At 70.6% G+C, this 57261-nt stretch carries 51 protein-coding genes, 2 tRNA genes, 1 other RNA gene and 1 pseudogene (2 of these 55 running past the window's edge); 45 read left to right on the forward strand and 10 right to left on the reverse strand.

What is annotated here, in order from left to right; all coding sequences use genetic code 11:
- A protein-coding gene (locus Q8A52_RS19775; RefSeq protein ID WP_316754255.1) for an FHA domain-containing protein crosses the window boundary here: on the reverse strand, positions 1-2565 show its 5' portion. The gene continues 813 nt to the left of window position 1, outside the view; 2565 of the gene's 3378 nt are visible here — the first part of the coding sequence; its start codon is at positions 2563-2565; its stop codon lies off the left edge, out of view.
- Positions 2566-2893: 328 nt separating this feature from the next.
- Between Q8A52_RS19775 and Q8A52_RS19780 the strand changes: the two genes are divergently transcribed.
- The 4 genes from Q8A52_RS19780 (at position 2894) to Q8A52_RS19795 (ending at position 8861) form a co-directional block, all read left to right on the forward strand.
- On the forward strand, positions 2894-4561 hold the full coding sequence (locus Q8A52_RS19780; protein WP_316753990.1) for a serine/threonine-protein kinase: 1668 nt from the start codon (positions 2894-2896) through the stop codon (positions 4559-4561).
- A gap of 111 nt (positions 4562-4672) precedes the next feature.
- Positions 4673-5911 carry a serine/threonine-protein kinase gene (locus tag Q8A52_RS19785; RefSeq protein WP_316753991.1) on the forward strand — a complete coding sequence of 413 codons (1239 nt, stop codon included), beginning with the start codon at positions 4673-4675 and terminating at the stop codon, positions 5909-5911.
- A gap of 935 nt (positions 5912-6846) precedes the next feature.
- Positions 6847-7953: a peptide chain release factor 2 gene (prfB, locus tag Q8A52_RS19790; RefSeq protein WP_263209344.1), complete on the forward strand. Its 1107-nt coding sequence runs from the start codon at positions 6847-6849 to the stop codon at positions 7951-7953.
- A gap of 302 nt (positions 7954-8255) precedes the next feature.
- Entirely contained in the window at positions 8256-8861 is a 606-nt protein-coding gene (locus Q8A52_RS19795) for a hypothetical protein (protein WP_316753992.1), read from the forward strand.
- Positions 8862-8953: 92 nt separating this feature from the next.
- Here Q8A52_RS19795 and Q8A52_RS19800 read toward each other — a convergent pair whose 3' ends face one another.
- A complete protein-coding gene (locus Q8A52_RS19800) occupies positions 8954-9145 on the reverse strand; it encodes a hypothetical protein (RefSeq protein WP_316753993.1) in 192 nt (63 codons plus the stop codon).
- A 225-nt stretch (positions 9146-9370) separates the two neighbouring features.
- Between Q8A52_RS19800 and ftsE the strand changes: the two genes are divergently transcribed.
- The 5 genes from ftsE to ssrA all read left to right on the forward strand — a co-directional run bounded on the left by ftsE (position 9371) and on the right by ssrA (position 13377).
- Positions 9371-10060 carry a cell division ATP-binding protein FtsE gene (ftsE, locus tag Q8A52_RS19805; RefSeq protein ID WP_316753994.1) on the forward strand — a complete coding sequence of 230 codons (690 nt, stop codon included), beginning with the start codon at positions 9371-9373 and terminating at the stop codon, positions 10058-10060.
- 32 nt (positions 10061-10092) lie between these two features.
- Entirely contained in the window at positions 10093-11010 is a 918-nt protein-coding gene (ftsX, locus tag Q8A52_RS19810) for a permease-like cell division protein FtsX (protein ID WP_316753995.1), read from the forward strand.
- A 67-nt stretch (positions 11011-11077) separates the two neighbouring features.
- Positions 11078-12244 (forward strand): S41 family peptidase, encoded by a 1167-nt coding sequence (locus Q8A52_RS19815; protein ID WP_316753996.1) that lies wholly within the window; start codon positions 11078-11080, stop codon positions 12242-12244.
- Between the two features lie 77 nt (positions 12245-12321).
- Positions 12322-12861 carry an SsrA-binding protein SmpB gene (gene smpB, locus Q8A52_RS19820; RefSeq protein WP_316754256.1) on the forward strand — a complete coding sequence of 180 codons (540 nt, stop codon included), beginning with the start codon at positions 12322-12324 and terminating at the stop codon, positions 12859-12861.
- A gap of 119 nt (positions 12862-12980) precedes the next feature.
- Positions 12981-13377, forward strand: a transfer-messenger RNA (tmRNA) gene (ssrA, locus tag Q8A52_RS19825).
- Positions 13378-13478: 101 nt separating this feature from the next.
- On the opposite strand, the gene Q8A52_RS19830 is transcribed toward ssrA, so the two are convergent.
- Positions 13479-14699 (reverse strand): MFS transporter, encoded by a 1221-nt coding sequence (locus Q8A52_RS19830; RefSeq protein ID WP_316753997.1) that lies wholly within the window; start codon positions 14697-14699, stop codon positions 13479-13481.
- An 83-nt stretch (positions 14700-14782) separates the two neighbouring features.
- On the opposite strand from Q8A52_RS19830, the gene Q8A52_RS19835 reads away from it, so the two are divergent.
- The 10 genes and pseudogenes from Q8A52_RS19835 (at position 14783) to Q8A52_RS19880 (ending at position 22855) form a co-directional block, all read left to right on the forward strand.
- Positions 14783-15754 (forward strand): LysR family transcriptional regulator, encoded by a 972-nt coding sequence (locus Q8A52_RS19835; protein ID WP_316753998.1) that lies wholly within the window; start codon positions 14783-14785, stop codon positions 15752-15754.
- A 626-nt stretch (positions 15755-16380) separates the two neighbouring features.
- The gene (locus Q8A52_RS19840; protein ID WP_408649217.1) at positions 16381-17037 is read left to right on the forward strand and encodes a hypothetical protein; all 657 of its coding nucleotides are present in this window, start codon (positions 16381-16383) and stop codon (positions 17035-17037) included.
- A 5-nt stretch (positions 17038-17042) separates the two neighbouring features.
- Entirely contained in the window at positions 17043-18053 is a 1011-nt protein-coding gene (locus tag Q8A52_RS19845; protein ID WP_316753999.1) for a hypothetical protein, read from the forward strand.
- 133 nt (positions 18054-18186) lie between these two features.
- Positions 18187-18864 carry a hypothetical protein gene (locus tag Q8A52_RS19850; RefSeq protein WP_316754000.1) on the forward strand — a complete coding sequence of 226 codons (678 nt, stop codon included), beginning with the start codon at positions 18187-18189 and terminating at the stop codon, positions 18862-18864.
- 20 nt (positions 18865-18884) lie between these two features.
- Positions 18885-19532 carry a hypothetical protein gene (locus tag Q8A52_RS19855; RefSeq protein WP_316754001.1) on the forward strand — a complete coding sequence of 216 codons (648 nt, stop codon included), beginning with the start codon at positions 18885-18887 and terminating at the stop codon, positions 19530-19532.
- Positions 19533-19577: 45 nt separating this feature from the next.
- Positions 19578-19782 (forward strand): annotated as a pseudogene (locus Q8A52_RS19860) (hypothetical protein); the annotation flags it as partial.
- 96 nt (positions 19783-19878) lie between these two features.
- A complete protein-coding gene (locus Q8A52_RS19865; protein WP_316754002.1) occupies positions 19879-20196 on the forward strand; it encodes a type VII secretion target in 318 nt (105 codons plus the stop codon).
- Positions 20193-21464: a putative T7SS-secreted protein gene (locus Q8A52_RS19870; protein WP_316754003.1), complete on the forward strand. Its 1272-nt coding sequence runs from the start codon at positions 20193-20195 to the stop codon at positions 21462-21464. Before Q8A52_RS19865 ends, Q8A52_RS19870 begins: the two co-directional genes overlap by 4 nt.
- 109 nt (positions 21465-21573) lie before the next feature.
- Positions 21574-22185, forward strand: a complete 612-nt coding sequence (locus Q8A52_RS19875; RefSeq protein ID WP_316754004.1) for a hypothetical protein — start codon at positions 21574-21576, stop codon at positions 22183-22185.
- Positions 22178-22855 (forward strand): hypothetical protein, encoded by a 678-nt coding sequence (locus Q8A52_RS19880; protein ID WP_316754005.1) that lies wholly within the window; start codon positions 22178-22180, stop codon positions 22853-22855. The genes Q8A52_RS19875 and Q8A52_RS19880 overlap by 8 nt, the downstream gene beginning before the upstream one ends.
- A 70-nt stretch (positions 22856-22925) precedes the next feature.
- Here Q8A52_RS19880 and Q8A52_RS19885 read toward each other — a convergent pair whose 3' ends face one another.
- Positions 22926-23561 carry a hypothetical protein gene (locus Q8A52_RS19885; RefSeq protein ID WP_316754006.1) on the reverse strand — a complete coding sequence of 212 codons (636 nt, stop codon included), beginning with the start codon at positions 23559-23561 and terminating at the stop codon, positions 22926-22928.
- Positions 23562-23715: 154 nt separating this feature from the next.
- On the opposite strand from Q8A52_RS19885, the gene Q8A52_RS49075 reads away from it, so the two are divergent.
- From Q8A52_RS49075 to Q8A52_RS19900, 4 genes are all read left to right on the forward strand, one after another.
- The gene (locus tag Q8A52_RS49075) at positions 23716-24075 is read left to right on the forward strand and encodes a hypothetical protein (RefSeq protein ID WP_408649218.1); all 360 of its coding nucleotides are present in this window, start codon (positions 23716-23718) and stop codon (positions 24073-24075) included.
- A 39-nt stretch (positions 24076-24114) separates the two neighbouring features.
- Positions 24115-24792 carry a hypothetical protein gene (locus tag Q8A52_RS49080; RefSeq protein WP_408649219.1) on the forward strand — a complete coding sequence of 226 codons (678 nt, stop codon included), beginning with the start codon at positions 24115-24117 and terminating at the stop codon, positions 24790-24792.
- A 66-nt stretch (positions 24793-24858) separates the two neighbouring features.
- Entirely contained in the window at positions 24859-26241 is a 1383-nt protein-coding gene (locus Q8A52_RS19895) for a nitrate/nitrite transporter (RefSeq protein WP_316754007.1), read from the forward strand.
- Between the two features lie 155 nt (positions 26242-26396).
- Positions 26397-27548, forward strand: coding sequence for a uroporphyrinogen-III synthase (locus Q8A52_RS19900; protein WP_316754008.1), 1152 nt, complete (start codon positions 26397-26399; stop codon positions 27546-27548).
- 96 nt (positions 27549-27644) lie between these two features.
- Here the strand turns inward: Q8A52_RS19900 and Q8A52_RS19905 are convergent, their stop codons facing one another.
- The gene (locus Q8A52_RS19905) at positions 27645-28184 is read right to left on the reverse strand and encodes an anthrone oxygenase family protein (RefSeq protein ID WP_316754009.1); all 540 of its coding nucleotides are present in this window, start codon (positions 28182-28184) and stop codon (positions 27645-27647) included.
- A 157-nt stretch (positions 28185-28341) separates the two neighbouring features.
- On the opposite strand from Q8A52_RS19905, the gene Q8A52_RS19910 reads away from it, so the two are divergent.
- The 6 genes from Q8A52_RS19910 (at position 28342) to Q8A52_RS19935 (ending at position 35422) form a co-directional block, all read left to right on the forward strand.
- Positions 28342-28935, forward strand: a complete 594-nt coding sequence (locus Q8A52_RS19910; RefSeq protein WP_316754010.1) for a CGNR zinc finger domain-containing protein — start codon at positions 28342-28344, stop codon at positions 28933-28935.
- Between the two features lie 329 nt (positions 28936-29264).
- Complete coding sequence (locus tag Q8A52_RS19915) at positions 29265-29786, forward strand: sigma-70 family RNA polymerase sigma factor (protein WP_010039908.1); 522 nt, start codon at positions 29265-29267, stop codon at positions 29784-29786.
- Positions 29786-30619, forward strand: coding sequence for an anti-sigma factor family protein (locus Q8A52_RS19920; RefSeq protein WP_316754011.1), 834 nt, complete (start codon positions 29786-29788; stop codon positions 30617-30619). Before Q8A52_RS19915 ends, Q8A52_RS19920 begins: the two co-directional genes overlap by 1 nt.
- 60 nt (positions 30620-30679) lie before the next feature.
- Positions 30680-33088 carry a HelD family protein gene (locus Q8A52_RS19925; protein ID WP_316754012.1) on the forward strand — a complete coding sequence of 803 codons (2409 nt, stop codon included), beginning with the start codon at positions 30680-30682 and terminating at the stop codon, positions 33086-33088.
- Between the two features lie 347 nt (positions 33089-33435).
- Positions 33436-34866 (forward strand): NAD-dependent malic enzyme, encoded by a 1431-nt coding sequence (locus Q8A52_RS19930; protein ID WP_316754013.1) that lies wholly within the window; start codon positions 33436-33438, stop codon positions 34864-34866.
- Positions 34867-35140: 274 nt separating this feature from the next.
- Positions 35141-35422: an HU family DNA-binding protein gene (locus Q8A52_RS19935; RefSeq protein ID WP_263209294.1), complete on the forward strand. Its 282-nt coding sequence runs from the start codon at positions 35141-35143 to the stop codon at positions 35420-35422.
- A 187-nt stretch (positions 35423-35609) separates the two neighbouring features.
- Here the strand turns inward: Q8A52_RS19935 and murA are convergent, their stop codons facing one another.
- Positions 35610-36950: a UDP-N-acetylglucosamine 1-carboxyvinyltransferase gene (murA, locus tag Q8A52_RS19940; RefSeq protein ID WP_316754014.1), complete on the reverse strand. Its 1341-nt coding sequence runs from the start codon at positions 36948-36950 to the stop codon at positions 35610-35612.
- Positions 36951-37201: 251 nt separating this feature from the next.
- On the opposite strand from murA, the gene Q8A52_RS19945 reads away from it, so the two are divergent.
- The 8 genes from Q8A52_RS19945 (at position 37202) to Q8A52_RS19980 (ending at position 47276) form a co-directional block, all read left to right on the forward strand.
- Positions 37202-37774: a YqgE/AlgH family protein gene (locus Q8A52_RS19945; protein ID WP_316754015.1), complete on the forward strand. Its 573-nt coding sequence runs from the start codon at positions 37202-37204 to the stop codon at positions 37772-37774.
- A 29-nt stretch (positions 37775-37803) separates the two neighbouring features.
- The gene (locus Q8A52_RS19950) at positions 37804-38085 is read left to right on the forward strand and encodes a DUF3039 domain-containing protein (protein WP_103841003.1); all 282 of its coding nucleotides are present in this window, start codon (positions 37804-37806) and stop codon (positions 38083-38085) included.
- An 836-nt stretch (positions 38086-38921) separates the two neighbouring features.
- Complete coding sequence (locus Q8A52_RS19955) at positions 38922-40589, forward strand: beta-N-acetylhexosaminidase (RefSeq protein ID WP_316754016.1); 1668 nt, start codon at positions 38922-38924, stop codon at positions 40587-40589.
- A gap of 224 nt (positions 40590-40813) precedes the next feature.
- A complete protein-coding gene (locus Q8A52_RS19960) occupies positions 40814-41707 on the forward strand; it encodes an FAD binding domain-containing protein (protein WP_316754017.1) in 894 nt (297 codons plus the stop codon).
- Positions 41704-43506, forward strand: coding sequence for a 2Fe-2S iron-sulfur cluster-binding protein (locus Q8A52_RS19965; RefSeq protein WP_316754018.1), 1803 nt, complete (start codon positions 41704-41706; stop codon positions 43504-43506). The genes Q8A52_RS19960 and Q8A52_RS19965 overlap by 4 nt, the downstream gene beginning before the upstream one ends.
- Complete coding sequence (locus tag Q8A52_RS19970; protein ID WP_316754019.1) at positions 43503-45812, forward strand: xanthine dehydrogenase family protein molybdopterin-binding subunit; 2310 nt, start codon at positions 43503-43505, stop codon at positions 45810-45812. The genes Q8A52_RS19965 and Q8A52_RS19970 overlap by 4 nt, the downstream gene beginning before the upstream one ends.
- Complete coding sequence (locus Q8A52_RS19975; protein ID WP_316754020.1) at positions 45809-45934, forward strand: hypothetical protein; 126 nt, start codon at positions 45809-45811, stop codon at positions 45932-45934. Before Q8A52_RS19970 ends, Q8A52_RS19975 begins: the two co-directional genes overlap by 4 nt.
- 181 nt (positions 45935-46115) lie before the next feature.
- Positions 46116-47276, forward strand: a complete 1161-nt coding sequence (locus tag Q8A52_RS19980) for an SUKH-4 family immunity protein (RefSeq protein WP_316754021.1) — start codon at positions 46116-46118, stop codon at positions 47274-47276.
- Here Q8A52_RS19980 and Q8A52_RS19985 read toward each other — a convergent pair.
- Positions 47231-47632 (reverse strand): MerR family transcriptional regulator, encoded by a 402-nt coding sequence (locus Q8A52_RS19985; RefSeq protein ID WP_316754022.1) that lies wholly within the window; start codon positions 47630-47632, stop codon positions 47231-47233. The genes Q8A52_RS19980 and Q8A52_RS19985 overlap by 46 nt on opposite strands.
- 89 nt (positions 47633-47721) lie before the next feature.
- Here Q8A52_RS19985 and Q8A52_RS19990 point away from each other — a divergent pair, with 89 nt between their 5' ends.
- Positions 47722-48186, forward strand: coding sequence for a hypothetical protein (locus Q8A52_RS19990; protein WP_316754023.1), 465 nt, complete (start codon positions 47722-47724; stop codon positions 48184-48186).
- A 101-nt stretch (positions 48187-48287) separates the two neighbouring features.
- On the opposite strand, the gene Q8A52_RS19995 is transcribed toward Q8A52_RS19990, so the two are convergent.
- Positions 48288-48362 (reverse strand) — tRNA-Cys (locus Q8A52_RS19995).
- A gap of 20 nt (positions 48363-48382) precedes the next feature.
- A tRNA-OTHER gene (locus tag Q8A52_RS20000) sits at positions 48383-48480 on the reverse strand.
- 173 nt (positions 48481-48653) lie between these two features.
- On the opposite strand from Q8A52_RS20000, the gene Q8A52_RS20005 reads away from it, so the two are divergent.
- From Q8A52_RS20005 to dapE, 7 genes are all read left to right on the forward strand, one after another.
- Positions 48654-50108: an MFS transporter gene (locus Q8A52_RS20005; RefSeq protein WP_316754024.1), complete on the forward strand. Its 1455-nt coding sequence runs from the start codon at positions 48654-48656 to the stop codon at positions 50106-50108.
- Positions 50109-50185: 77 nt separating this feature from the next.
- Positions 50186-50392 carry a hypothetical protein gene (locus Q8A52_RS20010; protein ID WP_316754025.1) on the forward strand — a complete coding sequence of 69 codons (207 nt, stop codon included), beginning with the start codon at positions 50186-50188 and terminating at the stop codon, positions 50390-50392.
- Positions 50389-50763: a type II toxin-antitoxin system death-on-curing family toxin gene (locus Q8A52_RS20015; protein WP_316754026.1), complete on the forward strand. Its 375-nt coding sequence runs from the start codon at positions 50389-50391 to the stop codon at positions 50761-50763. The genes Q8A52_RS20010 and Q8A52_RS20015 overlap by 4 nt, the downstream gene beginning before the upstream one ends.
- Positions 50764-50933: 170 nt before the next feature.
- Positions 50934-52730: a DEAD/DEAH box helicase gene (locus Q8A52_RS20020; RefSeq protein ID WP_316754027.1), complete on the forward strand. Its 1797-nt coding sequence runs from the start codon at positions 50934-50936 to the stop codon at positions 52728-52730.
- A gap of 489 nt (positions 52731-53219) precedes the next feature.
- Positions 53220-53861, forward strand: coding sequence for an IclR family transcriptional regulator (locus tag Q8A52_RS20025; RefSeq protein ID WP_316754028.1), 642 nt, complete (start codon positions 53220-53222; stop codon positions 53859-53861).
- 125 nt (positions 53862-53986) lie between these two features.
- Complete coding sequence (locus Q8A52_RS20030) at positions 53987-55441, forward strand: amino acid permease (protein ID WP_316754029.1); 1455 nt, start codon at positions 53987-53989, stop codon at positions 55439-55441.
- Positions 55438-56493, forward strand: a complete 1056-nt coding sequence (gene dapE, locus Q8A52_RS20035) for a succinyl-diaminopimelate desuccinylase (RefSeq protein ID WP_316754030.1) — start codon at positions 55438-55440, stop codon at positions 56491-56493. The genes Q8A52_RS20030 and dapE overlap by 4 nt, the downstream gene beginning before the upstream one ends.
- Here the strand turns inward: dapE and Q8A52_RS20040 are convergent.
- A protein-coding gene (locus tag Q8A52_RS20040) for a PucR family transcriptional regulator (protein WP_316754031.1) crosses the window boundary here: on the reverse strand, positions 56474-57261 show its 3' portion. The gene runs 757 nt beyond the window's last position; 788 of the gene's 1545 nt are visible here — the last part of the coding sequence; its start codon lies beyond the right edge, outside the window; the stop codon is at positions 56474-56476. The two genes, dapE and Q8A52_RS20040, sit on opposite strands and share 20 nt — an antisense overlap.

Raw genomic sequence — 57261 nt, forward strand, 5'->3', positions numbered from 1 at the left:
GCCCTCGCCAGGGCCGCCGGCCGTGCCGACGCCGTCGCGGCCGTCGATCAGGACGACGCCCAGCCGGTCGGGGCGCTCGGCGGCGGCGAGCGAGGCGACGACCGCGCGCAGCAGCTCCGTACGGCCACTGCCGTACGGCCCCTCGATCAGCAGATGCGGCCCGTCGGCCACCAGGTCCGCGCTGAGCGGGCCGCGCGGACCGGCGCCGAGCACGGCAACGGCCCGGCCGCCCAGCGACTCGGTGTCGTCTGCCGCGTCCGCCCAGCGCGCCATGAGTGATGCCGGGGTGGCCCGGGCGAGCCCCAGCTCGTCGAGCAGCCGTGCCGACAGCGGCAGCGGCGCGGCCACGCGCGCGTGCCGCTCGCCGACGGCACCGTCCGTGCGCAACGGCGCCAGCGCCCGTGCGAACCGCTCGGCCCAGGCCGGGGAGACCGCGTCGACCGAGGCGACCGTGCCGGGGCCCACGGGAACGGCCGAGCCGCTGTGGGAGTCCGTGCGCGCCACCCGCATCAGGTGCAGCGCCGTGGCCACGTCGCCGCCGAGCAGCGCCACGGCACCGCACTCACGGAACGTCGGCGCCACCGCGCAGGCCGCCTCGTACGTCTCCGTCACCGGTGAGGCGGGCGAGGCGGGGTCCGTCTCGGCGAGACACACGACGTGTATCCCGGCCCGGGGTCCCTCCAGTGCCAGCCGTGCCACCGCCTCGCGCAGACCGGCCCCGCCCGGGTCGCCGTCCACGACGACCACGGTGTACGGCCCGGCGAAGCCGCCCGTGCCGTCCTCGCCGAAGTCGTCCCGCGCCCAGGAGGGCCGCCGGGCCGGACGCCGCTCGCCGTCGAGGGCGGCGGGCCGGGGGACGTCTCGGACCAGAGGCAGCGCCGCCGTCCCGTCGGACACATGCCCTTCCAAGCGGTGCAGTAGTTCCTCGGTGCGCGCCGCGGCCTGTTCACGGTCGTGGGCGAGCAGCAGACGGCAGTCCTGGCCGTGGCCCGGGCGCACATGCGGGAGCCAGCCGAGCCAGGACCACTCGGCGGTGCGCTCCTCCAGGGTGCGCGCGCGGTCCGCGCTGATCAGGACGATCTCCAGCGAGTCGGGGGAGTGCAGCGCGGCGAGCTGCGCCAGTGCCGCGCGCGCCAGTCCCGACAGCCGCGCGCGCGGTCCGGCCAGGCCCAGCGCACCCGCCTCGCGCAGATCCGCGGTCACCGGTACGGCGGGCAGCAGGCCCGAGCCGTCCGGCGTGGCCCGGTCGGCCGTGCCCAGCCGGACCGTGAGGGTCTCGGGGTGTCCCGGCCCGCGCTCCCACAGTCGCGGCCCGGGGCCCAGCGCCGTCAGCAGCAGCGCGGCCGGGTCCGGCCAGGTCTCCGGCTGCTGGGGGACACCGGCCGCCGGGGCGGCCGCCTCACCGGCACCCTGCGCGCCGTACGCCTCCCGGCCGGCGGCCGGCTCCTCCCCGCGGCCGCCGGTCAGCCGCCGCGCCCACGCGCCTATGCCGCCGCGCCTGCGCAGGCCCTGGGGCACCTCGGTGCCACGGAGGGGAGTGCCCTTGCGTCCGGCGGGAAGCCCGTCCTCATGCGCGCGTGCGCCGGAGTGGGGGGCGTCCGGTGCCGTGTCGTGACCCGTCGTACCGGAGAAGGCGGCGCCCGTGCCGCCGACTCCGAAGCGGCCGACGTGGGTGTCCCCGCCGCGGCTCTCGATCCTGGGCGCGCCGCCCTGTTCCGGTACGACCGGCGGCTCCACGGGCCGGTGCTCCTGGGCGCCCGGGCCGCCGCCCGAGGAGCCACAGCCGGTCGAGCCGTACACGTGATGCGTGCCTGCGCCGGGAGCGTCGGCGCGTGCGGTGGCGTCCTCGCGCGCGTGGGGCGCCGGATCGTCGGGAGCGGTCACCGATCCGCCCGGGGTCACCCGGACGCACCCCTCCCCGTCGGGCACGGTCTCCACGCGCGCCCCCGGCCCCCCGGACGGAGTGAGCCGCAGAGCCGATTCGCCGATCCTGAGCAGGGCCCCCGGAGCGAAGCGCACCGGACGGGTGTCCACCCGGGTGCCGTCCAGGGCCGTTCCGTTCGTGGAGTCGAGGTCGGCGACCGAGACGCGGCCGTCGGCGGCGACGGTCACGGCACAGTGGAGCCGCGAGACGTCCGGGTCGTCGAGCGGGACGTCGGCGTCGGCGGAGCGGCCGATGGTGATCTGGCCGCCGTGCAGCAGATGGACGCCGCCCGCGTCCGGGCCCGCCACCACGTGCAGCTGGGTCGGGGCGTCGTCCAGCTCGGGATGTGCCTCGGGCTCTGCGGGGGCGCCCAGGGACAGCACGGCGCCGTCGAGCAGCGGGGGCTCGCCGAGGGTGCAGCGCCGGGCGTCCAGCCGCTCCGCCCCCGCGTACAGCACGACCGTGGCGGCCGCGGACTCGCGGCCCAGGCTGCCGTCGCCGGAGACCGCCGAGGCCAGGGCCGACGCCACCGCCGCCAGGTCCGTGCCGGCGGGCGCCGTGACCAGCACGTCGCGGCTCGCGGCGCGGCCCCGCTGCGGGGACGGGCCCAGCGGGTCTACGACGGTCAGCCGGATCTGCATCGCCGTCAGCGGTCCCTTCTGCACGGGCGCGGTATACCCCCCACCCCACGAGCACGTCGGCCAGTACTTCAGGCATCCTCGCACCTGCCACTGACAATCCGCCCGCGACCCGGTAACAAGTGATCTTGATTGGTCAGCTCTGCCCCTAAAAGTGCCTGACCAGTACCTCGCCGACGATCACTTGAGATCGGTCACGTCCGGGCCCGGCAACCATCGAGACCAAGGCGAGCGTCTTTCCATCGAACATGCAGGGGAACGCTTACGTAGTGCCCTACGGAGCGGCACTACAGTGGGTCGGAACACCAGCCATCAGCAGGGAGCGCATGACGTGCGGCCGGTAGGCAGCAAGTACCTCCTGGAGGAGCCGCTCGGACGCGGCGCCACCGGGACCGTCTGGCGAGCCCGCCAGCGTGAGACCGCGGGCGCCGAGGCGGCCGTGCCCGGACAGCCCGGTGAGACCGTCGCGATCAAGGTCCTCAAGGAGGAGCTCGCGAGCGACGCGGACATCGTGATGCGGTTCCTGCGGGAACGGTCCGTCCTGCTCCGGCTGACCCACCCGAACATCGTCCGGGTCCGCGACCTGGTGGTCGAGGGCGAACTGCTGGCACTGGTCATGGACCTCGTCGAGGGCCCCGACCTGCACCGCTACCTGCGCGAGAACGGCCCCTTCACACCCGTCGCCGCGGCCCTGATGACCGCTCAGATCGCCGACGCGCTCGCGGCCAGCCACGCCGACGGCGTCGTCCACCGCGATCTGAAGCCCGCCAACGTGCTGCTCCAGCAGCACGAGGGCCGGATGCACCCGCTGCTGACCGACTTCGGCATCGCGCGCCTCGCCGACTCCCCGGGCCTCACCCGCACCCACGAGTTCGTCGGGACGCCCGCGTACGTCGCGCCGGAGTCCGCCGAGGGCCGCCCGCAGACCTCCGCGGTCGACATCTACGGCGCCGGCATCCTGCTGTACGAGCTGGTCACGGGCCGTCCCCCGTTCGCCGGCGGGAGCGCCTTGGAGGTGCTCCACCAGCATCTCAGCGCCGAGCCGCGCCGCCCGTCCACCGTGCCCGACCCGCTGTGGACGGTCATAGAGCGCTGCCTGCGCAAGAACCCGGACGAACGGCCCAGCGCCGAGAACCTCGCGCGCGGGCTGCGCGTCGTCGCCGAGGGCATCGGCGTGCACGCGAACTCGGCACAGATCGCCGCCGCGGAGGGCGTGGGCGCCCTGCTGGCCCCCGACCCGGCGCCGACCGCCGTGCCCGGTGTGCCCGGGGCCGCCGACCCGACCCAGGTGCTGCCGACGGGCTCGGCGCCGGGCGCGTACGACCCGAACGCGGCGACCAGCGTCCTGCCGCACACGGGTGGTCCGGTCGGCGCGGCCGACCCCACCGCCGTACTGCCGAACACCGGGGCGGCGGACCCGACCGCCGTCATGCCGCCGGTGCCGCAGCACCAGCCGGGCGCCGGGCAGCAGCCCGAGCAGCCGCACCCCTGGCAGAACCAGCTGGCCGCGGCCCGCGACCGCAACGAGCAGACGCAGATCCAGTACCTCGACCCGAACGAGGACCCGCTGCGCCGCCGGCCTCAGCGGCAGGTGGCCCGCCCCCAGCAGCAGCAGCCGCGGCCGCAGCCCCAGCAGCGTCCCCAGCCGCGGCGGCAGCAGCAGGGCCCGCCGCCCGGTTACGGCCAGCCGCAGCAGTACGCCCCGCCGCAGCAGCCCCAGCGGTACGCGCCGCCCGCCGCACCGGCGGAGCCCCGGCGCCCGGCGCGCGAGCCCCGGCAGCGCAGCGCCAACCCGATGAAGATCCCCGGGCTCGGCTGTCTCAAGGGCTGTCTGTTCGTGATCGTCATCCTGGTCGTCGCGGGCTGGCTCATCTGGGACCTCACCCCCCTGCACACCTGGGTCGGGGAGGGCAAGGGCTACTGGCACCAGCTGCGTGACCTGGTGAGCACCGTGACCGGCTGGGTCAAGGATCTGGGCAACGCCACCAGCGGCAACTGATCGCCAGTCTGTGGATTTGTCGACATCTGGCGGGTGATTTCTGTCTCCGTGGTGAAGGTCGGCACGTCGGACGCGTACTTTTAACGACAACACGCGTCTGTAGGAGCAGCCTTGGCACGGAAGATCGGCAGCCGGTACACCGCCAACCAGATCCTGGGGCGGGGCAGCGCCGGCACGGTGTGGCTGGGCGAGGGACCGGAGGGTCCCGTCGCCATCAAGCTGCTGCGCGAGGATCTCGCGTCCGACCAGGAGCTCGTCGGACGCTTCGTGCAGGAGCGCACGGCGCTGCTCGGGCTCGAGCACCCGAACGTCGTGTCGGTGCGCGACCTGGTCGTGGACGGCAACGACCTGGCGCTCGTCATGGACCTGGTACGCGGTACGGACCTGCGCACCCGGCTCGAGCGGGAACGGCGGCTGGCGCCCGAGGCGGCGGTGGCGATCGTGGCGGACGTCGCGGACGGGCTGGCCGCGGCGCACGCGGCCGGGGTCGTGCACCGGGACGTGAAGCCGGAGAACGTGCTCCTGGACATGCAGGGGCCGCTGGGTCCCGGCGGTGCGCACCCCGCCCTGCTGACGGACTTCGGCGTGGCCAAGCTGATCGACTCCCCCAAGCGGACTCGTGCCACGAAGATCATCGGCACGCCTGATTACCTGGCCCCGGAGATCGTGGAGGGGCTGCCCCCGCGCGCGGCGGTGGACATCTACGCCCTGGCGACCGTTCTCTACGAGTTGCTGGCCGGCTTCACGCCGTTCGGCGGCGGGCATCCGGGGGCCGTGCTACGGCGGCACGTGACCGAGACGGTCGTACCGCTGCCGGGGATTCCGGACGAGCTGTGGCAGCTGATCGTGCAGTGCCTCGCGAAGGGGCCGGCGTCGCGGTTGCGGGCGTCCGAGCTGGCGGCGCGGCTGCGGGAGCAGCTGCCGCTGCTGGCCGGGATGCCACCGCTGGACGTGGACGAGCCGGACGCGGAGGCGGCCGAGGAGGCGGGGGAGGAGTCCGCGGCGCCGGTTCCCGCGTCGGCGGGGGATCAGGTACGGCGGCGGGGGGCGGTGTCTCTCGTCCCCGGCGCGCGGCCGGACTCCAACCGGGACACGCATACGTCGATGAGGGTGCCGGGGCCCGACGAGCTGGCCGGGGGCGCGCGGGGGACGGCCCGGGCGCCGCGGGCCTCCGGGGCGCCGCGGCCCGGCTCTGCCCGACATCGGGCTGTCGCCCGGCGCCGGAGGATCACCCTGGGGGTGGCGGGGGTGGTGCTGGTGGCGGCGGTCGGTGTGGGGGCGTGGTTGGCTACGTCGGATGACGATGCGGAGGCGCCCCCGCAGAACACGCACACATCATCGACCCCCTGACTCGGCCCGCCTCGGTGGGCTGGGGGCAGCCCCGTTTGCCCGCGTGCCCGGCCCGTCTCGGTCGGCCGGGAGGTCGCGTCCTGGGGCTGCGCCCCAGACCCCGGCGGGGCTTCGCCCCTGCGCCCCGATGGGGCTCCGCCCCAGACCCCGTTTGCCCGCTTACCCGGCCTGTCTCGGCTGGAGCTGCCGTCCTGGGGCTCTGCCCCAGACCCCCGAGGAGGCTCCCCCGGACCCCCTTCGCCCGGCCCGCCCGGCCCGTCTCGGTCGGCCGGGAGGTCGCGTCCTGGGGTTGCGCCCCAGCCCCCGGCGGGGCTTCGCCCCTGCGCCCCGATGGGGCTCCGCCCCAGACCCCGTTTGCCCGCTTACCCGGCCTGTCTCGGCTGGAGCTGCCGTCCTGGGGCTCTGCCCAGACCCCCGAGGGGACTCCCCCGGACCCCCTTCGCTCGCCCGCCCGGCCCGTCTCGGTTGACCAGGAGGTGCCGTCCTGGGTCTCTCCCCCAGACCGCGGCGGGCTCCGCCCCAGACCGTGCCGACATCAACCCGAGACCCTGTCGGCTCCGCCCCCGTACCCTGGCGGGGTCTTCCTGGTGGGGCTTTGCCCCAAGCTCCGTGGGGCTTCGCCCCTGCGCCCCACGCGGGGCCCTGCCCCAGACCCGAGCGGCGCTCTGCCCCAGCCCCCGGCGGCGCTCCACCCCCGCGCCCCATTCCGGTCTCTGCCCCAGCCCCCGGCGAGGCATCCCCCTGCACCCCGGCGCAACCCCCGCCCGCCCCTCGCCGCACCCCTGTCGCCATCCCCCGTCGCCGGTTCCCGCCCCCAGCCCGTCCGCCCTCCGCGGGCGATGGGGGCCCTGGGGGCGGCAGCCCCCAGGCAGGGGAGGGAGAGTGCCGGGGCACTCTCGGGCGGGGTCGGGCGGCGGAGCCGTTACGCTGGAGGCGTGGCAGTCCTCGATGTATCCGAAGAGCTCAAGTCCCTCTCCTCGACCATGGAGTCGATCGAGGCCGTTCTGGACCTCGACAAGCTGAGGGCAGACATCGCCGTGCTCGAGGAGCAGGCGGCCGCGCCGTCCCTGTGGGACAACCCGGACGAGGCGCAGAAGATCACCAGCAAGCTGAGCCACCTGCAGGCCGAGGTCAGGAAGGCCGAGGCGCTGCGGGGGCGGATCGACGATCTCGCCGTGCTCTTCGAGATGGCCGAGGAGGAGGACGACCCGGACACCCGCGCCGAGGCGGAGTCCGAGCTCGCCGCCGTCCGCAAGGCGCTGGACGAGATGGAGGTCCGGACGCTGCTCAGCGGTGAGTACGACTCCCGTGAGGCGCTCGTCAACATCCGCGCCGAGGCCGGCGGGGTCGACGCCGCGGACTTCGCCGAGAAGCTCCAGCGCATGTACCTGCGCTGGGCCGAGCAGCGCGGCTACAAGACCGAGGTGTACGAGACCTCGTACGCGGAGGAGGCGGGCATCAAGTCCACCACCTTCGCCGTCCAGGTGCCGTACGCCTACGGCACGCTCTCGGTCGAGCAGGGCACGCACCGCCTCGTGCGCATCTCGCCCTTCGACAACCAGGGCCGCCGCCAGACCTCCTTCGCGGGTGTCGAGGTCCTGCCCGTCGTCGAGCAGTCCGACCACGTCGAGATCGACGAGTCCGACCTGCGCATCGACGTCTACCGGTCCTCCGGCCCCGGCGGCCAGGGCGTCAACACCACCGACTCCGCCGTGCGCATCACGCACATCCCCACCGGCATCGTCGTCTCCTGCCAGAACGAGCGGTCGCAGATCCAGAACAAGGCCACCGCCATGAACGTTCTGCAGGCCAAGCTCCTCGAGCGGCGCCGGCAGGAGGAGCAGGCCAAGATGGACGCCCTCAAGGGCGACGGCGGCAACTCCTGGGGCAACCAGATGCGTTCGTACGTGCTCCACCCGTACCAGATGGTCAAGGACCTGCGGACGGAGCACGAAGTCGGAAACCCCGAGGCCGTGTTCAACGGTGAGATCGACGGCTTCCTCGAGGCCGGCATTCGCTGGCGCAAGCAGCAAGAGAAGTAACTTTGTCGACTTGGTAATCCCTGATAACTGCCGCCCTGGAGGCGGCAGTTGTCATTTGTCTGGGTTTTACGTCACAGTCACAATTCCCAACCATCGGCAAACGCCCCGCAAGTGGACATCATGCGCGCATCGGCCTTGACGTTGCTTTGAAAAATGGGAAGGGTGAAGCGCGGCATGCGTACATCTGGGGCGCATGTGAACCGGGGGACTTGAGCTACAGCGGATCTCGTCAGCCGCCCCCGTCGATCACCGCCGTCCCCAGGCGCCGCTCATTGACACTCAGCTACTGGGGGTAGCAACACATGACCAATAAGACGCGGATCCGGATCGCGCGGATCGCCGCCGGTGCTGTGATCGCCGCCGGCGCCTCGCTGACGGCCGCGGGCGCCGCCTCCGCCGCGGAGTCGGACGACTGCGTGCTCGGCGTGCTGTGCGCCGACGAGAACCCGACGCCGGACCCGGGCCCGACCGACACGACTGTCCCCACCGAGGTGCCGTCGCAGACCACGGTCCCCACCGACGAGCCGACGGACCCCACGGAGGAGCCCACCGAGCCCACCGAGGAACCGACCACCGACCAGCCCTCCGAGCAGCCCACCTCCACCCCGACGCACGGCAACGGCGGCGGTCACGGGAACGGCAACGGCCACGGTCAGGGCAACGGCGGCGGCAACAGCAACACCGACCCCGACGGCGGCTCCGGCACCTCCGCCCAGGAGGAGGGCAGCTCCGCCCTCACCGACACGTCCTCCGGCACCCAGGCCCAGGGCAACGGCAAGCAGCTCGCCGACACCGGTGCCGGGCAGACCGCGTTCCTGATCGTCGGCGCCGCCACCATGATCGCCGGTGGCATCGGCTTCCGCATCCTGCCGCGCCTCGTGGGCGGCCGGGGCGGCGCGGCCGCCTGACGGTGGTCGGGCGATTACGGAACGTACTCGCGTCGTACGCCAAAGGGCCCGGAGCTTGCCGCTCCGGGCCCTTCAGCCGTCCTGTGGCAGTTCTACGCGGTCTGGTGCGCCAGCAGCGCCACCGCGGCGATCAGCACCGCCAGCAGCGCGATCAGCGCCATCGGGTTCAGTCCCGCGAGGAAGTTCTCCTGCTGCAGCCGCTCGCGGTTGGCGCGGCACACGGGGCACCGGCCCTCGTTCACGGGCGCCGCGCAGTTCGCGCACACCAACCGGTCGTACGTCATGCGCTCGCCCTCCTTGCACCGGCCTTCACCTACACAACGCTTCCCGGAACGAGAACGTTCCCCCTCCACTGTGCCAGGTTCCAAGGCAAAGGGCGCGGTCGTCCGGAGAGAGCTCCCCGGCACAAAAGCGCACAACCCGCACGCAACCTCGACCGGCGACTGCACTCGTGCACCTGGTTCGCGTATGGTCACGCTCATCTACCCCCGGCGACCCGTGGTGCATCCGTGATCCGATTCGACAACGTCTCCAAGGTCTACCCCAAGCAGACCCGCCCCGCGCTCAGGGATGTGTCCCTGGAAGTGGAGAAGGGCGAATTCGTCTTCCTCGTGGGGTCCTCCGGCTCCGGAAAGTCCACTTTCCTGCGGCTGATCCTCCGGGAGGAGCGGTGCAGCCATGGGCAGGTGCACGTCCTGGGCAAGGACCTCGCCCGCCTCTCCAACTGGAAGGTGCCGCAGATGCGCCGCCAGCTGGGAACCGTGTTCCAGGACTTCCGGCTCCTGCCGAACAAGACCGTCGCGGAGAACGTGGCCTTCGCGCAGGAGGTGATCGGCAAGTCGCGCGGCGAGATCCGCAAGTCCGTGCCGCAGGTGCTCGATCTCGTCGGGCTCGGCGGCAAGGACGAGCGGATGCCCGGCGAGCTGTCCGGCGGTGAGCAGCAGCGTGTGGCGATCGCCCGTGCGTTCGTCAACCGGCCCAAGCTGCTGATCGCCGACGAGCCCACCGGCAACCTCGACCCGCAGACCTCCGTCGGCATCATGAAGCTGCTCGACCGGATCAACCGGACGGGTACCACCGTGGTGATGGCGACGCACGACCAGAACATCGTGGACCAGATGCGCAAGCGCGTCATCGAGCTGGAAAAGGGCCGCCTCGTCCGCGACCAGGCCCGCGGCGTCTACGGCTACCAGCACTGACGATCCACGACGGAAAGGCTTAAGCAGACGCCATGCGCGCCCAGTTCGTTCTGTCGGAGATCGGTGTCGGTCTCCGCCGCAATCTGACGATGACCTTCGCCGTCATCGTCTCCGTCGCCCTGTCCCTGGCCCTGTTCGGCGGTTCGCTGCTGATGAGCGACCAGGTCAGCACCATGAAGGGCTATTGGTACGACAAGGTCAACGTCTCGATCTTCCTCTGCAACAAGAGCGATGCCGATTCCGATCCCAACTGCGCCAAGGGCGCGGTCACCGAGGATCAGAAGAAGCAGATCCGCTCCGACCTGAAGAAGATGTCGGTCGTCGAGAAGGTCAGCTACGAGTCGCAGGACGAGGCGTACAAGCACTACAAGGAGCAGTTCGGCGACTCCCCGCTGGCCAGTTCGCTCACGCCGGACCAGATGCAGGAGTCGTACCGGATCAAGCTCAAGAACCCGCAGAAGTATCAGGTGATCGCAACCGCCTTCGACGGACGTGACGGCGTGCAGTCGGTGCAGGACCAGAAGGGGATCCTGGACAACCTCTTCGGGCTGCTGAACCTGATGAACCGGGCCGCACTCGGCGTGATGGCGCTGATGCTGATCGTCGCGCTGCTGCTGATCGTCAACACGGTGCGTGTCTCGGCGTTCAGCCGTAGGCGCGAGACCGGGATCATGCGACTGGTCGGTGCCTCGGGCTTCTACATCCAGGCGCCGTTCATCATGGAGGCCGCGGTCGCCGGTCTGATCGGCGGCGGTCTCGCGTGCATCTTCCTGGTCGTGGGGCGCTACTTCACCATCGACCACGGCATGGCCCTGTCCTCGAAGCTCAATCTGATCAACTTCGTGGGCTGGGACGCCGTGTTGACCAAGCTCCCGCTGATCCTCGCGACGAGCGTGCTGATGCCCGCTCTTGCCGCATTCTTCGCGCTGCGCAAGTACCTGAAGGTGTGATGCATGCCAAGAGGGCCGTACGGTCAACGAACCGTGCGGCCCTTCGCGTTGTCCTAGACTCACCCGCATGTCAGGCCGCGACCTGTTCTGTCAGCCCCGCCGTATCCGCCGCGGGGCGGCCCTGACGTTGGTCTTCGCCGGCGTGCTGGTCGCCGGCGCCGCGACCGGTGCCTTCGACTTCGATCACTCCGACCGCAGGACCGCACCGGACTCGGCCCGTACGGCCCCCCGGCACGATGCCGTCCAGAAGGCCGCCGCCGCGGCCCTGGCCGACGGCACCTCCCCCATGGAGGCCGCCGAGCGGGCCGTCAGCCGCAGCGGGGACCGCTGGGCCGCCGTCTACTCCGAGGGCGAGTACCAGGAGTTCCAGGAGGCCCTCGACGGCGAGTACACCGGCGTCGGCCTGTGGGCCCGGCGCGAGCGCGACGGACGGATCGAGGTGACCCGGGTGCAGTCCGGGTCACCCGCGGCCGAAGCCGGAATCCGCAAGGGCGACCGGCTGCGCAGCGTCGACGGGGAGAAGGTCGACGGGCGGCCCGTCACCGAGGTCGTCTCATTACTGCGCGGTGACGCGCAGGACGCCCCCGCCGGCACCACCGTCCGCCTGGGCCTGGAACGCGGCACGCGCGCGTGGAGCCAGACGCTGCGCCGGGCCCGCCTCTCCACCGACTCCGTCACCGTCCGCAGGCTCCCCGGCGATGTCCTCGTCATCAGGATCGCCGCCTTCACCAAGGGCTCCGGCGACGTCGTCCGCGCCGCCGTACGGCAGGCCCCGGCCGGCGCCGGGATCATCCTCGATCTGCGCGGCAACTCCGGCGGCCTGGTCACCGAGGCCGTCACCACCGCCTCCGCCTTCCTCGACGGCGGCCTGGTCGCCACCTACGACGTCGAGGGCGAGCAGCGCGCCCTGCACGCCGACGCCGGCGGCGACACCACCAGACCCCTGGTCGCGCTCGTCGACGGCGGCACGATGAGCGCGGCCGAGATGCTCACCGGCGCCCTCCAGGACCGCGGCCGCGCGGTCGTCGTGGGCTCCCGCACCTTCGGCAAGGGCTCCGTCCAGATGCCCACCCGGCTGCCCGACGGCTCCGTCGCCGAGCTGACCGTAGGCCACTACCGCACCCCCTCCGGCCACTCCGTCGACGGCCGCGGCATCACCCCCGACCTGGAGGCCGGGCGTCGGCCCCTGCAGCGGGCGGAGAGCATCCTCGGCGGCCTGGGCGACGCCTCCTAGCCGCGTCGCCCGTTGCTAATCGGCTTCCCTCGCACCCCCTGCGTAGTGCGAAAATGGACGGCACTATGAGCAAGGGAATGTACGTACCGAAAGAGTCCCAGCAGAAGCAGGGGACGGCCGCCAAGTCCCGGGACGGCGAGAAGGGCGGCAAGCGCAAGATCGTCGCGCAGAACAAGAAGGCGCGCCACGACTACGCGATCATCGACACCTACGAGGCGGGTCTCGTGCTGACCGGCACCGAGGTGAAGTCGCTGCGTCAGGGGCGGGCCTCGCTGGTCGACGGCTTCGTGCAGATCGACGGGAACGAGGCGTGGCTGTACAACGCCCACATCCCCGAGTACAGCCAGGGCACCTGGACCAACCACTCGGTGCGCCGCAAGCGCAAGCTGCTGCTGCACCGGGAGGAGATCGACAAGCTGGAGGTCAAGGCCGAGGAGACCGGTCACACGATCGTGCCCCTCGCGCTGTACTTCAAGGACGGCCGGGCCAAGGCCGAGATCGCCCTCGCACGGGGCAAGAAGGAGTACGACAAGCGGCAGACGCTGCGTGCCCAGCAGGACCGCCGGGAGGCCGACCGTGCCATCGCGGCGGCGAAGCGCAAGCAGCGCGGCGCCTAGCGGCGGGGAATGCGCTGGCACCGACCCGCGTTGTTCACGTACGATGACATCTGCACCGCACAGCAGGTGTGAGGCCCTCTTCGGAGGGGCCCTCTCCGGAGGGTTTGAAAAATCAACATGGGGATGATCGGTTTCGACAGCGGCTGTCGAGGCAGGGGAAGCGTGTCGAGAAAGCGGCCATGATCTCGTAAACCACAGGCCGAAAAAAATAATCGCCACTGTTAAGAGCGATTCTCCCGAGCGTTTCGCGCTCGCTGCCTGATAAGTAGCGACTTGCGAAACTCTCCTTAATGGGAGTGTCAGCCCGGGGATGTTCCCGACCCGGATCCTGGCATCAGCTAGGGGACTAAACCTTGATCCCGGTCACGGGGTGAAGAGGGAAACCAAACAGTGACTGGGCCCGTCGGAGACTTGTCCGCGTGATCTCCGGGGCCGAGAAAATCGAAGCGGACTGCACACGGAGAAGCCCTGGTTCCGCACCGTTGGACGCGGGTTCGATTCCCGCCATCTCCACTCATCCCATGTGGGCAAGGGCCCCGGCGCTTTCGAGCACCGGGGCCTTTGTCATGTGCGGTCATACCGGCAACGTCAGCGGGGAGCCGGCAGTTCTACGTCCCTCAGGCGCAAGCGGTTCGACGAGTCGAACGGAGGGCCGTCGCCGAGGAGTTGATCAGCAGGGCCAGGGCCGCCGCCGTGACCGGTGCCGTGAACGCGGTGGCCGGGGAGGCGTGGTCCGCCACGTAGCCGCCCGCCGCCGAACCGCAGGCTATGCCGGTCAGCAGGCCGGTGACGACGAGGCTCATGCCCTCGTTCAGACGGTCCTCGGGCGTGAGCCGCTGGACCAGGGTCATCGCGGTCACTATCGTCGGAGCGGTCGCCATGCCCGCCATGAGCAGGGCTGCGGCCAGCGCCCAGAGGGAGCCGGTCGTGCGCGCGGCAAGCAGCGGCAGTGACATCAGCGCGGTCATCGCGAACAGACACCTCGACAGCCGCGGGGCGGCCGGCTTCAGCGCTCCGTACAGCAGCCCCGCCGCGCAGGAACCCGCCGCCTGGAGCGCCAGCACCGCACCCGGCGCCGAGCGATGGCCCTGTCCGTCGGCGTAAGCGATGGTGACGACCTCCATCGAGCCGAACACCGCTCCGGTGGCCACGAAGCAGGCCAGCAGGGGCGGGACACCGGGCGTGCACAGCGGCGACGCGGCCCGGGTGCGTCCCCGGGGCGGCGGCTCGGTCGCGCGCTGTGCGGTGAACAGCAGCATGCCGGCCACCAGCAGAGCGGCGCCCACGAGCGTGCCCGCCTCCGGGAAGAATGCCCCGGTCAGGAAGGACGCCAGGACCGGGCCGAGCATGAAGCACAGCTCGTCGGCGGCCTGTTCGAAGGAGTTCGCGGTGTGCAGCGCGTCCGGGTCGTCGTGCAGCACATGGGCCCAGCGGGCGCGGGACAAGCCGCCGATGTTGGGGGTGGTGGCGGTGGCGGCGTACGCGACGAACAGGGTCCAGTCCGGGGCGCCGAGGCGGACACAGAGCAGCAGCGCGAGGCTGCCCAGCACGGCGGTGACCGTGGCCGGTACGGCGACCCGGGCCTGTCCGTGCCGGTCGACGAGCCGGGCGACCCAGGGCCCGGCCGCCGCCGTGGCGGCCAGCCCGGTCGCGGTGACGGCACCGGCGAGCGCGTACGAGCCCCGCGCACCGGCGATCATGACGACCGCGCTCACCCCGAACATGCCCATGGGGAGCCGGGCGATCAGGTTCCCGGCGGTGAAGGCACGGGTGCCGGGGCGGGCGAAGAGACGCCGGTACGGGGCAAGGCGGAGCCGGGGCACGGTGAGCTGAGGCATGACCCCACCGTCACCCGGAGTGGATCAAGGGGTCCAACACCTGATACCTGCCGATTGACACACTCACGTTGTAAATTCGCCGGATGCCGACCCACGCCCACCTGGACCCACGCCTCCTGCGGGCCTTCGTCACCGTCGCCGAGGAGCTCCACTTCACCCGGGCCGCGGCCCGTCTGTACGTCGCCCAGCAGGCGCTCAGCCGGGACGTACGGCGGCTGGAGCGGGAGCTGGCCGCCGAGCTGTTCGTACGGACCACCCGGCAGGTGACGCTGACCGCCGACGGCGAGCGGCTGCTGCCGTACGCCCGCCGGGTCCTCGCCGCCCAGGACGAACTGCTCGCCGCGTTCGGCCAGGCCCGCCCCCTGCTGGTCGACCTGAACTCCCCGGGCCTGGCCACCGCCCGCCGTGTGCTGCACCGGGCCCGGGAACTCGCGCCCGACTGCGAGCTGATGGCCCGCTACGAGAGCGGACTGACCGGCGCGGCGGCCGAACTGCTCGCCGGGCGTCTCGACGCGTCCTTCGGACGGTTCGCGGGCCTGGCCCCCGCGCTGCGGGCCGGCCTCGCGCACCAGCCCGTGCGGTACGAGCCGATGGCCGTCGTCCTCCCCGACGACCATCCGCTGGCCCCGCTGGAGGCGGTGCCGCTGGCCGCGCTGGCCGGGGAGACCGTGTACGCCGGTGCCGGCAATCCGCGCACTCCCGAGTGGACCGACCTCGCCCATCACCTCTTCGAGGGACGCGGCATCCGGGTCGCCTCCCCCCTTCCGCTGGCCGTCGGGGACGAGGAGTTCGAGCGGATCATGGCGAAGACGCGCAACCCCATCCTCGCCGTGGTGGACTTTCCGGCCATGCCCCGGACGGTGCTGCGGCCCCTCGTCGACCCCGTCCCGTTGTCGCCCGTGTCTCTCGTGTGGCGAAAGGGGCTGATCCATGCCGGGTTCGATGCGCTTCGACGGGCGGCGACGGAGATTGCCCGATCCGAGGGCTGGCTGATACGGCCGACCAATGGATGGATTCACGCCACGGATGAGGCATTCATGAATGCCCACAAATGACACATAACGAACATCGTCCCACTCGCTGCGCGCTCTACATTCACGGCCTGAGCACGCTGTGGCACAAGGGGGCGCTCGGGCCCGATCCGCCGGCGACGCGACCCACGACCCCACGAGGTCACGGGCCGGCTCGACGCCGTACCGCTCGGAGACGCGCACCTGAGCCGGGCGGAGAGCTCCGCGCGCGGTGGCGGTGAGGGTTCCGACGGACCGGTCTTCGTCGACGAGTCCGGCCGCCACAGCCGTATGCTGTCCTGCTCCAGCACTCCCCGTCCTGGCAGGAACTGCCGGGCCGCCTGCGCCGCTGGGACGAGCTGGTCGTCGCGACGAAGTGAAGCCCGAGGCTGCGGCCGAACGGTTCGAAGAGCCGCGCACGCCGCAGGGAGTGACACGCTCCTTTTCACAGGACCTTTGCAAGGGCCAACCACCGCGCGACGCCGGGCTGTTGCATTGTCACAGATGGGTAATCATCACCCTTTACTGAAGCGGCAGTTACCCACCCTCTGCCCATCTGTGCCCTATTCGTCATACCGCCGCGGAGCAATTCGCCCTGGTGCAGCGGCAGTCGGGCCCGATAGCGTATGGGGCTGCTTCTCAGACCTCAACCGCCTCACCAGGAGCCCACCGTGACCCGCCGATCCCGCCTGCTCACGACTGCCGCCGCCGGTGTGACGGCCGTACTTCTGCTTGCCGGTTGCGGTGGGGGTGGGTCGAAGGCGAAGTCGAACGACAAGATTCCTGGAGCGGATACGACGGGTGGGAAGTCGGCATCTCCGAGTGCGCGGGCGTCCAAGGCCGCCGGACGCCCGGAGATCACCTTCCCCTCCGATGCCAAGAACGTCTTCGAGGACACAAAGACCGGTGACGCGACGAAGGACGCGGTCCTTGCGGACAGCGCTCTGAGTATCAACGCCGTGGATGAGGCGATCTTCAAGGGGAGCGCGAGCACGAAGGCGCTCGGCTTCTACAACGCCGGCAAGGCCCTGAGTTCGTCGATCACGTACGTGCAGGGGTACCTCAAGGATGCCGACACATGGGTCGGCGAGACGAGGTATTTCGACCGCAAGGTGAGTCTCTCCGGGGCGAACAAGGCGTACGTCACCTACTGCTCGGACGAGAGCAAGTCTTTCATCAAGAACAAGAAGACCCAGAAGGTCGACAAGACGCCCACGACCGCGAATGCCTATGTGCTGTACCACTCCGCACTGACCAAGAACGCCGAAGGCGTCTGGCAAACCACCGACATCGTTTCCAACAGGGGGGACAAGGCGTGTCAGCCGTAAGGAAGTTGGCGAGGATAGCAACGGTCCTGACTCTTGCCGGTGTTCCCGTCCTGGCGTCCACCGTGGCCTACGCCGAGCGCGGCAAGCACGGTAGCAACGGTCAGACCGAACAGCACGCTGACACCGGTGACGACGGATCGGTTTCCGTGACCGTCGGGGGCGTCGTGTTCGACCGCTCCAAGAACGGCAGCGGAAGCTCCGCGGGTGCTCTGACGTCGACCACGTCCTGGACGCCGCCTCCCTGTTGGTACGCACCGAAGTACACCCCCAAGCAGTTCCAGGCGTACGTGGAGCCGATCTGGGCCGTCGATTCGACGGGATACCAGTGGGATGCCGAGCAGCGCGACCGCTACGTCAACGGTCATCCCTACAAGGACTTCAACAAGGACAAGGCCGGCAAGGGCTTCTGGTGGGACTCGTACTCCGACAAGAGCTTCCCGCCCGGCTGGGACAAGTGCGACGAGCAAATCTTCTGGGTGGACAAGGGTGACCCGCCGCCGGCCAACATAGAGAACGCCGTCACGCCCAAGGTCCTGGCCGAACTCGCGTACAACGAGATTCGTGTTCCCGGCACCAAGGTGACCCTGGCTCCCGCGAACACGACGAAGGTCAACCTTCCGACCTGGGCCTGGCTGGACGCCGCCGATTTCAAGCCGGTGTCGGTCACCGCGTCCGTGCCTGCGATCGGCGTCGCGGCGACCGCGACGGCGGAACCGGTCTCGCTCAAGATCGATCCGGGTACCGCGGATGCGGAAACCTACCCCGCATCCGGTGTCTGCGAGCTCACCAATGGCCACATCGGCGAGCCCTACGCCAAGGGCAAGGCCGACAAGACGCCCCCCTGTGGTGTGAAGTACCTCCGCTCCTCGGGCAACGGCTCCTATCAACTCAAGGCCACCATCACCTGGAAGATCCACTGGACGGGCACCGGCGGCGCGGGCGGCGACCTGCCTGATGGCTCGTTCGGGGCCGACCAGGATGTGGTCGTACAGGAGATCCAGGCCGTCAACCGGTGAGGGTGGCTGCTGGGGTGGACCGGCGCGAAGGCTTCCTGGGGGAGAGCGAGGACCGGCGTCGACGAGCATGATCAAACGTGCCCCACTCGCATCGTCTGCTCGCCGACCCCGACCACCCCACCAGGAGCCCGCCGTGCCCCGCCGATCCCGCCTGCTCACGACTGCCGCCGCCAGTGCGACGGCGGCACTCCTCCTTGCGGGATGCGGCGGCGACGAAGACGACGGGTCGAAGGCGAGCGACAAGCCTGCTGGAGCGGACTCCCGCGGCTCGGCATCGCCTGCTCCGGCCCCTTCGACTCCTACGACTGCTTCGGCGGCGACCGCGGCTGGGCGGCCGAAGATCACATTGCCGTTGGACGTCACGGACAAGTACGAGCACTGGAAGACCGGTGACGCGACGAAGGACGCGATCCTGACGGACATCGAGGCACGCATCGACGCCACGAACGACGCCATCCTGCGCGGTGACACGAGCGCGCCGGCCCTTTCGTTCTACTACCGGGACCAGGCACTGAAAGGCGCCGTGGCGTGGGTGCAGGCCTACCTGGATGCCAACCTCTCCTTCACGGGCACCACCCGCTACTACACACCCAAGATCACACTTTCCGGTGGCACAAATGCGTCTGTCATCTATTGCTCCGACGAGAGCAAGGGATTCAACAAGAACCGCAAGACCGGCAAGGTGGACAAGAGCCCGTCGAAACAGAGCCCGTACGTCGGGTACAGCACGCGTCTGCAGAAGAACGAGAACGGCGTGTGGCAGACCACCGACCTGAGCTCGAAGCGAGGGAACAAGACATGCGGCGCCTGAGCGGATGGAGCGGTCTGCTCATGACGGCTACCGCCGGCGCAACGGCGGCACTTCTGCTTGCCGGTTGCGGTGGCGGCGGGTCCGATTCGAAGTCGAACGAGAAGGCGAACGACAAGCCTGCGGCGACGGACACGACGGGAAGCGAGGCCTCTGCGTCGCAAGGCACGTCGGCCTCCGCAGCCACCGACCGCCCGAAGATCGAGGTGCCGTCCGACTTGTCGTACAGCTTCGACTGGCCCGAGACGGGCGACAAGGACAAGGATGCGGTTCTGTCCGACAGCGAGCAGTCCATCGAGGCGGTGGATCTCGCGATCGCCCATCAGAATGCCCTCGACAAGCCCTACCTCTACTACTACGAGGGTGAAGCCGCCGTCGGCACACAGAAGTTCATCCAGAACTACGTGGACCACAAGGCGAGCATCACCGGCGCCTACCGCTTCTACTCCCCGGCGGTAGCAGTCACCAAGAACGGAACGGCCTCCTTCAGCTACTGCGAGGACCAGGGCAAGGCATTCGTCAAGTACCTGCACCCCAGGAAGATCAAGAAGACCGAGGTCACCGCAAAGAGCTACGTCAGCTACCACACGTCGCTCAGGAAGAACGGCAACGGTGTCTGGGTGATCCAGAAGATCACTTCCCAGAGCGGGAGCACTGAGTGCCGGCCCTGATGGGCCAACTGAAGGAGCTTCAGCCACTGGCGGCAGCAGCTCGACGCGAAGGGCAAGGCTGACGAGACGCCACCCTGTGGAGTGAAAAAACCTGCGCTCCTCGGGCACTGGCTCGTACCCGCTCAGGGCCACCATCACCTGGAAGATCCACTGGACCGGCAGCGACGGCAACGGCGGTGACCTGCCGGACGGCGCGTTCGCGGCGACCCAGAATGGGGTCGTGCAGGAGATCCAGGCCGTCAACCGATGACAGCCGGGCAGCACATCCAAGGTATAGCCGGACGAAAACATGGATAGCGTGATTCCGCTTTCAGGCGAGGGCTGACAACCCAGGGGAGCGGAACACGTGGCAGACCGACTGACCGTCGACGACGACGAGCTGAAGCACTTCATGAAGTTGCTGAACAAGTCGAGCGACTCACTGAGGGGCCTGCGCAAGGCGCTCAGCGACGCGACGGTCACCGGTCTCGGCACGGACGACCTGGACTCCGCCTGCGAGGACTTCCAGGACGACTGGAGGTACGGCACCGAACAGATCGGCGAGCAGACCGAGAACCTCGCGAAGATCATCGGTCAGTGCAAGGACAGCTACCAAGAGGTCGACAAGGCACTGGAAGCGGCACTGAGGAAGGGCGGTCACGGCAAGGGCGGGGCGGCGAGGTGACGACCACCGCAGGAGTCGGCGCCAACGCCGGCCCGGGCGTCCACAACCCTTACTCCCACCTCGGCTTCGACCCGGCCCCGGGAAGTACGGAGACGGTACGGGCCCTGCACAAGAAGCTCGCCTCCTGCGCCAAGGTCCTGGACGAGACACACGGCCTGGTCACCAAGCTGATGGACGGCAGCTACTGGAAGGGCGACGCCGCCGTGGCCTTCCGGGAGGAACTCCAGGCCGGACCACTGGCCCTGAACCTCAAGAACGCCGCTCACTCGGTCAACAAGGCGGCCAGGCAACTCGCCAGCTGGGAAAGCGAGCTCGACGACTTCCAGCGCCGTGCCAAACGCCTGAACGACGATGCGAAGGACGCCCAAGAAGCTCTGAACAAGGCCAAGGGCGGCCAGGCAACGAAGACGGAGAGCGCCCCCGACCTGGACCAGAAGGCCCTGACCCAGCTGAACACAGCGGTAGAGAACGCTCAGGCCGACCTGGACGAGATCATCGGCAAGGCGAAGAAACTGGCCGAGGAGCACAGCGAGAAGGCTCAGTACCGGGCCGCAAAGATCCACGACGCCACCAGAAAACTGGCACCGCACGAGCCTGGCGCGTGGGACAAGTTCCTGGATTGGTTGGGCGACAATCTGCCTGACATTCTCAGCTGGACCGCTGCCTTCATCGGCATCATCGCCCTGTTCGTGACCACCGGCGGAACTGCCGCAGCGGTGCTCCTGCTGGCCTCCGCTGCTTTGAGCGCGGGAGCCGTCGCCGGAAGACTGGCGGATCCGGTGGTGCGCGCATCCCTGCGGGACGGTTTCCGGCATGGCGAGTTCGACGCGGACTTCTGGAGCAACGCGGTCGGCTTGGCGGCAGATGGGTTGGGCACACTGCCTGGGCTGGGGGCCGTCGTGAAGGGTGCACCTGCTCTCCTGAGGGGAGTTGGTGATGCGGGCGAGGCGCTCACGGCCGGACAAAGGCTTGCTGCTGCAGGCGGCGAGATGATGACGAGTGCCAGGGAGTTCACCGATCTGCACAACCCCATCGCGACATGGGTGGTGGCGAGGGCGCCCCGGTTGAGGTCGACCTTCGAGGCCACCGAGACCGCCGCCCCGTGGGCCGGCTTCGCCACCGCTTCCTATGGGCTGGCCACGAGCAAGCTCGACGCGATGGACAGCGACACGGCAGCGAACATCGGTACTGCCCTAGACGGTTATTTCCTCGGGCCGGTCGACGTGGGAGAAACCATCGATCTTGCCAGCCGTGTATTCCGTCACTGATTCAGTCGCTCTGATTCACCGATCGAGAATGAGGAAACCGCCAATGTATTCCACCGGCCACACCACGGCGTGGGATCACTCAGGGACCCGTGGCGCCTGGATGAGGCACATGTTCATGAACATGATCGGGGTCGTCGCTTGGCCCGGAGGCTGGATTGCATTGCTCGATTTCTCGACGGTCACGCCGAACTGGGCCGTGTGGGTCTTCATGCCCTACTTTCTTTATGGCTTCTATCGCTTCTTCAATCAGCTCACCTATTTCCCTGTGGCATTTCGTATCCGCCGCATCTTGCGCGAGTACCCCTGGCAGCTACTTGAGAAGGTTCCCAGTGGTCTCGGAAAGTATCCCGGAGCCCGAGACAACGGAATGTGGTTCGAGTTCCGGAATCCGGTCGACTGCGACGAGAAGATTCCCTTGATCTTCATCAAGCATCAGCGATCCTATTGGTGGCTGAAGCGTCTGGACGGACCTCGCACCAAGCCCAAGCGCAGAGCGCAGATTGAACCTCTCTGGTTCGCAGGCGACCCGCGCTTCCTTGCCGTCGTTGCCGCTCCCGCCGCAGGAGGCAAGGCGCCGAAGCGCCTTCACCTTCTCTACCAGCGCTCGGTTTTCGATAGCCGTTACCCTCCTGCAAGTTGGGCTGCTGGCGCTGTTGACCTCGAGCGTGCTCGCCGAGCCGGTGCCGCGTATGTCGAGACCGTTCCGCAGTCCCATGCGTAGCACCGGGGCCTTCGCGAATTTCTGGTCCGAGGAAGACGGCCTTCGGTTCGCCATCCCTCCGGGGTTCACCTCGCTGCCGATGGATAGCCTCCTTGCCCGCCCGGAATCCCCCGGGGCGGAACAGCTGAATGCGACAGTGGAGTCCATTCTTGCCTCAGCGCCAGACCGCGCAACACGTGAACGGATTGCCGCAAACGTGGCTTTGGCTCAGCGGATGATTCGCGGGTTGCGAGTGGGTGGCACGGTCCACTGCTCACTGGGCTTGCATCGCGATGACAGCAGGTTTGGTGATGCAGACGTTCTGTTCTCCCTGTTCACCATCACCTGGGTGGATACCTGCTGGGCTCCGCGAGCCGCCATCGCTGCTCGAGCCCTTACAAATATTCAGGGGCACACGCATATCTCATACGCCGAACTGGCCTGTGGCCCGGCAGCATTCAGTGAGGCATTACGCATGCCATTTCCGGAATCGGGGCTTCCCGAAACGCCGCTGCTCCAGCTCCACGCGTACCTGCCCCACCCGGATGGTACGGGCTTGGCGCTCCTCACCCTGAGTACCACCGCCACGCACCACCGCGACAGCTATCGCACATTGCTGCGCCAGATCTCCGAACTGGTCGCTTTCGAGGAACCGTCTACACGCACAGCCGAGAACGCGAGATCCCGATAACCAGGACACCCCCTGAGGCCGTTGGACGGTTTGGGTCACGCAGGGGGCTGGAACCGGTCGCGGCTGAGGGCTACTCGTCGAACCACACCACCAACCGCACGTTCTCCGTGCCATGTACCGCCGCCAGCGTGCGCATCACCGTCCAGACCGGGCGCCAGTCGCCGTCCTCGGGGACCGCGTCGCGGCGGTAGTCGCGTTCTGCGCGGAAGAGGGTCGTGCCGGTGTTCCATACCGTGCCCTCGGGGCAGAGGTCGGGGATGCTGGAGGGGTCCGTCGTCAGGGTGTTGATGCCGCTCGCGCGGGCGAAGGCGCGGGACCGGACCGAGGGGTCGGTCAGGTGGAGCGTGCCGTCGGAGGCGCGGTCGTAGCGGGCTGTTCGGTTGGCTCCGGGGTCGCCGGCTCGTTCCAGTCGACGGCCGCTACCTCCTTCCAGGTCAGCCATGTCGTGCCGAATGCCGCAGTGGCCCAGGAAGCCAGTTCGGTACGGGTCGTGGCCGACGCGTCGGGGCAGGCCGCGGTCGGCTGCGACCGGGCGCCACAGGCCGCTGAAGTTGCGTACGCCGAAGAGGCAGGCGAAGGCCTCGTAGTCCCTGGTCACCATGCCGAGCATCGTGAGGTCGATCGCCGCGTGCCAGGACGTTTCGCCGGCGTCGAGGCCGGGGGCCCAGGCGTGGCATTCGATCAGGCCGTGGATGTCCGTTCCCATGCGGTGATTGTGCCGTGGGCCGTGACTGTGCCAAGGCTCTGCCAAGTTCCCGTCAACCGGGGCCCCTTCAGGTGCTTCGTCCCGTACCGGCGTGGAAGGCTGCCCTGGTTGCGCAAGTGAAGAGAGTGAAGCCGTCGACGGGGGAGTGGACGCAGTGAGCAAGCGGCAAGTGCGGAAGATGTTGCAGCTGATGGCGAGCGGTGAGCCCGTTACGCTCACCAACTCGATGGCTTCCGTGAAGAAGATCGCCCGACTCGCCTTCATCGCACAGCAGTTCGGGTACGAATACGCCGACGCCCGGTTCACCGGGTCGCGCAACAACGTGCTGAAGATGCTCATCGTGCCGGACCACACTCCGCAGGCCCGGGCCCGCGCCGCGCAGAACTGGGCGCAGTATCCGAACGCCGCGGACGGGGTCTCGCTGCCGCCCGTCGTGCCCGACGCGCTCGAACTCCTCAAGGCCCGCATCCAGTTCGACCTCACCGGCAAGAACGCCGAGAAGCGGATGCTGTAGGGCGCCGGTGGCATCACCCTCGGGCTGCTTCTCTACACGGTGCGCAAGGGCGGCGGCGCCTTCAACTTCATTGTCGCCGGCGCCGCTTGGGTCATCTTCATGGGCATCATGGGCATCGGGTTCCTCGTCACCCGGCGCCGCAACGCCAAGTTCGCCGTCCGGCTCCAGGCCGCCGGGTTCATGCCGGTGACCGGTGAGGGCGGGCGGTTGCGTTATCTGCCGCCCGGCACGCAGGTTCCGGGACCGCAGCAATGGCAGCAGCCCCACCAGCCGCAGCAGCCCCACCAGCCCCCACAACAGTCGCACCAACCGCAACAGTGGCAGCAGCAACAATGGCCGCAGCCGCAGCCGCAGCAAATTCAGCAGCCTCAGCAGCAATACGGGCAGGCCGGGGCGTACTCCGGCGGTCCGTACACCAATGGTCCCTACGGTGGGCAGGTCGCCGGGCCCTACGGCAATCACGGCGGCTACGGGCAAGCCGCCGCTCCAGGACCGTACAACCCCCAGCAGTACCCGCACGGGCAGCAGCAGCCTCCCAGCCCCCCAGCCTCCCCAGTACTGATCGCTGATCCCCGCCGACCACGCGCAGGCCGGCGTTCGCAGTCCGTACAGCGTCCCGTCGTCGCATCCCCCGCGGTACCGCCCTCACGGACGCCCTTCCGGTCGAGTGAGAGCAACGTTCCCTTCCGGTCACCCACAGCCACAGCCCGGAAATGACTCCTCCCTACCTTCGGGCTCAGTCACTCGTGGAAAGACCGAGCCCCGGAGCACCGTGGAGGCGTCATGACAGCCCCTAGCACAGCCCCCGCCCCGAGCAGCAGGGGAGGCCGCTGGATCGAGCACTGGGATCCGGAGGACGAGGCATTCTGGAACGCGACCGGCGAGAAGGTCGCCCGGCGCAATCTTGTCTTCTCCGTGCTCTCCGAGCACATCGGGTTCTCGATCTGGACCATGTGGTCCGTGCTGGTGCTCTTCATGGGCCCGGAGTACGGGCTGACCCCGGCCGACAAGTTCCTGCTGACCTCGATGGTCACGCTGGTCGGCGCCGTCGTCCGCGTGCCCTACACCTTCGCCGTCGCGATCTTCGGCGGGCGGAACTGGACGATCATCTCGGCCGGGCTGCTGCTGGTCCCGACCGTGGCCGCCTTCGCCGTGATGAAGCCGGGGACCTCCTTCGACACCTTCCTGCTGGTCGGCCTGCTGGCGGGGATCGGCGGCGGGAACTTCGCGTCGAGCATGACCAACATCAACGCCTTCTTCCCGCTCAGGAAGAAGGGGTGGGCGCTCGGGCTGAACGCCGGCGGCGGCAACATCGGTGTGCCCGTCATCCAGCTGGTCGCCCTCGCCATCATCGGGGCCAGTGGCGGTCCGCGTGTGCTGCTGGGCATCTACATCCCGCTGATCGTGATCGCGGCCACTTTCGCCGCTCTGTTCATGGACAACCTCTCCACCGTGAAGAACGACACCGGTGCCGCCAAGGACGCCGTGAAGGACGCCCACACCTGGATCATGTCCTTCCTCTACATCGGCACCTTCGGGTCGTTCATCGGCTACGCCTTCGCCTTCGGGCAGGTGCTGCAGGTGCAGTTCGGGCGTACACCGCTGCAGGCCGCGTACCTCACCTTCGTCGGCCCGCTCCTCGGCTCGCTCATCCGGCCCGTGGGCGGCTGGCTCGCCGACCGGTACGGCGGCGCGAGGATCACTCTCTGGAACTACGTGGGCATGGCCGCGGCGACCGGCGTGCTCATCGTCGCCAGCATGCAGAAGTCGCTGCCGCTGTTCGTCTCCGTCTTCGTCGTCCTGTTCGTGCTCAGCGGGCTCGGCAACGGGTCGACGTACAAGATGATCCCCGGCATCTTCCAGGCGAAGGCCCTGGCCAAGGGCCTCATCGGCGAGGAGGCGGCCTCCTACGGGCGGCGGCTGTCCGGTGCCTCCATGGGGCTCATCGGGGCCGTCGGAGCGCTCGGTGGCGTCGGCATCAACCTCGCCTTCCGGCAGTCCTACCTCTCCTACGGCTCCGGCACCGGCGCCTTCGTCGTCTTTCTCGCCTTCTACGGCCTCTGCTTCGCGGTGACATGGGCCGTATACCTTCGCCGCCCGGCCGCAGTGGCGCACGCCACGGCCGCCGCCGAGGCAAAGCCACAGCTCAGCTACGCCGAGGTGTGACGTAACACCGGTGACATCAAGTCGAACCGAGCCTGTCACGCGCCGTTGACAGGCTCGTTCGACATCCAGGTACCCAGCGGGACGAACCGAGCGGGGCGATCTGCCGGCAGTACGGACACAGAGCAGCAGGACTACTCGAGTGCGGGACGAGGGCCATGTACGACGAACACCAGCGACCAGAACACGGGCCCCTCGCGGGGTTCACCGTGGGTGTGACGGCCGCGCGCCGGGCCGACGAGCTGGGCGCGCTGCTCCAGCGGCGCGGTGCCAGCGTTCTGCACGCGCCTGCCCTGAGAATCGTGCCGCTCGCCGACGACGGTGAACTCCTCGCGGCCACCAAGGAGATCATCGACCAGGCACCGGACGTGGTGGTCGCCACCACCGCCATCGGTTTCCGCGGCTGGATCGAGGCCGCCGACGGCTGGGGGCTCGGCGAGCCGCTGCTCGGCCGGCTGCGCGGGGTGGAGCTGCTGGCTCGCGGGCCCAAGGTCAAGGGCGCCATCCGGGCCGCCGGGCTCACCGAGGAGTGGTCGCCGTCGAGCGAGTCCATGGCCGAGGTGCTGGACCGGCTGCTGGAGGAAGGGGTCGACGGGCGCCGTGTCGCCGTACAGCTGCACGGCGAGCCGCTGCCGGGGTTCGTGGAGGCATTGAGGGTCGGGGGAGCGGAGGTGCTTCCGGTGCCGGTGTACCGGTGGATGCCACCGGAGGACATCGGGCCGGTGGACCGGCTGATCGACGCGGCCGTCTCGCGCGGGCTGGACGCGCTCACCTTCACCAGCGCCCCGGCCGCCGCGTCCCTGCTGTCCCGGGCGGAGGCGCGGGGGCTGCTCGGTGAGCTGCTCGCCGCCCTCAACCACGATGTGCTGTCGGCCTGTGTGGGGCCGGTCACCGCTTTGCCGCTCCAGGCGCGGGGCATCGACACGGTCCAGCCGGAGCGGTTCCGGCTCGGGCCCCTCGTTCAGCTGCTGTGCCAGGAACTGCCTGGTCGGGCGCGGTCGTTGCCGGTCGCCGGGCACCGGGTGGAGATCCGGGGGCATGCGGTGCTGGTGGACGGGGCCCTGAAGCCGGTGCCGCCGGCCGGCATGTCGCTGCTGCGGGCGCTGTCGCGGCGGCCGGGGTGGGTCGTCGCGCGGGCCGAGCTGCTGCGGGCCCTGCCGGGGGCCGGGCGGGACGAGCATGCGGTGGAGACGGCGATGGCCCGGTTGCGTACGGCACTTGGGGCGCCGAAGCTGATCCAGACCGTGGTGAAGCGGGGGTACCGGCTGGCGCTGGACCCGGCGGCGGATGCGAAGTATGCGGACACGTGAGCTGGTGCGGGGTGCTGATGTGACCGTCCCTGGGGGCTGCCGCTCCCAGGCCCCCGCTTCGGCCTGAACGGCCTTGTCATCAAGCTCCCCCAAGCTCTACGAGCAGGCGGTACCCCCGGACGGGCTGGTACGGCCGGTCGGGGACGAGGAGCGGCCGTACAGGATCAGCGCCCTCGCCAGGCACCCCAGCGCCACCGTCGACAGCAGGGCCCGTACGGCGTTCCACGCCACCCACGCGTTCTCGAACCGGTCCCGCAGGTCCGACGCGTCCCCGGTCTTCGCCAGCGCGTCGTTCAACGGGATGTTGAAGGCGACCGTGACGAGGAACGTCAGGGCGTACGCGGCGAACCCCGCCCACACCCACCGGGCGCAGGACGCGTGCCGGAGCTGCCACGCCGACACACCCGTCAGTACCAGCGCCCCCATGAAGCTCAAGAAGAACACGGGGTTCTGGATCACATCGTTGATGTTCCGCATGACCTCGACATAGACGCGGTCGCCGCTGCGGTGCAGGGCGGGCATGACCGCGCAGGAAAAGATGTAGAAGACGCCGGCGATCAGGCCCATGGTGACCGTGGCCGCGCCCAGGACGACACCGGCGGTCGTGCGCCGTCGGATGCTGATGCTTTCTGTCATGTCCTTCAGTCAACCTGCGTGATCACCGACAGGACATGGCCGAGACGCGCGGCCGCATACGTGCGCGTCCAGCGCCGGTACGAGGGGTTCCGGACGCGCGAGCGGGCAGGCACTGTGAGAGAGGGAACGGTTCCCTGCCCTAGGCGGTGACAGGCACATGGCACTGGGTACGGCCACGACCCCGTACGAGCTGCGGTTCGACGCCGGGCGGATCTGCCTGGATCTCCTCTCGACGAGCCATCCCGGTGAACGCCTGGAGTCGGTCGGGCCGTTGCGTGCCTGGATCGTCGGTTCCGGACTCGTCCCGGTGGGCACCGCGCTGGCGCACGCCGATGTCGGCTGGCTCGCGGGCTTCCGTGAACTGCGGGGGCATGTCGAGCTGCTGGTGCGGGGCGGGCTCGCGGCCGACGGACGGTCGTACGGGTCGGCGCTCGGCCGCCTCAACGAGATCGCCCGGGTCGCGCCCCCGGCCCCGCGCGCCGTACGCGACGAGGGCGGCTTGCTCGTGCGGGAGTTGGACGGCCCGCCCGGGTGTGCGGCGCTGCTCGGGGCCGTCGCCCGGGACGCCGTGGAACTGCTCACCGACCCCGTTGCGTGGGCGGCCGTCAGGGAGTGCGAAGGGGACAACTGCCCCATTGTGTACCTGGATACCTCCCGGGGGCGTCGGCGGCGCTGGTGCTCCAGTGAGGTCTGCGGGAACCGCGAACGGGTGGCCCGGCACCGTCGGAGGGCGGCCCTCGCGCGAGCCTAGATGTCCGCTTGGCCGCTTCTGTGTGTCGGTGACCGCTTCGGCGTCGAAGTGATTTCGACAACACTGCGTTTGCCTTCGGCGTTGCACGGGCAGCCGGCGCGCCGCAGTCAATGTGTCGGAAATGTAAAGATCACACGGTGGGAATGTGGCTCCATGTCCCTCTCGTCATGGCACCCCTGAGAAAAGTGTCACGTCACGTTGAACACGTCGCGCCCCACCTCCGTACCTGTGGACGAGCGACCGACTGGGGGAACCCCCGGACATCGGAGGTGGGCGTGCGCAAGGATTCCGTCGTGGCCAATGAACGTGGATCGAGGGCCCGACATCGCATGTCCCAGCCCTCGGAACCTGATGAGGAGCTGATGCGTGCTCTGTATCGAGAGCACGCCGGACCACTCCTTGCGTATGTCCTTCGGCTGGTCGCCGGTGATCGGCAGCGAGCAGAGGACGTCGTGCAGGAGACGCTCATCCGTGCCTGGAAGAACGCCGGTCAGCTCAATCGAGCGACCGGATCGGTACGCCCCTGGCTGGTGACGGTCGCACGCCGCATCGTCATCGACGGCCACCGCAGCCGGCAGGCCCGGCCGCAGGAGGTCGATCCGTCGCCGCTGGAGGTCATCCCCGCGGAGGACGAGATCGACAAGGCGCTGTGGCTGATGACGCTGTCTGACGCGCTCGACGACCTGACCCCGGCCCACCGGGAGGTGCTCGTCGAGACGTACTTCAAGGGGCGTACCGTCAACGAGGCGGCCGAGACGCTGGGTATACCCAGCGGCACTGTCCGTTCTCGGGTGTTCTACGCCCTTCGGTCGATGAAGCTGGCACTGGAGGAGCGGGGGGTGACGGCGTGATGAGTGGATACGGGGGACACGGCGGATTCAGCACGGGTGGTCCGGGTATGTCTGGACCCATGAGCCCCAATCAGGGATCTGCGGTGCCCAACGAGCACGAGACCGTGGGCGCCTACGCCCTCGGCATTCTGGACGACGCCGAAGCAACCGCTTTCGAGGCCCACCTCGCGGGTTGCGAATGGTGCGCCCAGCAGCTCGACGAGCTCGCCGGGATGGAGCCGATGCTGGCCGCGCTCGCGGACCTGCCGGGCACCGGCAGCACGCCCGCTATCGGCGAGTCGCTGTCCGCCAAGCCCAGCCCACGGCTGGCGGAGAAGCTGGTCGTCGAGGTCTCGGAACGCCGTGCGGTCAAGCGCCGCCGGACCATGTTCATGCTCGCGGCATCGGCGGCGCTGATCGTCGGCGGCCCGCTGGCCGTGCTGGCGGCCACCGGCGGCTCGGACGACGGCGGCAACAGCAACATGGCGATGGGCCCCGCCCAGGCGGCCTTCCAGACCATGACCGACAAGAAGACGGCCACGGACCCGGCGACCCATGTCACCGCGACCGTCGCCCTCGAGAAGAAGGACTGGGGCACCCACGCGGTCCTCCAGCTCAAGAACGTCACCGGCCCGAAGAAGTGCTCGCTCATCGCCGTCGGCAAGAACGGCGAACGCGAGACGGTGACCTCCTGGTCCGTCCCGAACTGGGGCTACGGCATCGAGAACGCCAAGCACGAAGAGGCCAAGAAGCCCCTCTACGTCCACGGCGGCGCCGCCTTCGACCCCAACCAGATCGACCATTTCGAGGTCATGACCTTCGACGGCAAGAAGCTCGTGAACGTAGACGCGTAGCTTCCGCGGGCCCCCTTCGCGTACGGTTGACGGCTGCCCAGCACGTCAGAAGGGGGCCCGGTGGCCGCTCAGGCTCAACAATCTGCGGTCGGCTCGGTTCGCGACGAGGTACACGACTCCGTACGGGACCGAGAGATCAGCGTCGAACAGGAACACCTCGACCGGGTGTACCGGCGCCTTGAGGAGAAGATCCACGAGGCCGAGTTCCTGATGAACGACGCGGCCAAGCGCGGCCAGGTGGGCACGCCCGGCGCGCTCGCCGAGCGGGACGCCCAGGTCTTCCGGGCGGGCATCCACCTCAATCGGCTCAACAACGAGTTCGAGGACTTCCTCTTCGGGCGCATCGACCTGCTGCTCGGCAAGGACGGCAAGAAGGGGCCCGACGGCGCCTACACCGCGGTCGAGCCGGCCGAGGGCGCCGTGCGCTCCGACAACACCGCCGACATCGCCGAGACGCTGCACATCGGCCGCATCGGTGTCCTCGACCAGGACTACGCCCCGCTGGTCATCGACTGGCGGGCACCCGCCGCCGCCCCCTTCTACCGCTCCACCCCGGTCGACCCGGGACGGGTCGTACGACGCCGGGTCATCCGCTCCAAGGGGCGCCGGGTGCTCGGTGTCGAGGACGACCTGATGCGCCCCGAGCTCAAGGCCTTCCTCGACGGCGACGAACTGCCCGCCATCGGCGACGGCGCCCTGATGGCCGCGCTCGGCCAGGCCCGCAGCCACACCATGCGGGACATCGTCGCCTCCATCCAGGCCGAGCAGGACCTGGTCATCCGGGCCCCCGCCGCGTCCGTGACCTACGTCGAAGGCGGACCGGGGACCGGAAAGACCGCCGTGGCGCTGCACCGGGCGGCCTACCTCCTCTACCAGGACCGGCGCCGGTACGCGGGCGGCATCCTGATCGTCTCGCCGACCCCGCTGCTCGTGGCCTACACCGAGGGCGTGCTCCCCTCCCTCGGCGAGGAGGGCCAGGTCGCCATCCGGGCGATCGGCTCGCTGGTCGACGGGGTCGGGGCCACCTTGTACGACTCCCCGTCCGTGGCCCGGGCCAAGGGGTCGTACCGCATGCTGAAGGTGCTGCGGAAGGCGGCGCGGGGCGCGCTGGAGCTGGGGCCGGGCGGTGCCGGACCCGGTGCCGCACGTCCGCGTGCCGCCGGCTCCGGGCAGCTCGCCTTCGGCGACGAGGGCACCGGCGCGGCCGAGAGTGCTCCCGCCGGCCCGCCCACCCTGCTGCGGGTCGTCGCCTTCGGGCGCCGGCTCGAACTGGAGGCGGCGGAGCTGGAACGTATCCGCCGCACCGCCCTGGGCGGCACCGCGCCCGTCAACCTGCTCCGCCCGCGCGCCCGCAAGCTGCTCCTCGACGCCCTGTGGGCGCAGTCCGGCGGGGCCACCCGGCACTCCGACCCCGAGCTGGCCGCCGAGCTGCGGTCGTCCTTCGACGAGGACGTCACCTCCGAGGACAGCTTCATCCGGTTCCTCGACGCGTGGTGGCCCGAGCTCACGCCCAAGGCCGTCCTTGCGGCCATGGCGGACGAGCGGCGGCTCGGCCGCTGGGCCCGCCGCATCCTCAACCCCGGCGAGGTGCGCAGGGTCGCCCGCTCGCTCCGGCGCGACGGCCACTCCGTGCACGACATCGCCATGCTCGACGAGCTCCAGGCCGTCCTCGGCGCCCCGGCCCGCCCGAAGAAGAGACGCGAGCTGGACCCGCTCGACCAGCTCACCGGCCTCGAGGAGCTGATGCCCGTGCGCGAGGAGTCCCAGTGGGAGCGGGCCGAGCGGCTGGCGCAGGAGCGCACCGAGTACGCGCACGTCATCGTCGACGAGGCCCAGGACCTCACGCCGATGCAGTGGCGCATGGTGGGCCGCCGCGGCCGGCACGCCACCTGGACGGTCGTCGGCGACCCGGCCCAGTCCTCCTGGTCCGACCCCGACGAGGCGGCGGAGGCCCGCGACGAGGCCCTCGGCACCCGCCCCCGGCGCCGCTTCCGGCTCACGGTGAACTACCGCAACCCGGCCGAGATCGCCGAGCTCGCCGCCAAGGTGCTCGCCCTCGCCATGCCAGGCTCCGAGTCCCCGTCGGCCGTACGGTCCACCGGGGTCGAACCGCGCTTCACGGTCGTCCGGGGCTCGCTGGAGAAGACCGCGCGGGCGGAGGCCGAACGGCTCCTCGACCAGGTCGACGGAACGGTCGGCGTGGTCGTCGCCATGAACCGGCGCGAGGAGGCCGCGCGCTGGCTCGCCGGGCTCGGCGACCGGGTGGTGGCGCTCGGCAGCCTGGAGGCCAAGGGCCTGGAGTACGACGCCACGGTGGTCGTCTCACCTGCGGAGATCGCCGATGAGTCACCGGCGGGCCTGCGGGTTCTGTACGTCGCCCTGACCCGGGCCACGCAGCAGCTGACGGTGATCTCGGGCGAACGGGACGTGCCGGACGCGGACGGGGTGCCCGATCTGCTCAGGGACTGAATCACGCGGGTGATTCCTGTGAACTCTCCGTACGGGAATGGTTCCATGCGATCCGTTTGTTAGCCTGACTGTGGCACCGGCTCGATCCAAGCCCCCGGGCCCAACCTTTGTCGCTACGAGCGACCACTTGCCGCGAGGCGAGCATGGCGGGTCGGTGTCATGAACGGTGAGGGGACCCACGTCATCAGTGACGTGGGTCTCCTTTTTTCGGTAGTGCCCCGCGAATTTCGGCAGCGCCCCGCGAACAAAACGTTCGCAATTCAGGACCGGCTAACGCCTACTCGACGGTAGGTGCGACGATCGGACGGCACATCTTCGCGACACGGTGAAAGCAGAGGAAGTCGGCCATGGCAACGGCGCCCAGCGTCTCCTACTCGATGACCATCCGGTTGGAGGTGCCCGCGAGCGGAACCGCCGTCTCGCAGCTCACCACCGCGGTGGAGTCCTCCGGAGGCTCGGTGACCGGCCTCGACGTCACCGCGTCCGGCCACGAGAAGCTCCGCATCGACGTCACCATCGCGGCCACCTCGACCGCACACGCCGACGAGATCGTCGAGAAGCTCCGCGGTATCGAGGGCGTCACGCTCGGCAAGGTCTCCGACCGTACGTTCCTGATGCACCTCGGCGGCAAGATCGAGATGCAGTCCAAGCACCCCATCCGCAACCGTGACGACCTCTCCATGGTCTACACGCCGGGTGTGGCCCGCGTCTGCATGGCGATCGCCGAGAACCCCGAGGACGCCCGCCGCCTCACCATCAAGCGCAACTCCGTTGCGGTCGTGACGGACGGCTCCGCGGTGCTGGGCCTCGGCAACATCGGCCCGAAGGCCGCACTGCCCGTCATGGAGGGCAAGGCGGCACTCTTCAAGCGCTTCGCCGGCATCGACGCCTGGCCGATCTGTCTTGACACCCAGGACACCGACGCGATCGTCGAGATCGTCAAGGCGATCGCCCCGGGCTTCGCCGGCATCAACCTGGAAGACATCTCCGCGCCGCGCTGCTTCGAGATCGAGGCCCGGCTGCGCGAGGCCCTCGACATCCCCGTCTTCCACGACGACCAGCACGGCACGGCGATCGTCGTCCTCGCCGCCCTGACGAACGCACTTCGCGTGGCGGGCAAGGCAATTGAGAACATTCGTGTCGTGATGTCCGGCGCCGGCGCGGCCGGCACGGCCATCCTCAAGCTGCTGCTCGCGGCGGGCGTCAAGAGCGCCGTCGTGGCCGACATCCACGGTGTCGTGCACGCCGGCCGCGAGGACCTGGTGGACGCGGCGCCGGACTCGCCGCTGCGCTGGATCGCCGACAACACCAACCACGAGGGCCTGACCGGCACGCTGAAGGAGGCCGTGCGCGGCGCCGACGTCTTCATCGGCGTCTCCGCCCCGAACGTCCTCGACGGCGACGACGTGGCCGCCATGGCCGAGGGCGCCATCGTGTTCGCGCTCGCGAACCCGGACCCCGAGGTCGACCCGGCAATCGCCCGCCAGACGGCCGCAGTTGTGGCCACCGGCCGCTCCGACTTCCCGAACCAGATCAACAATGTGCTGGTCTTCCCGGGTGTCTTCCGCGGCCTGCTGGACGCGCAGTCCCGCACGGTCAACACGGACATGATGCTCGCGGCCGCGAAGGCCCTCGCGGACGTGGTGACCGAGGACGAGCTGAACCCGAACTACATCATCCCGAGCGTCTTCAACGACAAGGTCGCGGGCGCGGTGGCGGGTGCGGTGCGGGACGCGGCGAAGGCGGCCGGGGCGGCGGCGCAGCCCACCGTGCCGTAGTGTGCAAGTGCTGTGAGGATCGCCACGGCGGCCCTCACAGCGGCGCGTCGCGGAACCCCCTACCGCCGAGTGCCCTCTAGGGTGACGGCCGACAGGCGCTTTCGTGTGACTCCCTAGGGTGTTCTCACGACTCCTGCGGGTGCCGGATTGGCTTTCCCGCCGCAGGTAGGGGCAGGATGCGTCCACGGGCGCGAGCGCATCGGCTTCGCTGTGCCAGGGTGCGGCACCGCCGCCTGGCACACCCCAACGGCAAGAAGAACACGGGAGTAACAACATGAACCGCAGTGAGCTGGTGGCCGCGCTGGCCGACCGCGCCGAGGTGACCCGCAAGGACGCCGACGCCGTTCTGGCCGCGTTCGCCGAGGTCGTCGGCGACGTCGTCTCCAAGGGCGACGAGAAGGTCACCATCCCCGGCTTCCTGACCTTCGAGCGCACCCACCGTGCCGCTCGCACCGCGCGCAACCCGCAGACCGGTGAGCCCATCAACATCCCGGCCGGCTACAGCGTGAAGGTCTCCGCGGGCTCGAAGCTCAAGGAAGCGGCCAAGGGCAAGTAAGCGCTCCGCCGAGAGCGCCGTGGGCAACTGCGGGCCCGTCGTAGCTGGTCACGCAGTTCCCCGCGCTCCTTCGGGGGCGCGTCCGCAGCTGATGCGGACAACGACAAACGGGGCGGCCCCCTTTCCACAGGGGCCGCCCCATCGTCGTATCACTCACTGACGGACTGTCCGGTCTCGGACCGACGGACTATCCGAGTGCCTTCCCCGGCAGTTCCACCTTCGCGCCCAGTTCCACGAGCTTCTCCATGAAGTTCTCGTAGCCGCGGTTGATGAGGTCGATGCCGTGGACCCGGGACGTGCCCTGGGCCGCCAGCGCGGCGATGAGGTACGAGAAGCCGCCCCGGAGGTCCGGGATGACCAGATCGGCGCCCTGGAGCTTGGTGGGGCCCGACACGACCGCGGAGTGCAGGAAGTTGCGCTGCCCGAAGCGGCAGTCGGAGCCGCCCAGGCACTCGCGGTAGAGCTGGATGTGTGCGCCCATCTGGTTCAGCGCCGAGGTGAAGCCCAGCCGGGACTCGTAGACCGTCTCGTGGATGATCGACAGGCCCGTGGCCTGCGTGAGGGCCACGACGAGCGGCTGCTGCCAGTCGGTCTGGAAGCCCGGGTGCACGTCCGTCTCCAGCGCGATGGACTTCAGCTGGCCGCCGGGGTGCCAGAAGCGGATGCCCTCGTCGTCGATCTCGAAGGCACCGCCCACCTTCCGGTACGTGTTGAGGAACGTCATCATCGAGCGCTGCTGCGCGCCGCGGACGTAGATGTTGCCCTCGGTCGCCAGCGCCGCCGACGCCCAGGACGCGGCCTCCAGACGGTCCGCGAGGGCGCGGTGGGTGTAGCCGCCGAGTTTCTCCACACCGGTGATGCGGATCGTCCGGTCGGTGTCCATCGCGATGATCGCGCCCATCTTCTGCAGAACGCAGATCAGGTCCTCGATCTCCGGCTCGACGGCCGCGTTGGACAACTCCGTGACGCCCTCGGCGAGTACGGCCGTCAGCAGCACCTGCTCGGTCGCGCCGACGGACGGGTACGGCAGCCGGATCTTCGTACCGCGCAGCCGGTTCGGCGCCTCCAGGTACTGACCGTCGGCACGCTTCTCGATGGTCGCGCCGAACTGGCGCAGCACGTCGAAGTGGAAGTCGATGGGCCGGCCGCCGATGTCGCAGCCGCCGAGGCCCGGGATGAACGCATGGCCGAGGCGGTGCAGCAGGGGGCCGCAGAAGAGGATGGGGATGCGCGAGGAACCCGCGTGGGCATCGATGTCAGCGACGTTCGCGCTCTCCACGTGCGTCGGATCGAGCACCAGCTCACCGGGCTCGTCACCCGGACGGACCGTCACCCCGTGCAGTTGCAGCAGGCCGCGTACGACACGAACGTCACGGATGTCCGGTACGTTACGCAGTCGACTTGGCGCACTGCCCAGCAGGGCGGCGACCATAGCCTTCGGCACGAGGTTCTTCGCACCGCGGACACGGATCTCGCCCTCCAGCGGGGTTCCGCCGTGGACAAGCAGGACATCGTCGTTGACGGTCATGAATCTCGCGTTCCGTGGAGTTGGGCAGGGGCCGGAGAGACAGGGTAATCGCCCACCGCCCCCCTGCCGTAAGCCCAAGTACAACCCAGCATCGCCACAGCTCTGTCACAACACGAACCGTTCCCTATCGGGCACATGGGGTCACCGTCGCGGTCGTGCGCGTGGGGCGCACCGGTGCGCCCTGAGCTGCATTCACTCCCGTACCCGCATTGGCTCCCCACACGAAGGGAAGATGCGGGATCATGTCTGGCATGACCGAGGTGTCCTCGCTCACAGGGCGGCTGCTCGTGGCCACGCCCGCCCTGGCGGACCCGAACTTCGACCGTGCGGTGGTGCTCCTTCTCGACCACGACGAGGAGGGCTCCCTCGGTGTCGTCCTCAATCGTCCGACCCCCGTGGACGTGGGCGACATCCTGGAGGGCTGGGCGGATCTCGCCGGGGAGCCCGGGGTCGTCTTCCAGGGCGGCCCGGTGTCGCTGGACTCCGCGCTCGGCGTCGCGGTCATCCCCGGCGGCACGTCCGGCGACCGGGCCCCGCTGGGCTGGCGCCGGGTGCACGGTGCGATCGGGCTGGTGGACCTGGAGGCCCCGCCGGAGCTGCTGGCCTCGGCTCTCGGGTCGCTGCGGATCTTCGCCGGGTACGCCGGGTGGGGCCCGGGGCAGCTGGAGGACGAGCTGGTGGAGGGCGCCTGGTACGTCGTGGAGTCGGAGCCCGGTGATGTCTCGTCCCCGGCTCCGGAGAGACTCTGGCGCGAGGTGCTGCGCCGCCAGCGCAATGAGCTCGCGATGGTGGCCACCTATCCGGACGACCCTACGCTCAACTGATACGGGTGAGCTTCAGTACCCTTGGCGATATGAGCACTCTCGAGCCCGAGCGCGGGACTGGTACGGGGACCCTCGTAGAGCCGACGCCGCAGGTGTCCCACGGTGACGGCGACCACGAGCGCTTCGCCCACTACGTCCAGAAGGACAAGATCATGGCGAGCGCCCTCGACGGCACGCCCGTCGTGGCGCTGTGCGGCAAGGTGTGGGTGCCGGGCCGCGACCCGAAGAAGTACCCGGTATGTCCCATGTGCAAGGAGATCTACGACTCCATGGGCAGCGGCGGCGACGAAGGCAAGGGCGGCGACAAGTAGCGCGCCCGCCCGGTCCGACGCGGCACGCCGCACGGAGCCGCTGACGGCGCCGTCGGCGCGCGAGGACCGGACGTAGCACGGCCGCGGTGCCCCTGCGGGGGACTGCGGCCAATGCTGTACGCGGGAGAATCCGAGCGCGGAAGCACGCTCCGGTGTGCCGACCGGAAGCCCGGGTACGCGCGTGGGGTCCCCTTGCTCTAAGGGCTCGGCCGGGAGGGGCGTTCTGGGCGCCCGGCCCGAGATGGCGGGGGACGGGGGAGCTGACCTCGCGGTGCCGCGGCATTGGTCCAACTGTGTGACCCGAGGTTCGCGTTGCGGGCGGCGCACGGCAGGCAGTGGTACGGGCGGGCTCCCGGGAGGCCTGGGCTCTCGGCGCGGCGATGAACACGAGGGTCGGCAGCGCCAGGTAGCCGCTGGGTGCGGCGGAGCGGGCCGGGGAATCGGACGGCGGCGCGTTGTCACCGGTGTGGGGGTACTGCCGGACGGACCGCCGGCATTTCCTCTTCGTACCGTTACGGATCATCGCCGCCTGCTCGGTGTGACCGGCCCGCAGACGCGGTGGTGGACTCCCGCTCTCCTGGACCTGCGCCCACTTGGGCTCGCGCCCTGCCGGGCCTCCCCTTGCCGTGCCGACGACTCGCGCGGCCCGGCCGTGCAGTGGGCGTGAGTCTTTGTGGATTCGGTGCTTCGGCGGCGGAATTGGTGCTTGCATCGCTCCGCGGCCTCGGCGGGAAACCCGAACAGCCCCGAGACGGCCGCGTCGGCGGCCACCATGGCAGGGAGATTCCGGTTCTGGTTCCGGGGTGGTTGGTGAGCATGCCGGTGGGGGTTCGCGAATGGCGTCGAACGTGTTTACTGGCGTGGTGGATCTGATTCCCGAGCCCGATCATGTGACTGCCTACGGCGCCAACTGGTTCGAGTTGGGCCCCGGAACCGGACTGGCCGCCGGAGAGGGTACGCAGCGGACGGAACGCTGGCTGCGGGCGACGCTGGGAGCCGCCACTGGTCTGCCGCTCGCGCCGAAGGAGCCGGGCGGGGACGACGTCATCCATCTGTACATCGACCCGCTGGTCACCAAGGATCTCGGTGCCGAGGGCTACCGTCTCGCCGTCATGCCGACCGGTGTGCATCTGGTCGGCGGCGGGCCCGCCGGGCTTTTCTGGGGCGCCCAGACGCTGCGTCAACTGCTCGGTCCTGGTGCATTCCGACGAGCCCCGATTTCCGGCCCCTGGCGGCTGCCGCTGATCCATGTCCAGGACTCGCCCCGATTCCGCTGGCGCGGACTGATGCTCGACGTCGCCCGGCACTTCATGCCCAAGGAAGGCGTCCTGCGCTACCTCGACCTGATGGCCGCGCACAAACTGAACGTCTTCCACTTCCATCTGACGGACGACCAGGGCTGGCGGGTCGAGATCAAGCGGTACCCGAAGCTGACCGAGACCGGTTCCTGGCGTGCACGTACGAAATTCGGACACCGGGCCTCGCCGCTCTGGGAGGAGAAGCCGCACGGGGGTCACTACACACAGGACGACATCCGGGAGATCGTCGCCTACGCCGCCGAGCGGCATATCACCGTCGTCCCCGAAATCGACGTACCGGGCCACTCGCAGGCGGCCATCGCCGCTTATCCGGAACTCGGCAACACCGACGTCGTCGACACCACGGCCCTCTCCGTCTGGGACAACTGGGGGATCTCTCCGAACGTACTCGCCCCCACTGACAACACCCTGCGTTTCTACGAGGGCGTCTTCGAGGAACTCCTCGGTCTCTTCCCCGCGGATGCCGCCGAGTTCTCGGCGTTCTTTCACATCGGCGGTGACGAATGCCTCAAGGACCAGTGGAAGCAGTCCCCCGCGGCACAGTCCCGCATGAAGGAACTCGGTCTCGCGGACGAGGACGAACTGCAGTCCTGGTTCATCGGCCACTTCGCCAAGTGGCTCTCCGCGCGCGGGCGCAGACTCATCGGCTGGGACGAGATCCTGGAAGGCGGGCTTCCGGAGGGTGCGGCCGTGTCGTCCTGGCGCGGCTACGAGGGCGGGGTCGCCGCCGCGCGGGCCGGGCACGACGTCGTGATGTGCCCGGAGCAGCAGGTCTACCTGGACCACCGGCAGGCGGCGGGCGCGGATGAGCCCGTACCGATCGGGTACGTGCGCACCCTGGAGGACGTCTACCGGTTCGAGCCGGTTCCACCGGAACTGGACGGACGGCAGACCGGCCGGATTCTGGGGGCCCAGGCCAACGTGTGGACCGAGGTGATGGAGGACCACGCACGCGTGGACTACCAGACGTTTCCGCGCCTCGCCGCCTTCGCCGAGGTGGCCTGGAGCCGTCTGCCCGCCCCCGGGGAACGGGACTTCACCGGCTTCGAACACCGGATGGCCGCCCACTACCTGCGACTTGACGCCCTCGGCGTCGCCTATCGCCCGCCTGCCGGGCCCCGGCCCTGGCAGCGGCGCCCCGGTGTGCCCGGCCGGCCCGTCGACGGACCGCCTCCGAACAAGTGATGGAAAAGGCCTCAAGTGTCACCGAAGAGTGTCAATCGGTCCTCGATGGTGATGAGGTGCGAAAACGGACCATCTACCCGGTGAAGTGGGCGAATGGCTCCTAGCGGACCCCCGCGCTCGAGTGTTGCGATGATGTGCCAGAGTTGCCACGTCCGCCCTGTGAGCACGTACCGTACGGCCACACAGGTGGGACCAGGTGGGGGCAGCGGGAAGGGGCAGCCGGTTTGACCACGCACGCACCGCAGGCGGCGCAGGCCGTCACGCTGCCCACGACTCTGGACGAGGCCGTGGCGGCGCTCTCCGCCATGCCCGCGGCCGTCCCCGTGGCGGGCGGCACCGACCTCATGGCCGCCGTGAACTCCGGACAGCTCAGGCCCGCCGGCCTGGTGGGCCTCGGCCGGATCAGCGAGATCCGCGGCTGGCAGTACCAGGACGGCCACGCGTTGCTCGGCGCGGGCCTCACGCATGCGCGCATGGGCCGCCCCGACTTCGCCGCCCTGATCCCCGCGCTCGCCGCCGCCGCGCGCGCCGCGGGTCCGCCGCACATCCGCAACGCGGGCACCCTGGGCGGCAACATCGCCTCGGCCGCGCCCACCGGGGACGCGCTTCCGGTCCTCGCCGCCCTGGAGGCGGCGCTGATCGTCGCGGGCCCGGGCGGGTCCCGGCGGGAGATCCCGGTGTCGCACCTGCTGGCGGGCATGGAGATGCTGCGCGCCGGCGAACTCATCGGCTACGTGCGCGTGCCGCTGCTGCACGCCCCGCAGGTCTTCCTGAAAGCGACCGGCCGGACCGGACCGGGCCGGGCGACGGCCTCCGTGGCCCTGGTCCTCGACCCCGCCCGGCGCGGGGTGCGATGCGCCGTCGGGGCCATAGCGCCGATGCCGCTCAGGCCCCTGGAGGCCGAGCAGTGGGTCTCCCGGCTCATCGACTGGGACAACGACCGCGCGATCGTCCCCGAGGCGCTGAACGCCTTCGGGGAGTACGTCGCCGCGGCCTGCATCCCCGACCCGGCCCCGGAGGAGGACGGCTCCGTACCGCCGCTTCCGCCCGCCGTACTGCACCTGCGGCGCAGCGTCGCCGCGCTGGCCCGACGAGCACTGGGGAGGGCGCTGTCGTGACCGACGACCAGCACGGAGAGGGCGCGTCCCGGGGCCGTAGCCGCTGGGACCCGCTGCCCCAGGGCGACTACGACGACGGCGCCACCGCTTTCGTGAAACTCCCCGAAGGGGGCATCGACGCCCTCCTGGCCGGCGACACCCCGCTCGCCGCGCCCGGTCACGGCTACGTACCGCCGCGGATAGCGGTGACCCCCGGCCAGGACGCCGTGACCGACCCGGGGGCGACGGGTGCCTGGGCCGTGCCGGCCGACGGCGCGCAGTGGCCCGACCCGAACGCCGTGCCCCAGGAGCCGGGCGCGGACGACCGGTTCGCATACAACCCCATGTCCACCCAGCAGTGGACCTTCGACGAGACCGCCGCGCCCGCCGCGCCCCCCGCGCCCCCCGCGTCCGCTCCCGGCCACGACGTGACCGGCCAGTGGTCCATCCCCGTCGCCGGCGGCGACCTTCCGGACGAATCGGGCGAGTTCACCACGTCCTCCCTCGTCGAGCAGTGGGGCGGCACCCCGCCGGCCACCCTCCCTGGTGGCGCGCCCGCGCCCTGGGCGACGGAGGGCGCCGGACAGCCCTGGGGACAGCAGACGGCGGATCCGCGGGCGGGCGAGACCCGGGCGGGTACCGGACACGTCGTCGTGGAGCACCCGGACCGTGCGCCCGACGCCGGTCACCCGGGCGCCCCGGGCCACTCCGCCCCGGAAGGCGGCGCGACCGGCGTCGGATACCCCGAGCCGCCGACCGACCACGACACCGGAGCCGGGGCCGGACACGGCCCGGGCGCGCACGACGCGGAGCCCGACGCCGACCACGCCTCCCGGCCCGCGCCCGAGCCGGCCACCGCACCGGCGTACCCCGCACAAGAGACCGACGGGACGCCGGAGCCGGCCGAGGACGCCGAACCGGCCGAAGGGATCGGGGCCGAGGACGCCCACGGGGCCGAGGAGGCCCCTGAAGGGCCCACCGGCAGCCCCGCGGGCCACGGCGTCACCGCCGATGCCGAACCCGCCCCGGAGGCCCGGGAGGCGGCCGCCACGGGCGACGACGGCGCGGCCCCGCAGGACCGGGCGCCCGCGCACGACGACCACCCCCTCGCCTCCTTCGTCCTCCGCGTCAACGGCGCCGACCGACCGGTCACCGACGCCTGGATCGGCGAGTCCCTGCTGTACGTCCTGCGGGAGCGGCTCGGGCTCGCGGGCGCCAAGGACGGCTGCTCGCAGGGCGAGTGCGGGGCGTGCAACGTCCAGGTGGACGGCCGACTCGTCGCCTCCTGCCTGGTGCCCGCGGTGACCGCGGCCGGCAGCGAGGTCCGCACGGTCGAGGGGCTCGCCGTCGACGGGCAGTCTTCCGACGTACAGCGGGCGCTCGCCAAGTGCGGTGCGGTGCAGTGCGGTTTCTGCGTGCCCGGCATGGCCATGACCGTGCACGACCTCCTCGAGGGCAACCCGACGCCGACCGAGCTGGAGGCGCGCCAGGCGCTGTGCGGCAACCTGTGCCGCTGCTCCGGCTACCGGGGCGTCCTGGACGCCGTCAACGCGGTCGTCGCCGAACGCGAGGCGCACGCCGCGGCGGAGGCCGAGACGGACGGGGACGAGGCACGTATTCCGCACCAGGCGGGCCCGGGTGCCGGTGGCGTCAACCCGTCGGCGTTCGAGGCGTCCGGACCGCCGGTCCCGCACGACCAGTCCTATGGGCACGACCAGTCCTACGGACAGGATGAGTCCTACGGACAGGACCAGTCCTACGGACAGGATGAGTCCTACGGACAGGACCAGTCCCACGGACAGGACGGAGGCCAGGCGTGAGCAACGAAGCCGCCACCGCGACCACCGCCGCGGAGGCCGCCCCCGCCCCCGAGCCCTTGCCGCACGGCCTCGGCGCCTCCCTGCTCCCGGCCGACGCCGGTGCCAAGACCGAGGGCACGTTCCCCTACGCGGCCGACCTGTGGGCGGAGGGCCTGCTGTGGGCGGCCGTGCTGCGCTCCCCGCACCCGCACGCGCGCATCCTGTCCATCGACACCACTCACGCGCGCGAGATGGCCGGCGTCCGGGCCGTCGTCACCCACGAGGACGTGCCCGGCACCCCCCGGCACGGCCGGGGCACGCCGGACCGCCCGGTGTTCGCCTCCGAGGTCGTACGCCACCACGGCGAGCCCATCGCGGCCGTCGCCGCCGACCATCCCGACACCGCGCGGATGGCCGCGGCGGCCGTCATCGTCGAGTACGAAGTGCTCGATCCGGTGACCGACCCGGAGCAGGCCTTCGAGGCCGAGCCGCTGCACCCCGACGGCAATCTGATCCGGCACATCCCGCTGCGCCACGGCGACCCGGACGCGGCCGGCGAGATCGTCGTCGAGGGTCTGTACCGCATCGGCCGCCAGGACCCCGCCCCCATCGGCGCCGAGGCCGGCCTCGCCGTGCCGCGCCCGGACGGCGGCGTCGAGCTCTACATGGCCTCCACCGACCCGCACACCGACCGCAACACGGCCGCCGCGGTCTACGGGCTGACCCCCGACCGAGTGAAGATCGTCGTCACCGGTGTCCCCGGCGCCACCGCCGACCGCGAGGACCAGGGCTTCCAGCTCCCGCTCGGCCTGCTGGCGCTGAAGACCGGCTGCCCGGTGAAGCTGACGGCGACCCGTGAGGAATCCTTCCTGGGCCACGTCCACCGGCACCCCACCCTTCTGCGCTACCGCCACCACGCCGACACCGAGGGCAACCTGGTCAAGGTCGAGGCGCAGATCCTGCTCGACGCGGGCGCGTACGCGGACACCTCCTCGGAGGCCCTGGCCGCCGCGGTCTCCTTCGCCTGCGGCCCGTACGTCGTCCCGAACGCCTTCATCGAGGGCTGGGCCGTCCGCACCAACAACCCGCCCTCCGGCCATGTACGCGGTGAGGGCGCCATGCAGGTGTGCGCCGCCTACGAGGCGCAGATGGACAAGCTCGCCAAGAAGGTCGGCCTGGACCCGGCGGAGCTGCGCCTGCGCAATGTGCTCGCCACCGGGGACGTACTCCCGATCGGCCAGACGGTGACCTGCCCGGCCCCCGTGGCCGAACTCCTCCAGGCGGTACGGGACTTCCCGCTCCCGCCGCTGCCGAAGGACACCCCCGAGGACGAGTGGCTGCTGCCCGGCGGCCCGGAGGGCGCGGGCGAGCCGGGCGCGGTGCGCCGGGGCGTCGGCTACGGCCTGGGCATGGTGCACATGCTCGGTGCGGAGGGCGCCGACGAGGTCTCCACGGCGACGGTGAAGGTCCACGACGGCGTCGCTACCGTGCTGTGCGCGGCGGTGGAGACGGGCCAGGGCTTCACCACGCTGGCCCGTCAGATCGTCCAGGAGACCCTGGGCATCGACGAGGTGCACGTCGCGCCCGTCGACACCGACCAGCCCCCGGCCGGCCCGGGCTGCCGGGGCCGCCACACCTGGGTCTCGGGCGGCGCGGTGGAGCGGGCGGCCAAGATGGTCCGCACCCAGCTGCTCCAGCCCCTGGCGCACAAGTTCGGCATGTCCACCGAGCTGCTGCAGATCACCGACGGCAAGATCACGTCGTACGACGGCGTGCTGTCGACCACCGTCACCGAGGCGATGGACGGCAAGGAACTGTGGGCAACGGCACAGTGCCGCCCGCACCCCACCGAGCCGCTGAACGCCGAGGGCCAGGGCGACGCCTTCGTCGGCCTCGCCTTCTGCGCCATCCGCGCGGTGGTGGACGTCGACATCGAGCTCGGCTCGGTACGGGTCGTGGAGCTGGCCGTCGCCCAGGACGTGGGCCGGATCCTCAATCCGGCGCAGCTCTCCGCCCGCATCGAGGCGGGCGTCACCCAGGGCGTCGGCCTTGCCCTCACCGAGAACCTGCGCACCCCGCGCGGCCTGATCCGCCATCCCGACCTCACCGGATACGCCCTGCCCACCGCTCTGGACGCGCCGGACATCCGGATCGTCAAGCTGGTGGAGGAGCGGGACGTGGTCGCCCCCTTCGGGGCGAAGGCCGTCAGCGCGGTGCCGGTGGTGACCTCCCCGGCGGCGATCGCCTCCGCCGTACGGTCCGCGACCGGCCGCCCGGTGAACCGCCTCCCGATCCGCCCGCAGGCCGCGGTCGTGACGGGCCAGTGAGCGCGCCCGAGAACGAGCCGCGCTACGAACCGCCGCCCAGCATCGGCAAGTTGCTGATCTGGATCCTGCTGTTCGTGCTCGCGGCGGTGGTCGTCGTGCTGGGCGGCGTTTACTTCACCTGAGGGGCGGCGTCGTCGTCACCGGGCACGTGATCCTCGCCGTGACGGAACGGGCCAGGGGCGCCTGACGTCCTTTATCCGCGAGCCGTTGTCAGTGGTGCGGCGTAGGGTTCTGGGCAGTGGGGGACTGTCGGGCGGGCACCACGCCGTACGACGCCGTACTACAAAAAATCGCGGGGGAGCGATGAGCACGACCGACGCCGGTGTCGCGGCGATCACCTTGACCGAGCACGAGCTCGATCCGTACGTCACGCACGTGCCGACGCGCGGCCTGCTGACCGGCGCCGGACTGCCGTGCGACGGCGATCTGTTGACGTTCGCGCCGCTGCGCACCGCCGGTCTGCGCACGCTCGCCGACGCCACGGACGGCCCGGCCCGTCTGGCGGAAGAACTGCGGGACCGGCTGGTGATAGGGGAACTGCTCGCCCCGGCGGCCATGGGGACGGAGTCGATCCTGCTCGACGGCGACACCGGCGAGATCACCACCACCTGCCTCGTAGACCCGTCGGACAGCCGCCCGCTCGCGCCCTCCCTGAAGACCCTGCTGCGATTCGCCGCGGTCACCGAGGAACTGGCCGGTCTGCGCGGCCGTTTCGCCTCCTTCGCGGGCCACTACGGCACCAAGACGGTGACCGAGGCGTCCCGCAGGCTCCTCGCCCTCTTCGAGGAGGACACGGACGGCGACGTCCCGCCGTACTGGAAAGCGGCCGCGCTGATCCGGCCGCTTGCCCTCGCGGCGGGCCCCGGCAGGAACTCCGGCCTCACCCTGGACGTCCCCGCGCGCCTCCTGGACCAGGAGTTCGGCCACGGCCGGGTGGCCCGGTTCGAAGAGGTCGACTTCCCCGCCACGCTCACCCACGAGCCGACCCGCCGCTTCCTGCGCGAGACGGGCCTGCCCGAGGCCGCGGTCCTCTTCCACCTCGACACGGACGTGCCGCTGCCGACGCTGACGGAGTACTACACGGACGAGCGCGCCGACGAGTACCCGCTCGACGAACTCCCCGCCCACTCCGACCACTTGATACGCCTCGGCCATCTCGTCGAGGACAACAGCCTGGTGGTGGACGGCACGACGGGCGCGGTCCTGAACTTCAGCGAGTCCGAGGCGACCCTCCACCCGCTCAACACGGACGTCTCCACCCTCGCCTTCACCCTCTGGCTGCTGCACCGCGAGCGGGCGATCGACGCGGACCTGGGCGGCGAACTGACCACCGACGCGTACGACCAGCTGGCCGCGACGATGATCCAGGTGCTGTCCACGGTCGACCCGACGGGCACGACGTCCGACGCCGACTGGCACTACTGGACGGAACTGTTCCAGGACGAGGCGGGCGGCGTGCTCTGACCGTCGGCCGCCCGCAGGGGGCAGCCGGTGCCGACACGTGTGCCCAGTTCGGCGCGCAGGGCGGCGAGTTCGGCCATCCGCGCGTCGATGACCCGGATCTTCTCCTCGAACAGCGCCGACAGCGCTTCGGCGGAGTCCGGGGCGTCCCGCAGTTCCTCGCCGTGCCGGGCGATCTCGGCCAGTGAGAAGCCGAGGGTCTGGGCGGTGCGGACATAGTGCAGCCAGGGCACCGTCTCCGGCGGGAAGTCGCGGTAGCCGTTGGCCAGCCGCCGCCCCGTGACGAGGCCGATCTTCTCGTAGAAGCGGATGGTGTCCCTGGTCATGCCGGCCTGCGTGGCCAGTTCCCCGATACGCACGACCCTCCACCGGATCCTGGACTCGACGGGCTGGATGGGCTTGCTGGGCTTGACCTTGGACAGTACTCCACTGTTTAGCGTCGGGCGTCGTGAACCGACACAGACTCCTCTCTCCTTCCCACCCCGCCTATCTGCGCCTCGTACGAGCGAGCGCCTGGTACGACCTCGTCATCACGGCGGGGTTCGCGACACCGTGGACCTACGCCCTGCTGCACGACGCGCTGTCCTCGCTGGGCGAGACCATGGGCCTGGGCACCCTGCCCGCCCTCGACCCGATGCAGACCCTGTACGCCAACCTGCTGGGCTCGGTGGTGGTCGTCTGGGCCCTCCTGCGGATCACCGGCCCCCTGCCATTGCACGGCCTCCTGGACGGCACGGCCCGCATCCTGTTCGCCCTGTGGCAGTCCTACGCGGCGACCCACGGCGCCTTCCACCTCCTGTGGATCTTCTTCGCCGTGGAAACGGCATTCGGCACCGCGCAACTGACGCCCTGGCTCTGGGCACGCCACAGCACACCGAAATCAGAGGCCGTGGCGGGATTCGAACCCGCGTAGCTCCCCGCGGGCGGAGCCCGCTGATCGATGCAGTGCAGGCGAGCTCCTGAACCACTCGGGCGCGCGGCCGACTGCCCGCCAGTGGTCGGACGCGCCGGGTTTGGAGGCCGTGGCGGGATTCGAACCCACGTAACTCGCTTTGCAGGCGAGCCCCTGAACCACTCGGGCACACGGCCATTGGTACTTCGTTCCTCCACGGCCGTGGAGGAAGTCGAACCCGCGTAACTCCCCGCGGGCGGAGCCCGCTGATCGATGCAGTGCAGGCGAGCCCCTGAACCACTCGGGCACACGGCCGTGTGCGTGGAATGACCGTAGGGCGGGGGCGGCGGGCGGCTCAAGGGAAGCGCGGGGGCTGCAATGGGACTGCCACACGCCGTTCACGAAAGCAGGGCCTACGACCAAGGTCCGAGGCCGGGGACGACTCGCGACAGGGGCGAAAGGGGGCAGTGCGACTTACCCTGGCGACCATGACCGCCCTTGAGCCGCGCGACGCCGGAGTCGCCGAGGAACCTGCCGACAGAGCCGACGAGAGTGTGCTGGGGCGGTCGTACCGTGCGCTCAGTGTCGGGATCGTCTCCGTCGTCCTGCTGATCGCCTTCGAGGCGACGGCCGTGGGGACGGCGATGCCGGTCGCGGCGCGGGAACTGGACGGGCTGGCGCTGTACGCGTTCGCCTTCTCCGGGTACTTCACCACCAGCCTGTTCGGGATGGTGCTCTCGGGGCAGTGGTCGGACCGGCGGGGCCCGCTGGGCCCGCTGACCACCGGCATCGCGGCCTTCGCCGCCGGGCTGGTCGTGGCCGGGACCGCCGGTGCGATGTGGGTGTTCATCCTGGGGCGCGCCGTGCAGGGGCTCGGCGGCGGGCTGGTGATCGTCGCGCTGTACGTCGTCGTGGGGCGGGCCTATCCGGAGCGGCTGCGCCCCGCGATCCTGGCGGCGTTCGCCGCCGGGTGGGTCGTACCCTCCATCGTCGGGCCGCTCGCGGCGGGGGCCGTGACCGAGCATCTCGGCTGGCGGTGGGTGTTCATCGGGATTCCGGTGCTCGTCGTGTTCCCGCTGGCGCTCGCCCTGCCGCAGATACGGCAGCGGGCCGGAGGGCCGGTCGACGCGGGCGCGGCGGGAGCCGCAAGCCCCTCGTTCGACCGGCGTCGCATCCGGCTCGCCCTCGGGATCTCGCTCGGCGCCGGCCTGCTCCAGTACGCCGCGCAGGGTCTGCGGTGGGTCTCCGTGCTCCCCGGACTCGCGGGCGCCGCCCTCCTCGTGCCGGCCGTGCTCGGGCTCCTGCCGCGCGGTACCTACCGGGCCGCGCGCGGGCTGCCGTCCGTCGTGCTGCTGCGCGGGGTGGCCGCGGGGTCCTTCATCGCCGCGGAGTCGTTCGTGCCGCTGATGCTGGTGACCCAGCGGGGGCTGTCGCCGACGCTGGCCGGGTTCTCGCTCGCGGCGGGCGGGGCGACCTGGGCGCTCGGGTCGTGGGTGCAGTCGCGGCCGCGGGTGGAGCCGTACCGGGAGCGGCTGATGACCCTGGGGATGGTGCTGGTCGCGGCCGCGATCGCCACGGCGCCCAGTGTGCTGATCCACACCGTGCCCGTGTGGATCCTCGCCGTCGCCTGGGGCTTCGGCTGCTTCGGCATGGGGCTGGTGATCGCCTCCGCCGGAGTGCTCCTGCTGCACCTCTCCGCCCCCGCAGAGGCCGGCGCCAACTCCGCCGCCCTGCAGATCTCCGACGCCCTCTCCAATGTGGTCCTCCTCGCGGTGGCCGGCGCGGCCTTCGCGACCCTGGGCGGCGGGAGCGCGGCACACGCCACGGTCACGGCGGCGGGCGGCTCCGGGTCGCATCCGGCCGCCTTCGCCGCCGTGTTCCTGCCCATGGCCGGGGTGGCCTTGATCGGGGCCTGGGTGACCACACGGCTGCGGGAGCGGTGAGTGGGTCGCAGACGGCGAGCGGTCCGTCGGCCGTAAAGAGATCGCCCGGCCCCGGCCGTTGGGCCTACCCTCCCCGCATGCACCAGCCCGAGCTGACCCTCACCCTCGACCCGGCCACCCGGCAGGCCCTCGACGACCTCGCGGACGCCCAGGGGCGCACGCCGCAGGACGTCGCCCTGGACGCCGTACGCAGGCATCTGCACGACGAGGAGCTCGCCGTGCGTGCCGTCGCCGGGCGGCTGGCCGGGGCCCACGCCGACCTGCTGAGGAGGCTCGGCGAATGACCCGTCACCTCACCGTCGCCGAGGTCACCGCGCTCGCCGAGGTCGCCTTCGGGGGACGGGCGCCCGAGGCCCGGGAGCCGGGGCTGCTCGCCTCGGCCGTGCACCGGCCCCGCGCCCGGATGTTCGGTACGGCGGCCTACCGGGACCGGTACGAACAGGCCGCCGCGCTGCTCCACGCCATCGCCACCAACCACCCCCTCGTCGACGGCAACAAGCGCACCGCCTGGCTGGCCGCGGCCACCTTCCTCGCCGTCAACGGGGTCGACCTCGCAGGCGTGGACCAGGACACGGCGTACGAGCTGGTCATCGACGTGGCCTCCGGCGAGGAGAGCGATGTCGCGGTGATCGCTCGGCGGTTGCGTGCCCTGTGACGTGGATCCCACCCACGGGCGACCGGGCCTCGTCCGGGCGTTGACACCACCGGGCCGCCGGTAGGGTGGCCCGGTTGTCATACGTAGCCGAGCCGCCCGCCCGTCACCCGGCACCGCCCGACCGACGCGGTGCGCGCGGCCCCCTCCATTCGACCCCCTCCACGGAGACCGTGACTACTACCGCCGCTTCCTCCCACTCCCACCATCTCTCCCCGGCCTTCCCGGGCCGCGCTCCCTGGGGCACCGCCAGCAAGCTGCGTGCCTGGCAGCAGGGGGCGATGGAGAAGTACGTCCAGGAGCAGCCGCGCGACTTCCTGGCGGTCGCGACCCCCGGCGCGGGCAAGACGACCTTCGCCCTCACCCTCGCCTCCTGGCTGCTGCACCACCATGTCGTGCAGCAGGTGACCGTGGTCGCGCCGACCGAGCACCTGAAGAAGCAGTGGGCGGAGGCGGCCGCGCGGATCGGGATCAAGCTCGACCCCGAATACAGCGCCGGACCGCTCGGCAAGGACTACGACGGGGTCGCGGTCACCTACGCCGGTGTCGGCGTGCGCCCGATGCTGCACCGCAACCGGGTCGAGCAGCGCAAGACCCTCGTGATCCTCGACGAGATCCACCACGCCGGTGACTCCAAGTCCTGGGGCGAGGCCTGTCTGGAGGCCTTCGAGCCGGCCACCCGACGGCTCGCGCTCACCGGTACGCCCTTCCGGTCCGACACCAACCCCATCCCCTTCGTGACGTACGAGGAGGGGACGGACGGCATCCGGCGGTCCGCCGCCGACTACACCTACGGGTACGGCAACGCGCTCGCCGACCATGTCGTCCGGCCGGTGATCTTCCTCTCCTACAGCGGCAACATGCGCTGGCGGACCAAGGCCGGTGACGAGATCGCCGCCCGGCTCGGCGAGCCCATGACCAAGGACGCCGTCAGCCAGGCCTGGCGCACCGCCCTCGACCCGCGCGGCGAATGGATGCCCAGCGTGCTGCGCGCCGCCGACCAGCGGCTGACCGAGGTCAGGAAGGGCATCCCGGACGCGGGCGCCCTCGTCATCGCCTCCGACCAGGACTCGGCTCGCGCCTACGCCAAGCTCATCCGCGAGATCACGGGCACGAAGGCCACCCTCGTCCTCTCCGACGACGCCGGCGCCTCGAAGAGGATCGACGAGTTCAGCGAGAGCAACGACCGCTGGATGGTCGCCGTCCGCATGGTGTCCGAAGGCGTCGACGTGCCCCGGCTCGCCGTCGGGGTCTACGCCACCACCATCTCCACACCGCTCTTCTTCGCACAGGCCGTCGGCCGTTTCGTACGGTCCCGGCGGCGCGGCGAGACCGCCTCCGTCTTCCTGCCGACCGTCCCCGACCTGCTCACCTTCGCCAACGAGATGGAGGTGGAGCGGGACCACGCCCTCGACAAGCCGAGGAAGGAGGGTGAGGAGGACCCGTACGCCGAGTCCGAGAAGGAGATGGAGGAGGCGAACAAGGAGCAGGACGAGGACACCGGCGAGCAGGACATGCTCCCCTTCGAGGCCCTCGAGTCCGACGCCGTCTTCGACCGGGTGCTGTACGACGGCGCCGAGTTCGGCATGCAGGCCCACCCGGGGAGCGAGGAGGAGCAGGACTATCTCGGCATCCCGGGGCTCCTCGAACCCGACCAGGTGCAACTGCTGCTCCAGAAGCGGCAGGCCCGGCAGATCGCGCACAGCCGCAAGAAGCCCGACTCCGAGGCCGACCTGCTCGAACTGCCGGCCGAGCGGCGGCCGGTGGTCAGCCACAAGGAGATGATGGAGCTGCGCAAGCAGCTCAACACGATGGTGAGCGCCTACGTCCACCAGAGCGGCAAGCCGCACGGGGTGATCCACACCGAGCTGCGGCGGGTGTGCGGGGGGCCGCCGAGCGCCGAAGCGACGGCCGGGCAGCTCAGGCAGCGGATCGCCAAGGTGCAGGAGTGGGCCACCCGCATGCGGTGACGCTCCGCTGGGTTCGCCGAAATCTTCCGCCCACCCGCCCACCTGTCTCGGTCGGCCGGAGAGGGCCGTCACGGGGCTCCGCCCCCGCCCCCGTCTCGGCCGCCTGCCCGCCCCCGCCTCGGTGGGCCGCCCCGGCCGCCCGCCCCAGCTGCCCGTCTCGATGGGTCAAGAGGTGATCGTCACGGGGCCTTGCCCCGAACCCCTGCTCGGGCGGCCCGTGTGCGTATCCGGACGAATGTAGGCAGGCCGGATCTGGTCTTGCCCGGATTCTGGACGGAGGCTTCCGCTCAGCGAACCGGCTTCGCTAATGTCCCGCTACGCACACGCCCCGTGGCAGCGCCGCCGCGGAGCGCAGCCGTGAAGCGACTGGGCCCGGAGCCGCCGGGCCGCCATGCCGATCGGCGGCCTCTGAAGCGCGTCGCCGACGGGACTCTGCGACGCATCCGCCGCGAAGGGGTTGCCGACCTCACCACTTAAGGAGTGGGCGTCGTGACCGCGGAGACCTCTCAGACGCTCGACCGGGGACTGCGCGTCCTCAAGCTGCTGGCCGACACGGACCACGGGCTGACCGTCACCGAGCTTTCCAACAAACTGGGCGTGAACCGGACCGTCGTGTACCGGTTGCTGGCCACGCTCGAACAGCATGCGCTGGTACGGCGTGACCTGGGCGGGCGAGCCCGGGTCGGGCTGGGAGTGCTGCGCCTGGGCCGGCAGGTGCATCCGCTGGTGCGCGAGGCGGCACTGCCCGCACTGCGGGCGCTGGCCGAGGACATCGGGGCGACGGCCCATCTCACGCTCGTCGACGGCACGGAGGCACTGGCCGTCGCGGTGGTCGAGCCGACGTGGACGGACTATCACGTGGCCTACCGGGCGGGCTTCCGGCATCCGCTGGACCGCGGAGCCGCGGGCCGGGCGATCCTCTCGGCGCGGCAGTCGCCGCTGACGGAGCCCGGATACACCCTGACACACGGTGAGTTGGAGGCGGGTGCCAGCGGGGCAGCGGCGCCCCTGCTCGGCGTCACGGGGGTGGAGGGCAGCGTCGGTGTCGTGATGCTGGCGGACTCCGTGCCCGAGCGGGTGGGGCCGCGGGTCGTGGACGCGGCCCGGGAGGTTGCCGAAGCGTTGCGCTAGCGCGAATTCTTTGGCCGATCCGTAAATCGGCTCGCTCCACCTTTGGTCGATTCCCTCACCCCGGCTTCGTCGTCCCTCCGCATCATCAGGGGCCATAACAGCCCCACGGCGGAGGGAAAGACACGGTGGAGACAGTCGGAACACGGCCCAGGGCCGGGCAGGAAGCGAGACCGGCAGGCCGCCTCACCCGGCGGCAGGCCGTCGGCACGCTCGTCGGTGAGGCCGAGGGCAGCCCGCTCAAGCGGACCATGGGGGTCGCACAGCTCACGCTGCTCAGCGTCGGCGCGACCCTCGGCACGGGCATCTTCGTCGTGCTCGGGCAGGCCGTCCCCGAAGCGGGCCCGGCCATCGTCGTCTCCTTCGTACTCGCCGGGGTGACCGCGCTCTTCTCGGCGCTCTCCTACGCCGAGCTGGCCGGCATGATCCCGGGCTCGGGCTCCTCGTACAGCTACGCCTACGCCACCCTCGGGGAGTTGGTGGCCTGGGTCTGCGGCTGGTGTCTGATCCTGGAGTACGGGGTGTCCGTGGCCGCGGTGGCCGTGGGCTGGGGGCAGTACGTCAACGAACTGCTCGACCTCACCCTCGGTGTCACGCTGCCCGAGTCGCTCAGCGCGCCGCCCGGCCTCGGCGGCACGCTCAACATTCCGGCCGCCCTCATCGTCGTACTCGCCATGGTCGTGCTGCTGCGCGGCGCGAAGGAGAGCGCCGTCGCCAACACGATCATGGTCGCGGTGAAGATCGCCGCCCTGGTGATGTTCTGCGCCGTCGCCTTCACCGCCTTCCACGCCGGGAACTTCCAGCCCCTGTTCCCGCTGGGCGCCGCGGGCATGAGCGCCGGTGCCGCCTCCCTCTTCTTCTCCTACATCGGCTTCGACGCCGCCTCCACCGCGGGCGAGGAGGCCAGGAACCCGCAGCGGGACCTGCCGCGCGCCATCATCCTGTCCCTCGTCCTGGTCACCGCCCTCTACGTCCTCGTCGCCGTCGCCGCACTCGGCGCCATGCCATGGACGAAGTTCGAGGGGACCGAGGCCACGCTGAGCCAGGTGCTGGTGCAGGCCGTCGGCGGCGGGAACGTCTGGCCCGTCCTGCTGTCGATAGGCGCTGTCGTCGCCACCACCAGCGTCGTGCTGACCGTGCAGTACGGGCAGATCCGCATCCTGTTCGCCATGGCCCGGGACGGTCTCGTGCCGCCGCTGTTCGCCAGGGTGCATCCGCGCACCGGGGTGCCGCGCGCCAACACGGTCATCGTCTCCGCCTTCATCGCGGTGCTCGCCGCGCTCGTCCCCCTCGGCAGCCTCGCCGACGCCACCAGCATCGGCACCCTCTTCGCCTTCATGCTGGTCAACCTGGCGGTCGTCATCCTGCGCCGGCGCAGCCCCGAGGCCGCCCGCTCCTTCCGCGTCCCCTTCTCCCCGGTCACGCCCCTGCTCGGCGTCGGCTTCTGCGCCTACATGCTGTTCAGCCTCGGCGCCGACACCTGGATCGCGTTCGGCGTGTGGATGGCGGTCGGCCTCGTCGTGTACGGCCTCTACGGCATCCGGCACTCCAAGCTCAACCAGCTCCCGCAGGACCTCGCATGACCTCCCTGGACCTCACCGCCGGCATCGTCGACCTCACCCGGGCCCTCGTCGACCTCCCCTCCGAGAGCGGGGAGGAGGCCGCGATCGCGGACGCCGTGGAGGCGGCCCTGGCCGCCCTCCCCCACCTCACCGTGGAACGCGTCGGCAACTCGGTCGTCGCCCGCACCGGGCTCGGCCGCCCCCGACGGGCCGTGATCGCCGGGCACCTGGACACCGTGCCGGCCGCCGGCAACCTCCCCTCCCGGCTCGCCGACGACCGCGTCCACGGACTCGGCGCCTGCGACATGAAGGGCGGGGTGGCCGTGGCCCTGCGCCTCGCGGCCACCGTCCCGGACCCGGCGCTCGACCTCACCTACGTCTTCTACGAGTGCGAGGAGGTCGAGGGCGAGCGCAACGGGCTCGGCCGGATCGCCGCCGAACGGCCCGGTCTCCTCGAACAGGCCGACCTGGCGATCCTCATGGAGCCCTCCGACGCCGGGGTCGAGGCGGGCTGCCAGGGCATCCTCAGTGCCGACATCGTCGTCCGGGGCGAACGCGCCCACACCGCCCGCGCCTGGAAGGGCGTCAACGCCGCCCACAAGGCCGCCCGGGTCCTCCAGCGGCTCGACGACCACACGCCGGAGCGGGTCGTCATCGACGGGCTGGAGTACCGGGAGGGGCTCGGCGCGGTCGCCGTACGGGCCGGGGTCGCCGGGAACGTCGTGCCCGACGAGTGCGTCGTCACGGTCAACTCACGCTTCGCGCCGAGCCGTTCGGCCGAGGAGGCGGAGGCGTACGTCCGTGGGCTCTTCCCCGAGTACGAGGTGCGGGTCACCGAGGTCGTGCCGGGGGCGCTGCCCAGGCTGGAGCGGGTCGGTGACCTCGTCGCCGTGCTCGGCGCGCAGCCCCGGCCCAAGCTCGGGTGGACCGATGTGGCCCGGTTCGCCGCGCTGGGCGTGCCCGCGCTCAACTACGGCCCCGGGGACCCGTCGCTCGCGCACACGGCGGGGGAGTACGTCCCCGTGGCGCATCTGCGGGAGTGCGAGGACCGCCTCAGGAAGTGGCTCCTGTGAGGCCCGCGAGGACCCTCAACTGGAGCCACAGCACCAGACGTTCGTCGGGATCGTCCAGGGCGATCCCGACGTGCTGCTGGGCCTGCTTCAGACGGTAGCGGCAGGTGTTGGGGTGCACGGCGAGCAGCTTCGCCGCGCCCGCCATGTCGCAGCCCGCGTCGAACCAGCAGACCAGGGTGCGGGCATAGTCCGTGCCCTGCTCCGCGTCGTACGCCAGCACCCGGCGCCAGGCGCCCGCGCTCAGCTCCCGCCGCTCGCCCAGCAGTTCCGTCAGCCGCAGCAGGGTGATGCGCGGGCGCACCTCGTCCACCGTCGCCACCGGCAGCTCGGGTCCCAGCACCCGCAGCACCAGGTCCGCGTCCGCCCGCGAGTCGGCCACCCCGCCGAGGTCCGGCACCACCTCGCCCAGCGCCGCCCGCACCGGCACCCGCAGCGCCTGCCCGGCCCGCCGCACGATGTCCTCGGCAAGCGCCCGGTGCCGGGTCCCGGGGCCCGGAAGCAGCGCGTACACCACCCCGTCGGCCAGTACGCACGCATGCCGCCCGTAGCGCGCCTGGCACTGCAGGCGTACGACGTCCAGCAGACGCAGGGCGGTCCGCTCGGAGTCAGGCACGCTCGCCGCCGAGTCGAGCACGAACGCGGCCACCCGCACGGCGCCCTCGAGCCCCAGCCGGTGGGCGGCCGTCGACGCGTCGGCCGTGCCCTCCAGCAGCCGGCGCAGCAGATCGCTGTTCTGGTGGCGGGCCAGTTCCTGCGCGGCCCGGGCGC

Source organism: Streptomyces herbicida (genome assembly GCF_032656585.1).
Classification (GTDB): Bacteria; Actinomycetota; Actinomycetes; order Streptomycetales; family Streptomycetaceae; genus Streptomyces; species Streptomyces herbicida.

Coding starts and splice junctions, on each gene's coding strand:
- Q8A52_RS19795 (WP_316753992.1), top strand. CDS start 8,256: ATGACCAATAAGACGCGGATCCGGATCGCGCGGATCGCCGCCGGTGCT.
- Q8A52_RS19800 (WP_316753993.1), bottom strand. CDS start 9,145: ATGACGTACGACCGGTTGGTGTGCGCGAACTGCGCGGCGCCCGTGAAC.
- ftsX (WP_316753995.1), top strand. CDS start 10,093: ATGCGCGCCCAGTTCGTTCTGTCGGAGATCGGTGTCGGTCTCCGCCGC.
- Q8A52_RS19815 (WP_316753996.1), top strand. CDS start 11,078: ATGTCAGGCCGCGACCTGTTCTGTCAGCCCCGCCGTATCCGCCGCGGG.
- smpB (WP_316754256.1), top strand. CDS start 12,322: ATGTACGTACCGAAAGAGTCCCAGCAGAAGCAGGGGACGGCCGCCAAG.
- Q8A52_RS19830 (WP_316753997.1), bottom strand. CDS start 14,699: ATGCCTCAGCTCACCGTGCCCCGGCTCCGCCTTGCCCCGTACCGGCGT.
- Q8A52_RS19835 (WP_316753998.1), top strand. CDS start 14,783: ATGCCGACCCACGCCCACCTGGACCCACGCCTCCTGCGGGCCTTCGTC.
- Q8A52_RS19855 (WP_316754001.1), top strand. CDS start 18,885: ATGACGGCTACCGCCGGCGCAACGGCGGCACTTCTGCTTGCCGGTTGC.
- Q8A52_RS19875 (WP_316754004.1), top strand. CDS start 21,574: ATGTTCATGAACATGATCGGGGTCGTCGCTTGGCCCGGAGGCTGGATT.
- Q8A52_RS19880 (WP_316754005.1), top strand. CDS start 22,178: ATGCGTAGCACCGGGGCCTTCGCGAATTTCTGGTCCGAGGAAGACGGC.
- Q8A52_RS19885 (WP_316754006.1), bottom strand. CDS start 23,561: ATGGGAACGGACATCCACGGCCTGATCGAATGCCACGCCTGGGCCCCC.
- Q8A52_RS19895 (WP_316754007.1), top strand. CDS start 24,859: ATGACAGCCCCTAGCACAGCCCCCGCCCCGAGCAGCAGGGGAGGCCGC.
- Q8A52_RS19900 (WP_316754008.1), top strand. CDS start 26,397: ATGTACGACGAACACCAGCGACCAGAACACGGGCCCCTCGCGGGGTTC.
- Q8A52_RS19905 (WP_316754009.1), bottom strand. CDS start 28,184: ATGACAGAAAGCATCAGCATCCGACGGCGCACGACCGCCGGTGTCGTC.
- Q8A52_RS19910 (WP_316754010.1), top strand. CDS start 28,342: ATGGCACTGGGTACGGCCACGACCCCGTACGAGCTGCGGTTCGACGCC.
- Q8A52_RS19915 (WP_010039908.1), top strand. CDS start 29,265: ATGTCCCAGCCCTCGGAACCTGATGAGGAGCTGATGCGTGCTCTGTAT.
- Q8A52_RS19920 (WP_316754011.1), top strand. CDS start 29,786: ATGAGTGGATACGGGGGACACGGCGGATTCAGCACGGGTGGTCCGGGT.
- Q8A52_RS19930 (WP_316754013.1), top strand. CDS start 33,436: ATGGCAACGGCGCCCAGCGTCTCCTACTCGATGACCATCCGGTTGGAG.
- Q8A52_RS19935 (WP_263209294.1), top strand. CDS start 35,141: ATGAACCGCAGTGAGCTGGTGGCCGCGCTGGCCGACCGCGCCGAGGTG.
- murA (WP_316754014.1), bottom strand. CDS start 36,950: ATGACCGTCAACGACGATGTCCTGCTTGTCCACGGCGGAACCCCGCTG.
- Q8A52_RS19945 (WP_316754015.1), top strand. CDS start 37,202: ATGACCGAGGTGTCCTCGCTCACAGGGCGGCTGCTCGTGGCCACGCCC.
- Q8A52_RS19950 (WP_103841003.1), top strand. CDS start 37,804: ATGAGCACTCTCGAGCCCGAGCGCGGGACTGGTACGGGGACCCTCGTA.
- Q8A52_RS19955 (WP_316754016.1), top strand. CDS start 38,922: ATGGCGTCGAACGTGTTTACTGGCGTGGTGGATCTGATTCCCGAGCCC.
- Q8A52_RS19980 (WP_316754021.1), top strand. CDS start 46,116: ATGAGCACGACCGACGCCGGTGTCGCGGCGATCACCTTGACCGAGCAC.
- Q8A52_RS20005 (WP_316754024.1), top strand. CDS start 48,654: ATGACCGCCCTTGAGCCGCGCGACGCCGGAGTCGCCGAGGAACCTGCC.
- Q8A52_RS20010 (WP_316754025.1), top strand. CDS start 50,186: ATGCACCAGCCCGAGCTGACCCTCACCCTCGACCCGGCCACCCGGCAG.
- Q8A52_RS20015 (WP_316754026.1), top strand. CDS start 50,389: ATGACCCGTCACCTCACCGTCGCCGAGGTCACCGCGCTCGCCGAGGTC.
- dapE (WP_316754030.1), top strand. CDS start 55,438: ATGACCTCCCTGGACCTCACCGCCGGCATCGTCGACCTCACCCGGGCC.